Annotated in this window: 49 protein-coding genes (1 of these 49 running past the window's edge); 19 read left to right on the top strand and 30 right to left on the bottom strand. The window is 47.2% G+C overall.

Annotation, left to right across the window (positions count from 1 at the left end):
- Nucleotides 1-811, bottom strand: the 5' portion of a protein-coding gene (locus tag ACJJIQ_RS11755; RefSeq protein ID WP_445364697.1) for an alpha/beta fold hydrolase. Its footprint begins 74 nt before the window's first position; the window shows 811 of its 885 coding nt (coding positions 1-811); the start codon lies at nucleotides 809-811; its stop codon lies beyond the left edge, outside the window.
- Nucleotides 812-1144: 333 nt separating this feature from the next.
- On the opposite strand from ACJJIQ_RS11755, the gene ACJJIQ_RS11750 reads away from it, so the two are divergent.
- Nucleotides 1145-2086, top strand: a complete 942-nt coding sequence (locus ACJJIQ_RS11750) for an IS1595 family transposase (RefSeq protein ID WP_445362153.1) — start codon at nucleotides 1145-1147, stop codon at nucleotides 2084-2086.
- On the opposite strand, the gene ACJJIQ_RS11745 is transcribed toward ACJJIQ_RS11750, so the two are convergent.
- The 19 genes from ACJJIQ_RS11745 to ACJJIQ_RS11655 all read right to left on the bottom strand — a co-directional run bounded on the left by ACJJIQ_RS11745 (nucleotide 2078) and on the right by ACJJIQ_RS11655 (nucleotide 21579).
- Nucleotides 2078-3484 (bottom strand): hypothetical protein, encoded by a 1407-nt coding sequence (locus ACJJIQ_RS11745; protein ID WP_445364696.1) that lies wholly within the window; start codon nucleotides 3482-3484, stop codon nucleotides 2078-2080. The genes ACJJIQ_RS11750 and ACJJIQ_RS11745 overlap by 9 nt on opposite strands.
- Before the next feature lie 180 nt (nucleotides 3485-3664).
- Nucleotides 3665-4264, bottom strand: coding sequence for a glutathione S-transferase N-terminal domain-containing protein (locus ACJJIQ_RS11740; RefSeq protein ID WP_445364695.1), 600 nt, complete (start codon nucleotides 4262-4264; stop codon nucleotides 3665-3667).
- Between the two features lie 183 nt (nucleotides 4265-4447).
- The gene (locus ACJJIQ_RS11735) at nucleotides 4448-4900 is read right to left on the bottom strand and encodes a hypothetical protein (RefSeq protein WP_445364694.1); all 453 of its coding nucleotides are present in this window, start codon (nucleotides 4898-4900) and stop codon (nucleotides 4448-4450) included.
- 908 nt (nucleotides 4901-5808) lie between these two features.
- Nucleotides 5809-6534, bottom strand: a complete 726-nt coding sequence (locus ACJJIQ_RS11730; protein ID WP_445364693.1) for a hypothetical protein — start codon at nucleotides 6532-6534, stop codon at nucleotides 5809-5811.
- Nucleotides 6535-7346: 812 nt separating this feature from the next.
- Nucleotides 7347-8420: a hypothetical protein gene (locus tag ACJJIQ_RS11725; RefSeq protein WP_413665219.1), complete on the bottom strand. Its 1074-nt coding sequence runs from the start codon at nucleotides 8418-8420 to the stop codon at nucleotides 7347-7349.
- On the bottom strand, nucleotides 8417-9118 hold the full coding sequence (locus ACJJIQ_RS11720) for an OmpA/MotB family protein (RefSeq protein ID WP_413665220.1): 702 nt from the start codon (nucleotides 9116-9118) through the stop codon (nucleotides 8417-8419). Before ACJJIQ_RS11720 ends, ACJJIQ_RS11725 begins: the two co-directional genes overlap by 4 nt.
- A complete protein-coding gene (locus ACJJIQ_RS11715) occupies nucleotides 9111-10421 on the bottom strand; it encodes a MotA/TolQ/ExbB proton channel family protein (protein WP_444905720.1) in 1311 nt (436 codons plus the stop codon). Before ACJJIQ_RS11715 ends, ACJJIQ_RS11720 begins: the two co-directional genes overlap by 8 nt.
- The gene (locus ACJJIQ_RS11710; RefSeq protein ID WP_444916133.1) at nucleotides 10421-11653 is read right to left on the bottom strand and encodes a class I SAM-dependent methyltransferase; all 1233 of its coding nucleotides are present in this window, start codon (nucleotides 11651-11653) and stop codon (nucleotides 10421-10423) included. The genes ACJJIQ_RS11715 and ACJJIQ_RS11710 overlap by 1 nt, the downstream gene beginning before the upstream one ends.
- A 70-nt stretch (nucleotides 11654-11723) precedes the next feature.
- Entirely contained in the window at nucleotides 11724-12338 is a 615-nt protein-coding gene (locus ACJJIQ_RS11705; protein ID WP_413665223.1) for a bactofilin family protein, read from the bottom strand.
- 1218 nt (nucleotides 12339-13556) lie between these two features.
- Complete coding sequence (locus ACJJIQ_RS11700) at nucleotides 13557-14498, bottom strand: IS1595 family transposase (protein WP_445362153.1); 942 nt, start codon at nucleotides 14496-14498, stop codon at nucleotides 13557-13559.
- A 544-nt stretch (nucleotides 14499-15042) separates the two neighbouring features.
- Complete coding sequence (locus tag ACJJIQ_RS11695) at nucleotides 15043-15315, bottom strand: helix-turn-helix transcriptional regulator (RefSeq protein ID WP_444927417.1); 273 nt, start codon at nucleotides 15313-15315, stop codon at nucleotides 15043-15045.
- A gap of 492 nt (nucleotides 15316-15807) precedes the next feature.
- Nucleotides 15808-16593, bottom strand: coding sequence for a PhzF family protein (locus ACJJIQ_RS11690; protein WP_445364692.1), 786 nt, complete (start codon nucleotides 16591-16593; stop codon nucleotides 15808-15810).
- A gap of 182 nt (nucleotides 16594-16775) precedes the next feature.
- On the bottom strand, nucleotides 16776-17393 hold the full coding sequence (locus ACJJIQ_RS11685) for a hypothetical protein (RefSeq protein ID WP_445358643.1): 618 nt from the start codon (nucleotides 17391-17393) through the stop codon (nucleotides 16776-16778).
- A gap of 112 nt (nucleotides 17394-17505) precedes the next feature.
- A complete protein-coding gene (locus tag ACJJIQ_RS11680) occupies nucleotides 17506-17949 on the bottom strand; it encodes a CopD family protein (protein WP_445358642.1) in 444 nt (147 codons plus the stop codon).
- 89 nt (nucleotides 17950-18038) lie between these two features.
- Complete coding sequence (locus ACJJIQ_RS11675; RefSeq protein WP_445364691.1) at nucleotides 18039-18455, bottom strand: YbaN family protein; 417 nt, start codon at nucleotides 18453-18455, stop codon at nucleotides 18039-18041.
- 239 nt (nucleotides 18456-18694) lie between these two features.
- Entirely contained in the window at nucleotides 18695-19531 is an 837-nt protein-coding gene (locus tag ACJJIQ_RS11670) for an energy transducer TonB family protein (RefSeq protein WP_445364690.1), read from the bottom strand.
- Complete coding sequence (locus ACJJIQ_RS11665) at nucleotides 19528-19962, bottom strand: biopolymer transporter ExbD (RefSeq protein ID WP_444894288.1); 435 nt, start codon at nucleotides 19960-19962, stop codon at nucleotides 19528-19530. Before ACJJIQ_RS11665 ends, ACJJIQ_RS11670 begins: the two co-directional genes overlap by 4 nt.
- Complete coding sequence (gene exbB / locus ACJJIQ_RS11660) at nucleotides 19962-20915, bottom strand: tonB-system energizer ExbB (RefSeq protein ID WP_445364689.1); 954 nt, start codon at nucleotides 20913-20915, stop codon at nucleotides 19962-19964. Before exbB ends, ACJJIQ_RS11665 begins: the two co-directional genes overlap by 1 nt.
- A gap of 31 nt (nucleotides 20916-20946) precedes the next feature.
- Nucleotides 20947-21579 carry a biliverdin-producing heme oxygenase gene (locus ACJJIQ_RS11655; protein ID WP_444894286.1) on the bottom strand — a complete coding sequence of 211 codons (633 nt, stop codon included), beginning with the start codon at nucleotides 21577-21579 and terminating at the stop codon, nucleotides 20947-20949.
- A 226-nt stretch (nucleotides 21580-21805) separates the two neighbouring features.
- Here ACJJIQ_RS11655 and ACJJIQ_RS11650 point away from each other — a divergent pair, with 226 nt between their 5' ends.
- The 4 genes from ACJJIQ_RS11650 to ACJJIQ_RS11635 all read left to right on the top strand — a co-directional run bounded on the left by ACJJIQ_RS11650 (nucleotide 21806) and on the right by ACJJIQ_RS11635 (nucleotide 28801).
- Nucleotides 21806-22321 carry a sigma-70 family RNA polymerase sigma factor gene (locus ACJJIQ_RS11650; protein WP_282933363.1) on the top strand — a complete coding sequence of 172 codons (516 nt, stop codon included), beginning with the start codon at nucleotides 21806-21808 and terminating at the stop codon, nucleotides 22319-22321.
- A gap of 29 nt (nucleotides 22322-22350) precedes the next feature.
- Nucleotides 22351-23337: a FecR domain-containing protein gene (locus ACJJIQ_RS11645; protein ID WP_444916734.1), complete on the top strand. Its 987-nt coding sequence runs from the start codon at nucleotides 22351-22353 to the stop codon at nucleotides 23335-23337.
- Between the two features lie 263 nt (nucleotides 23338-23600).
- Nucleotides 23601-26306, top strand: a complete 2706-nt coding sequence (locus ACJJIQ_RS11640; protein ID WP_445364688.1) for a TonB-dependent receptor — start codon at nucleotides 23601-23603, stop codon at nucleotides 26304-26306.
- Nucleotides 26307-26338: 32 nt separating this feature from the next.
- Nucleotides 26339-28801: a PKD domain-containing protein gene (locus ACJJIQ_RS11635; RefSeq protein ID WP_445364687.1), complete on the top strand. Its 2463-nt coding sequence runs from the start codon at nucleotides 26339-26341 to the stop codon at nucleotides 28799-28801.
- Between the two features lie 246 nt (nucleotides 28802-29047).
- On the opposite strand, the gene ACJJIQ_RS11630 is transcribed toward ACJJIQ_RS11635, so the two are convergent.
- The 4 genes from ACJJIQ_RS11630 to ACJJIQ_RS11615 form a co-directional block, all read right to left on the bottom strand.
- On the bottom strand, nucleotides 29048-30529 hold the full coding sequence (locus ACJJIQ_RS11630; protein WP_445364686.1) for a ricin-type beta-trefoil lectin domain protein: 1482 nt from the start codon (nucleotides 30527-30529) through the stop codon (nucleotides 29048-29050).
- Between the two features lie 301 nt (nucleotides 30530-30830).
- Nucleotides 30831-31112, bottom strand: coding sequence for a 2TM domain-containing protein (locus ACJJIQ_RS11625; protein WP_282933358.1), 282 nt, complete (start codon nucleotides 31110-31112; stop codon nucleotides 30831-30833).
- Nucleotides 31113-31277: 165 nt separating this feature from the next.
- Nucleotides 31278-31907: a maleylacetoacetate isomerase gene (gene maiA, locus ACJJIQ_RS11620; protein ID WP_445364685.1), complete on the bottom strand. Its 630-nt coding sequence runs from the start codon at nucleotides 31905-31907 to the stop codon at nucleotides 31278-31280.
- 76 nt (nucleotides 31908-31983) lie between these two features.
- On the bottom strand, nucleotides 31984-33114 hold the full coding sequence (locus ACJJIQ_RS11615) for a homogentisate 1,2-dioxygenase (RefSeq protein ID WP_444905706.1): 1131 nt from the start codon (nucleotides 33112-33114) through the stop codon (nucleotides 31984-31986).
- Nucleotides 33115-33387: 273 nt separating this feature from the next.
- On the opposite strand from ACJJIQ_RS11615, the gene ACJJIQ_RS11610 reads away from it, so the two are divergent.
- From ACJJIQ_RS11610 to ACJJIQ_RS11580, 7 genes are all read left to right on the top strand, one after another.
- The gene (locus tag ACJJIQ_RS11610; RefSeq protein WP_282933355.1) at nucleotides 33388-33888 is read left to right on the top strand and encodes a MarR family winged helix-turn-helix transcriptional regulator; all 501 of its coding nucleotides are present in this window, start codon (nucleotides 33388-33390) and stop codon (nucleotides 33886-33888) included.
- Between the two features lie 26 nt (nucleotides 33889-33914).
- Entirely contained in the window at nucleotides 33915-35105 is a 1191-nt protein-coding gene (locus tag ACJJIQ_RS11605) for an amino acid aminotransferase (protein ID WP_444905705.1), read from the top strand.
- 69 nt (nucleotides 35106-35174) lie between these two features.
- Nucleotides 35175-36566 carry a class II 3-deoxy-7-phosphoheptulonate synthase gene (locus ACJJIQ_RS11600; RefSeq protein WP_444896762.1) on the top strand — a complete coding sequence of 464 codons (1392 nt, stop codon included), beginning with the start codon at nucleotides 35175-35177 and terminating at the stop codon, nucleotides 36564-36566.
- A gap of 335 nt (nucleotides 36567-36901) precedes the next feature.
- Nucleotides 36902-37126: a hypothetical protein gene (locus tag ACJJIQ_RS11595; RefSeq protein WP_444912692.1), complete on the top strand. Its 225-nt coding sequence runs from the start codon at nucleotides 36902-36904 to the stop codon at nucleotides 37124-37126.
- Nucleotides 37127-37353: 227 nt separating this feature from the next.
- Nucleotides 37354-37749, top strand: a complete 396-nt coding sequence (locus ACJJIQ_RS11590) for a hypothetical protein (protein WP_445364684.1) — start codon at nucleotides 37354-37356, stop codon at nucleotides 37747-37749.
- A 329-nt stretch (nucleotides 37750-38078) separates the two neighbouring features.
- Complete coding sequence (locus ACJJIQ_RS11585) at nucleotides 38079-38786, top strand: hypothetical protein (protein ID WP_445364683.1); 708 nt, start codon at nucleotides 38079-38081, stop codon at nucleotides 38784-38786.
- Between the two features lie 95 nt (nucleotides 38787-38881).
- Nucleotides 38882-39697 carry a DUF817 domain-containing protein gene (locus ACJJIQ_RS11580; RefSeq protein WP_413665245.1) on the top strand — a complete coding sequence of 272 codons (816 nt, stop codon included), beginning with the start codon at nucleotides 38882-38884 and terminating at the stop codon, nucleotides 39695-39697.
- Nucleotides 39698-39725: 28 nt separating this feature from the next.
- Here the strand turns inward: ACJJIQ_RS11580 and ACJJIQ_RS11575 are convergent, their stop codons facing one another.
- Nucleotides 39726-40796 (bottom strand): alkene reductase, encoded by a 1071-nt coding sequence (locus ACJJIQ_RS11575; RefSeq protein WP_445364682.1) that lies wholly within the window; start codon nucleotides 40794-40796, stop codon nucleotides 39726-39728.
- Between the two features lie 95 nt (nucleotides 40797-40891).
- Between ACJJIQ_RS11575 and ACJJIQ_RS11570 the strand changes: the two genes are divergently transcribed.
- The 3 genes from ACJJIQ_RS11570 (at nucleotide 40892) to ACJJIQ_RS11560 (ending at nucleotide 42771) form a co-directional block, all read left to right on the top strand.
- Complete coding sequence (locus ACJJIQ_RS11570; protein ID WP_445364681.1) at nucleotides 40892-41863, top strand: LysR family transcriptional regulator; 972 nt, start codon at nucleotides 40892-40894, stop codon at nucleotides 41861-41863.
- Between the two features lie 147 nt (nucleotides 41864-42010).
- A complete protein-coding gene (locus tag ACJJIQ_RS11565) occupies nucleotides 42011-42379 on the top strand; it encodes a VOC family protein (RefSeq protein WP_444896767.1) in 369 nt (122 codons plus the stop codon).
- Between the two features lie 11 nt (nucleotides 42380-42390).
- Nucleotides 42391-42771 carry a RidA family protein gene (locus ACJJIQ_RS11560; protein ID WP_445364680.1) on the top strand — a complete coding sequence of 127 codons (381 nt, stop codon included), beginning with the start codon at nucleotides 42391-42393 and terminating at the stop codon, nucleotides 42769-42771.
- A 117-nt stretch (nucleotides 42772-42888) separates the two neighbouring features.
- Here the strand turns inward: ACJJIQ_RS11560 and ACJJIQ_RS11555 are convergent, their stop codons facing one another.
- The gene (locus tag ACJJIQ_RS11555) at nucleotides 42889-43851 is read right to left on the bottom strand and encodes a right-handed parallel beta-helix repeat-containing protein (RefSeq protein WP_445364679.1); all 963 of its coding nucleotides are present in this window, start codon (nucleotides 43849-43851) and stop codon (nucleotides 42889-42891) included.
- Between the two features lie 307 nt (nucleotides 43852-44158).
- Nucleotides 44159-45109: a right-handed parallel beta-helix repeat-containing protein gene (locus ACJJIQ_RS11550; protein ID WP_445364678.1), complete on the bottom strand. Its 951-nt coding sequence runs from the start codon at nucleotides 45107-45109 to the stop codon at nucleotides 44159-44161.
- Nucleotides 45110-46014: 905 nt separating this feature from the next.
- On the opposite strand from ACJJIQ_RS11550, the gene ACJJIQ_RS11545 reads away from it, so the two are divergent.
- The 3 genes from ACJJIQ_RS11545 to ACJJIQ_RS11535 all read left to right on the top strand — a co-directional run bounded on the left by ACJJIQ_RS11545 (nucleotide 46015) and on the right by ACJJIQ_RS11535 (nucleotide 53263).
- On the top strand, nucleotides 46015-48231 hold the full coding sequence (locus ACJJIQ_RS11545) for a M3 family metallopeptidase (RefSeq protein WP_445364677.1): 2217 nt from the start codon (nucleotides 46015-46017) through the stop codon (nucleotides 48229-48231).
- A gap of 509 nt (nucleotides 48232-48740) precedes the next feature.
- The gene (locus ACJJIQ_RS11540) at nucleotides 48741-51146 is read left to right on the top strand and encodes a TonB-dependent receptor (RefSeq protein ID WP_445364676.1); all 2406 of its coding nucleotides are present in this window, start codon (nucleotides 48741-48743) and stop codon (nucleotides 51144-51146) included.
- Nucleotides 51147-51253: 107 nt separating this feature from the next.
- Complete coding sequence (locus ACJJIQ_RS11535; protein WP_445364810.1) at nucleotides 51254-53263, top strand: tetratricopeptide repeat-containing sulfotransferase family protein; 2010 nt, start codon at nucleotides 51254-51256, stop codon at nucleotides 53261-53263.
- Nucleotides 53264-53773: 510 nt separating this feature from the next.
- Here ACJJIQ_RS11535 and ACJJIQ_RS11530 read toward each other — a convergent pair.
- The 3 genes from ACJJIQ_RS11530 to ACJJIQ_RS11520 form a co-directional block, all read right to left on the bottom strand.
- A complete protein-coding gene (locus ACJJIQ_RS11530; RefSeq protein ID WP_445364675.1) occupies nucleotides 53774-54247 on the bottom strand; it encodes a GNAT family N-acetyltransferase in 474 nt (157 codons plus the stop codon).
- A 205-nt stretch (nucleotides 54248-54452) separates the two neighbouring features.
- On the bottom strand, nucleotides 54453-56105 hold the full coding sequence (locus ACJJIQ_RS11525) for an amidohydrolase (protein ID WP_445364674.1): 1653 nt from the start codon (nucleotides 56103-56105) through the stop codon (nucleotides 54453-54455).
- 67 nt (nucleotides 56106-56172) lie between these two features.
- On the bottom strand, nucleotides 56173-57339 hold the full coding sequence (locus tag ACJJIQ_RS11520) for a PQQ-dependent sugar dehydrogenase (RefSeq protein ID WP_445364673.1): 1167 nt from the start codon (nucleotides 57337-57339) through the stop codon (nucleotides 56173-56175).
- A gap of 122 nt (nucleotides 57340-57461) precedes the next feature.
- Between ACJJIQ_RS11520 and ACJJIQ_RS11515 the strand changes: the two genes are divergently transcribed.
- Complete coding sequence (locus ACJJIQ_RS11515; RefSeq protein WP_282933328.1) at nucleotides 57462-57668, top strand: DUF2905 domain-containing protein; 207 nt, start codon at nucleotides 57462-57464, stop codon at nucleotides 57666-57668.
- Nucleotides 57669-57671: the final 3 nt, after the last annotated feature.

The following is a 57671-nucleotide window of genomic DNA, read 5'->3' as shown; positions in this document are numbered from 1 at the left end:
TATGCTTTCCCATATAAGCGGTAGTGGCGGAAGGGGTATTAGCTTTGATCCATTTGTCAGCCACTTCCTTAACTTCATTTCGTACCACATATAGCATGGGAATCTTCCCTTCAAGGCCGATAAGGTCTTTGCTGTAGTCGAGGTAAAAACCAGTAGCGTTGGTAATTGCGGCGACGCTGCTAGAGGTTTGATTGGCGATATCAGACACCCAGGCAATATTTTCTGCAGTGGGATTTTCAAGCATCCATTTGACGAACTCTGCAATCACATTTTCGCGATCCTCAATAATCCCCTCAGTGAATGAGCGCGAGTATCCGTCCGAATCATCATTCAGATACCAGACCCACTCGTCCCGGCTGGCCCCAGAAATATCCGGGCCAGTGTCGATCATAATCATGGCTTTTATCTTGTCAGTGCCGAACTGGTTGAGATAGGCCAGTTGCTCGGTCACTCCATAGGACCAACCCGCGAGAATCACGCTATCAAGCCCCAGCTTGTCAATCAGTGCAGCTAAGTCTCGAGCGTGTTGCTGATAAGTATGGCCCTCAACAGGCTTGGATGACATGCCCTGGCCACGGGGATCATAAGCTAGCGCGCGATACTGGGTGGAGTCCTTGAAATGGGCAAGTTGATGCTCGAAAACCTTTGTAGACATCATCCAGCCGGGAATAAAGATGATTGTCGTATCGCCATTACCCGCTTGTTCGTAGTGGATAGTGAGAGAGTTGTCGATCTTGATTCTCTCTGCTGCCACATAAGTAGAAAAAATAGACAGGATGCTAAATATAATTACCAGATGAAGAGTCTTCATGACGCAAATTAACCCAATAAAATTTCTATAACGTTATCAGAGGAAGTTTGTAGGCGAAGGGGCTTCGGCTACCAATATTCGCTTATGCCCACATTGTACCGTGGAATTACTCCTATTAGTTGTTGCTGCAATATTGCCGGCCATATAAATTGCACAAACGTTCGTTTTATAGGGTTGATTGCTTAAAGCCAAAGCAGGTGGGAGCTTACGGTAGTTGGTTATGATTTTTCCCGTTTGGGTTGGTATAAAAATCTACCTAATTACCACTCTTGCTAAGTTATGCGTAACTGTATATAAATACAGCTATCTCGTTGATCTGCAAGGGAATACGCCATGGCTCGCAACAAGGTACAGTTTCAGAAGGGTATTAGTTTGACCCAATTCCTCAAAATGTACGGCAGCGAGGAACAGTGCTTCGATGCACTGTCGCAGTGGCGTTGGCCCAATGGCTTTAGTTGTCCTCACTGCGGGCATGACAAGCATTGCGACCTCGCTTATCGCAAGCTTAAGCAATGTAACCATTGTCGGCGTCAGACATCGATTACCTCTCGTACAATTTTTGACTCCACGAAGCTCCCCCTCACCACCTGGTTTCTCGGTATTTTCCTGATTACTCAGGATAAGAAGGGCATTTCCTCTATGGAGCTATCTCGACATCTAGGTATCTCTTACAACGCAGCATGGCGTATGAAGCAGAAACTCATGCAAGTGATGATGGAGCGAGACCAACGATACAAACTGTCCGGTTTTATTGAACTAGATGATGCCTATCTCGGTGGTGAGCGTACTGGATGCAAGCCCGGGCGCGGAGCCAAGGGTAAAACTCCCTTTGTGGCGGCCGTTGAAACAACCAAGGAGGGACGCCCAACCCGTATTAAGCTCTCAATTATCAAGGGCTTCAAAAGCAGTGAAATTTCAACCTGGAGTAAAAAGTACCTTTGCAGTGGCAGCACAGTCATCTCAGATGGTCTTCCATGCTTCAATGCCATTAAGGAGGCCGGTTGTGTACATGACAAAATTGTTTGTGGTGGTGGCCGAGCTTCTGTTGAAGAGCCTGAGTTCTATTGGGTAAATACAGTACTTGGTAATTTAAAGAGTGCGCTACGTAGCACTTACCATGCTATTAGGCCGAAATATGCACAGCGCTATTTGGCAGAATTTCAATATCGCTTTAATCGGAGGTTTGATTTGTCGGCACTCATTCCAAGATTGATTTACGTCTCTCTTCGGACACCACCGATGCCAGAAAGGTTGCTAAAAATTGGCTTAGCATAAGTGGTAATTAGGAAAATCTATATTGGGTGTGATTGCTCGGTACTTATCCAGAATTATCATAATGAAGAATAAAGGAATAAGTGACAGTACTGAGAAGTGTAGTGCAATGAATTTGGTCTCCTCTTGTATGGGAGTGGAGGAAAATATAATTACTTCGATAATAAGTAAGAAAATAAATAAAAAACACTTATTGAAATCTGATATTGAGTCAAATATTTTGGGACCCAATATCCAATGCTTCCAGGATTTGTGCGCAATAGCATCTAGTAAGTAATAGAGACCGCAGGTAAAGCTAACCAATGTTGTAAGCAGTAGTTCAAATACCCAGGCGGGAGGCTTGCCTGGAGCGGGAGGCCAAGCATTCGTAACTCCAAATTCTGTAAAAGAGAGAATGGCAAAGAGACCGGTCGCCAGCAGTACAACTGGAAATCGAAAGACTAAAATTACCATACAGATTGCAGCAAAGGTCTCGAATACTCTCTGGGTTGGCATAAAGATCTCGGCGTGATCCGCTACCCAGGCCAAGGCTCCCCGATACCAATACGGTGTATTCCCGTATTCGACATAGGAGTTAATGAGACCTCGGTACCCTTCTACTGTAAACCAATTTAATAGCCCATCCTCAAAAACCTGAAAGACTAACATTACCCCGATGGTGAAGGTAAAAAGATCAATCCAGCGCCCTACTATTGGAGTTGAATCCTGTTTGGGGGGAGTATTTCGATACTTGTCTAAATACTTTGAAGCTATTGATAAAATGGCAATGGTAATGCTGGATAGGGCGCTTACAGTGAATATGTAGTCGCCACCATTGCGTGACATAACAAAGACCCCAAATAAGAGAGCAGATGCTACAACAATCGCACAACCCCAGGTTAATAGGCTTACTCTCGGTGCTATCACCGCGCCTAAAAGCCGAGAACGAAAATTGTATTGAGAGTCTTTATGGAGCTTGTAAATACTAACTGCCAAGATTAAGGCAAATAACGCAGGTGACAAAAACTCGAAGTACCAGCTGTTTTCTCCCATGTAAGTCAACCCCCACAGCAAGATAAAGCCGAAAAACATGAGTGTCGCGCCCAAAACAATAAAAACACGCAATATCAAGAGGGTCCCAGCAAGCAATAGTGCCAGGTGGAGTGTATAGGTCACAAAAGCTGAGTAGGGGATAAGGTAGCTGGCCAGTGATTTGACAAGTGCAGGTGTGCCCTTAATTTGTACAAGCTGATGTAATGAACTTGCAAAGACATCGGGCGCCATTTGCCCATTAAAATAGCGCATAATAACTAACTGAATACAGGCTGCGCCTAAGGAGAGGCTGATAATGGCTAGCCAAGTAGTTTGAGATGTGGCGCTTCTTGCTTGCTCAGTACTCAAGTGTAGGCTGGATATAGGCATGTATCTTATCCGAGGCCTTTTAAGATTGATTGCCTTATTAGTGATTATGGCAAATTAGGTAAATAACTTACAAATTTTCGCCGTGCTGATGTTGTTGTAACTACAAGGCTGGCTATAGCCAACCTTGTAATCTATGAATTGATAAGAAAATTCCAAAGCGACATTTGGCGACAGCTTTAATTATGAGTTTCTCCACTCTGCAGCCAAGTCAATTGCTTGCTGTAAGATTGGCCATTCCAAAAGGCTTTGCTGGTATTTGGTAGCTTTCTCGCTTAATGAGATATTATAAACATATAGTCTATAAGCGAGTATTGCGTAAAATGCGTCTACAGCCCCAGCAGAGTCGAACATGAAGGGCAGTTTTGCTTCCGAGAAAATATCTTCAATCCTTTTTAACTCAGTCTGAATTCCAGGGTTCATATCCGGAGAGGAGTTGCTTTTATCTAAAGTGAAAGGGCAGTTGCTTCTTAAGGCGATGAAACCGGAGTGAAGTTCAGCACATAGGCTTCTTGATTGTGCTCGCTCAATATTTGATGAGGGGTACAAGATGCCTTTGGAGAGCTCATTAAAATACTCAGCGATTGCCAGTGAATCATGAATGTAAGTATCTTCAAGCAACAATACAGGTACAAGTCCAGCTTGGGAATATTTAAGTACCTCGTTTTTGTAGTTAGGGCTGGAGAGGTCTATGGCTTTGATCTCAATGTCAAGGCCTGCGATTTGGGCGCATATCCAGACTCTTAAGGACCAGGTGGAATCAGTGCCTGTGATTAATTTCAAAACATGTACTCCTTTTTGGTGTTGCTGGAGAAAGTGGCAGGGTATTCAAGAGTATCTGAGAAGCTATATGTTGCCTCCCTTCGCGATATTTAGAATAGAGTATGCAGAATCTAGTGTTTAAACATTATACTGAGACTTTCATGCTGACTGAAAATTTAAGGGTGAATTTAGAGGTAGCATTAATTAGTCAGATAGCTTCTTCAGTAGTTCAATAATGTTAGGTTTTTCATCTGTTTTTCTCATAAAATACCGGGGGTATACCTTGTTTAAGTCTGGACCTCTCAGTAGAAAAATAAATTCTTCGCCTAATGATGACCCTTGGATGTTGCCGAGTTGATAGTGCCACATTTCCCAAAGTTCTACGTAAAATTCCGGGGGGACATGATCAAGGTTGCTTTTAATTACACCATTTGGCATCAATTTAACATGGAGCCTAATCTTATTCCCTGATAAAGGTCTGGTTCTCCCATCTGGAATAAATGTGATTTCTCCGCTTGAGGTGGTCATATCTACCTTTTGAACCAGAACCTGCAGAACGTGATCGGAGCTTTCTAGAAGCTGTTCCAGTGTTGCAGGCTCTATAGATGTTCCATTTGCACAGTTAGAAAATAGTAAAAAGAAAATCAGCTTTTTCATGAGTATTATCTATTTTTGTAGGTTATACCAGGCACAACATTGATTGCCTAGGGTGGAGCTTTTTAATAGCTGTTTTCGTCAGTAATGATAGTATTTCTGTCTGGTTTCGATGGTTTTTCTATTCTGGTCAGAATATGGAGAGTCAACTCACAGGCCGCTACTTACTTGTGCCTTATTACTCAGCGGTAGTTCAATAATGGCCAATCACACCACTGCTTACAAGGAGGTATCTCTATATTTTGGTGTTAAATCATTTTTGGATTGGATTTCGGTAGTCGCTATCTAGGGCTTTAGTAAGTGTTTGTTCGGGAAATACCTGTATCGAATCGTTGGCATGTGCGATAAAGGTTATCGGTAAAAGAATGAGTGTCAGAAGAGCCCATGATAGAGTTTTATTATACCTTATATGCACCTTGATAAGCCTGAATAAATTTTTTAAAGCAAATACCATATCTTTTTTATCTACATGTTTTGTGTCGATTGGTATGCTCTGGGGCTTCGATTCAATAACGGACTTTAGTGTATTTCTGTTAAGTGGTTATTTTAAGTATCACTTATTTCAAAGATCCCTGCTTTCAGGAAAGTGATAGAGAGATGTGTGTTTTGAAGTCTTTCTTCTCGAGTAATGTAGGGTGTGGATTGGGTTTTTATATTAGATGGATTTTACTGCTATATATTCTATAGGCTTTGTTTGATGAGGCGTTCTAAAATATAGCCATTTAGCCGCTCCCAATATTGGAGGCTGTATTTATTATCTATTAGAAATGGTGTCATTGTGAGAGAAGCCCGTCAGAAATTCGTGTAGGTGGTGATTGCTGACGGAAAATGAAAATTTGGATTATGGCTGAGTTTATCATCTGGGATTAGATGAATGTTAAACATTACAAAAGCAAGAGCTTTTGGGATTTCTAGATGGCAAGATTTCGAGCTCGAAAAATTCTGTCGCGAGGAACAAATTGAATGTGCAGGTCTCGAGAAACATTCGGTGCACTGATATGGGAATAATCTCCGGTAGCTGTGAATTTATACATTTGTAAGTTCCTTCCGGCAATATACCTTCCCAATCCCCAGTAACCCTGATAGTTAATGGCTTGATCATCGGGGATTTGGTTTGAAAGAGTGCTTATAGTACGAGCAACACGTCGGCCTCCAATCATGTTTCTTCCCATTCTTAACCCTGTGACATGCGCAGAACCTATAGGGATTATTCCTCCTGGGCGTCCGCCTATATTAAAGTGGTGAATAATTCTTCTTGCTATTCCCTTTTGACGTTTTTCTGAAGATTTCCACTCTCCATTTCCTCTCCATGAATCTACACAGGCTATATCCCAACTTTCCCGAGAAGCTATATTGATTAATAGCGCTGATGTTTCAGTGTCAGTTACGCCACCCGCGAAATAGTCTTTTATCCTATTGGGGTAAGCGGAGAGAGTTCCTGCAGCTTTTATTTCATGCGGTGCTTCGACGAACAATGAGTGAGGCTGATTGCTATTATCAGCTATAGCTTCAGCTGCAAAGGAGAAACCGTGAGGTACATCATTGTGCGGCTCTTGGACAATCACTAGCCCTCCGGCTTGCAATGTGGCGCGAACACGAGCCTTTGCGTCTTGCAGGGTTATATTGTTTACTGGCATTTTATATCTCCATCTTACTATAGGACGACTGGTTTAGCGTCGAATGTGCTCGGTGTATTTCTCGTCGAGTAGAACCTTTTTATTTGGCTTGGACACAACTGCAAAAGCAGGAGTTATCATATTTCAGTTTTTGTAATGCATGTATTGCTAGTCAAGTTACTCTTCATGAAAGTTGGGTTCAAGAAATAAATGCAACACCTTTCCAAATTTTGTCTTAGTTTGTGAGTTATTTCTTTCGGGGTGTTTATTGCTCTGGGGTTTGTATCCTTTGTGAGGTAGGTTCCCTTTTAATATCCTGTAGTGTGGTTTTTATTAATATTGGCAATTTTAGAGATGGTCGTATCGAGTATGATTTCTAGGGTAGATTTTCTGGTCTTTTAAATCGGTTCTTCTGTGATAGATATTTTTGGCTAATTGTGTTTTTTCTGGTTTTCTATTGGTTCTTTTTTATAGGGATAGCTTTTGTGAAAAAAAGTAATCTACAGTAGAAAATCTTCTACATGTGTAAAGAATGAAGGGGCAGTGTGATCACATTATCTAATACTGCACCCCCTTACGGCACTCCGAACTAAAAAGTTTAATTTTTTTGTGGCTTATTTGTAACCACATTTTTGGTCAAAAGTCTTGAGATTCTTGGAATGGTTTTGTTGGATCCATAAATGGAGGAGGTGCTAATTCTCGGTGGGGTAGAAGAGAATAGATTTTAATCTGGGTTGTTCTAGTGATGTAGAGAGCTACAAGATGAAATAGAGTTGCCAGTTTGGCCGATAAGTAACAAAAATAAGCTGCCCGGAGGCAGCACTTTAATATATCTAGTTGCTAAGTCCTAATTCCCGCTCAATCTGAGCCTTTCTCCAAACTGAGTAACTGGCTGGTATCTTTGCCTCTTTGGTGCCATCGGCAAGGATGGCGCGGCCGAGGTTTGGCCAGCATAGTACGGCCAATACCCTGGGCGCGATTACTTGGAAGACTTTGGGTGGCCCCATTAGGGATTTGAGTCTCTGTATTAATGGTAGCCAGGATGCGGGGACTACCTGTTCTGCGATCATCCATGAGGCCTGAGGATCACTACCCAGTTGCTTTGCCAGGGATTCGTAGCGCAATGTAGCGGCTCTTAGTGAGGCTTGGGGTGGTGCGAGTATAACGGCACGGGCCCTTCTCTCTGCACAGAGTAGGCAAATCTCTTTGGGGAGACCGCTACTTTCTGCAAGCTCTTGGTTGAGTGCCCATCCACCGGCTTTGATATCGCATTGGCAGATAGAGCAGTTATATTTCGGGTTTTCAGGGGTGAATACAGAACTGACTTTTTGGGGGCGTTCGCCATTTTTCCAGATGAGAGAGTGTCTTTTAAAAATATTGCTGGCAAAGTATCGGGTATAGGTCAGCCAGTCGATATTGGTTACATTGCCGAAACGGTCTTTGTGTACAACATCGGGAATATTGTGGCTGTAAAGGTGACGTAAGCAGTGAGGGCATGGCTTTAGTTGATCCTGGGGAAATGCCTTTCGCGCTTCGCTATAGTCACTGCTTATCCAAACCGGACCCTTATAGTTATTCACTATTGGGCACTTGGGGTAAATATGAACTTGACCAAAAGAGTCCGGGTTTTGTTCCAGGCCAAATAAAAAAACCGGTATACCCCGGTAGCGCCAAGCCACAGGTACGCTGTCCAGATCGCTTGAATCGAGTTGCATTCCAGTACGGATGGCTTTGGCTAAGCTGTTTCGATCAGGCATTTCAGATAAGCGCTGTGCTAACGGACGTTTGCCGGCTGAGAATGAATCCCCATCGTTAATGACATAAGGTACTGATAGTGCTCGTGTGGCGCTTGGGAATGCTGTGATAGCCTGACGGTTTTGAATGGGTTGAAATTTTGTGAGGTTCACAGAGCTTCCTCAAGGATTTGCAGGATATGGCTCTCAGAGTCTCTAACTACCCTGAATGCTACCCGGCGGGAACGATCTGGATCTTCTACCCCATTCTTATCCAAGACTGGGCGAGCCGAGGAGTAACCTACAGCTGCTACCTTGGCCCGTACCAGGACGGCTTGCTGCGAAGGCAGTAATGAATGGGCATATTGCATTACGGCTCGGGAGCGCTGTTGGGAAAGTCGCAGGTTGTGGAAATAACCAGCTTCCGGTGCGGATTGATCTCCCCATTCAGAACTTGTGTGCCCTTCGATTTGGATTGCGGCAATGGAATCCATATAGGGCGTGAGCGCTTCGATGTAGCGAGGTACAAAGGAGGACATAATCTCGCGGGCATTGTCGCTCAGGGTAAAATCACCGGTTTTAAATAAGGCATCACTGTTATTAAAGGAGATGGCCAGGGTTTGCTTATCCAGAGACGCTCCCCAACGAGTTAAGTCGTGGGCAAATTCCTGTTGCAGAGTTTGATAGATGGCCAACTGGGTGTCCCGGTAAGACTCTGCGAGTTCGCGGATCTTGGCGCGTTCGTCGATAAGAGAGCGCATTACAAAGACGGCAATACAGAGAAATACCATCATCAGGCCAGCCATCATGTCCGATAGGCTAATCCATTGACTATCACTGGACTCACTACTGGCTTGCGTGCTTTCAAACATGCGCCTCTCCAGTGACTCTCTGAGCTTGCGCATCGACTCTCTTCATTTGCTGGATGAGCTGACGGAAGTCTCTGGAGAATTCACCGCTTAACGTGCCAAGGGCATCGCCCATCGCTGCCATAACACTCTCTACCTCATCGCGCAGACGTTCATCCAGAAGTTCATATTGACGCTTGATACTGACATCGGCATTACTAAGATCGCGAGTAATCACTTGTGACAATTCGGTAATCATCTGGTTGTGAGTTTTGGCGATCAGCTGAGCTAGCTCGGCCATGGATTCCCGGTGACTGGTAGCCTGCTCGTGAATTGCTTTAGAGAAGTGGTTGGGGTCCATACTGGTAACCACATCGGCCAGGGCTACGACCTTACTGGTTCTTTGGTCGAATACTTCCGCCTGGGTCCTACTCAGGGAGATCAGGTTGGAAACCTGGGCCCCCAGTTGCTGTTGAGCTTGGTCAATTCCTCGGGTGAGCGCTTCAAACTTGGGCGCAATATCGGGGATCGATTGCTGTAGAACTTCAATAGAAGCTTGTTGCTCATTCAGCATGATTGATATCTGCTCTGCGTGATTGCGCTGCTGCTCTACCAGGGTGGGAATCACGTTGAAAATTTCTGGCAGCTCAGTAATACGCTGGTGTAACAGCAGAAGGTTTTCCTGAGCACCATTAATTTCATTGAGAAGAGTTGCAGTTTGGTCGCGGTAAATAGTTGCGAGTTCTGCGTGCTGCTGATGCTGATCTATTAGGGCCTGCAGGGCAGGGGATACGGCCTCTAATTGCTGGGTAAACTGCTGTAGGTTCTCACCCATCTGGGCATTCAGGCCGCTATTAAACTTTTCTACAACCGCAGTGAGTGACTGTAGGACTTCATCACTAATCTGTCGCTGGAATTTTGCCAGATCTTCGCGCTGACCGTTAATAGCCTGCAGTATGTCATCTGCTGTCGCTTTAGGGGCTTGTTCTTTAGTGAATATTTGAAAAATAGTTCGCAATATCAGGGATAGGAAGAGTCCCAAGATACTGGTCATAAAGGCGGTTTCCAGACCTTGCATCAGTTCTGAAATTGAGGTGTCAATATCGTTTAGATCAAATCCATAGATACCGATAATGATACCGATAAAAGTACCTAAAATACCGAGGGCAGTCAGTAGTGACGGCGTTTCCTTTACAAAGCGGGGAAACTTGCCTAAAGGGTAGAGGATTATGGCTATAGCACCAATGGCAAGCATGACCATAAGAAAGGTGTCGGTAACCTGTTCCGCAGACAACTTGGTTAACCAGTGATAGAAAAACTGGGTCATTATTTATCCTTTACAACTTTTTGCATTGTTATTTCGTGATAAAAAGGTCCGTTGGGTATTCGCCCGGTTCCCTGGCTGAGTACTTTCATCTCTGGTAGAGATTTCACAACATCGGTGATAGTGCGGAGCTGGGGCTGCTTACTACCCGAAGCGTGAATATAGGTTCCAACCTGGCCCGACTTTTGAATTTCAAATACACCACAGTTGACGGGAAGCTTGTTTTGTTTGAATAGCAAAAAGTGCATCACGCCACCATCACTGAGATATTGATGCAGGGCTTTAGTGATCAATTGTATTTGCTCGGTGGAAAAGAAATTGAGAAGGTCCCAGAGGAGGATGCAATTGAGATCCTTTGGTAGGGTTGCCTGTCGCAACGCGGCCTGAACGGCTTCTTCAAATGGCACTTTTCTGCTGATTTGCCAAGCGAGCGATGAGTAAAAATCAGAAATAAACAGTTCGCCCACCTCCCTTTGGAGGTGTTCCATATTTCTCCCAGCCTTTTGCCCAATATCCAGAACTTTGCTGACCGGTGAGCGCTTGACGTGAGTCAGGGCGGTGTCGAGAGCGGTTAGCGAAATATTAGTAAGGCGGTTTTTTTGGAAAGCGGATACCGCTGCTGATGATCCACTGGCCATCACTGAAGTTGGCGATTTTACATTGCCATACTCAAACATTAATTCGATAAGGTCTTTACGCATCCCCTCTCTTTGTAGCAGGGAAGAGCGCAGGGAGAAGTTGCCCATAGTCTTCATTAAATTCAGGGATGAGTACCTATAGGTGGGCAGTGGTTCTTCCAGGTGGAGTGGTTCTGTATTGAAGGTAAAGCCAGAAAGGCGCTTAAAATCTGCGGGCCCCTTGGGCATAGTGCCGGTGTACAGCATTGTATGGAAAATGGTACGCGGCTTTAAGTGGGGGCGGATTTCCTCAATGAGCTTGGTAATAAGCTCAGGCTCCATAAAGTTGAATAGATCCCAGCAGAGCACCACATCAAGCTTGATTCGTTGGGGCTTTTTGGTGAGATATTCAGAAAGCTTAACGGCCCTGACTTCTTTATCGAGGGCAGAAGTATCCAGTAGCAGACTGCGTAAATCTTCGATAAATGTCTGGCAGGAGCGCTCCAATAAAGGCTGTGTGGTGCCAAACGAAAGGCATCCCAAATCTAAAACTTTACTACCTGGTTGAATGACTTCATCCACCAAAGCAGCAATACCAAATGAATGATGCTGCAACATATTTCCCACACCAAAACTAAAGCCCCGGCATTAGCCGGGGCCCATATTGAGGATTAACTAAGAAGGTTTCCTAGCTTTCCTCAGCTTCTTCTTCGGTCTCTTTAGTGCCGAAGAGGTAGTCGCTGGTGTCGGACAAGCGAGAGGAATCGCTCGTGCTCGTGGTGCTGGAGGAGTAGGTAGAGCTGCCGCGAGTACGGGCTGCGGGCTTCTCTTCTGCTGCGGGCAGGTCTGGGTGTACCAGACGATCAGAGAACTCCTTGTGGCGCTCTTTCATTTCGGAATCGGTATCAACCATATCCATGGAGCCACGGAATTTACCGCCGTCGTCCAGCTTGATTCTCGGTGCAATCAGATTGCCATTAACTTGTGCGGTGTTGCGGATTTCGATCAACTCATCGGCAAGGGCATCGCCATCCAAGGTGCCTTCTACAACAATATTTTTTGCGTGGATATTGGCAGTAACTGCACCGCCAGTGCCAACAGAAAGATTGTGACCAACCATGATCACGGTACCATCAACAGTACCTTCCACGTGCAGATCTTCGGTGCCGATCAGCTCGCCACGAAAGTTAATACCTTCACCCAGCACTGACTTGGAGCCTGAGCCCGAAAGAGATGATTGCTGCTCAACAGCGCTCATGCCTGCTAAAAATGGTGTGGAGTCATTGCTTTTGTCAGTGCTCATAGAAATAAGTCTCTCTGTTTAGAAAAGTCAGCTGTTGCGTCGATTGCACCGATAACCGTGGTTACAGGGTTGTCGATACGTTGGGTTTTTGTTAAATCGGAAAATCAAAATTTTCAAAAGTGATAAGGCACTTCTAATGGCGGGTACGGATTATTTTGATACTGAATAAAACCTATCAAAACAAACGGCCCTACATTTATGTCAAATTTTTTTCTTTGCTGTGAGTGTTTTACTAAAAAAGAAAATTAGACTATCAGTGCTTTTGGTCACCTAAAATATCCCTGTCTCTGCCTTTTCCCTATTGTGCACATACCTTAAGAACGACTTCCTTTGTCCTTTTACAGTTTTCGTCTCTCTCGTAGAGTTGCAATGCCCGTTTTCTCGTGCTTGCATCAAGGTGAAGAAGAGGCTCTTCTGACCTTAAGCTACGATCGATTTTTGCGATTGCTGTTGATATCGCTATATTCTCGCTATTTACTTCAGGCTCAACCTGTAAGTAAATATTTACTTCCTTTTGTGGAGGGCATACTTCTAATTGTCTGCTGATGGGTATCGAGCCTATTGGCACAAAACAATATATGATTGGAATACTACCTACAGCGAGCTTACCAGCGTTTTCGGTCTGGCAATCAATCAAGCTGACCTCGACTTGAATGCGCTGAATTTAGCACGGATTGCATGCTAAAAGTGTGACTTGTAGCACCTTTTGGTCGTGATGATCGTCGTTTCCTGTTTTTTAATCCGCTAATGATTTACGGCTTAAAATATTGTTGCAATAGGCGATGTATTCCTATGTAAAGAATTGTTTATGTTGGCATTTGGATTAATGTCTGAGCCTTGCATTCTTGCGCTTTCAAAATTCTATCCTAAATGTAAGTGTGCACTTATTTGCAATGACTATTGGGTGTCCTCAGGAAGGCTGTTTTCACAGGGTGGAGCCGCAGGCAGTTTTTGCTAGGATATATATCACTCACCGCATACCTCTCAGTCCCCCCTACAAAAAGGTAGGCCCAAGAGATATTTTTAGTGGCGTTGGCAGGGGTGCCAGCCTTGTTGGGCTGGCTAAATTTCAGGGGTAATTTGGATTTTAAACGGAGTTCCGTTTGAAGTTTTAAACTCTACCTCTGCAGCTTGGTTGAACCCTGTCACCAGAATGGGACTTGCTATCTGCTTGTAACCACTAGAAGTCCCAAATTCATATATTTTCCTAATTACCACTTATGCTAAGCCAATTTTTAGCAACCTTTCTGGCATCGGTGGTGTCCGAAGAGAGACGTAAATCAATCTTGGAATGAGTGCCGACAAATCAAACCTCCGATTAAAGCGATATTGAAATTCTGCCAAATAGCGCTGTGCATATTTCGGCCTAATAGCATGGTAAGTGCTACGTAGCGCACTCTTTAAATTACCAAGTACTGTATTTACCCAATAGAACTCAGGCTCTTCAACAGAAGCTCGGCCACCACCACAAACAATTTTGTCATGTACACAACCGGCCTCCTTAATGGCATTGAAGCATGGAAGACCATCTGAGATGACTGTGCTGCCACTGCAAAGGTACTTTTTACTCCAGGTTGAAATTTCACTGCTTTTGAAGCCCTTGATAATTGAGAGCTTAATACGGGTTGGGCGTCCCTCCTTGGTTGTTTCAACGGCCGCCACAAAGGGAGTTTTACCCTTGGCTCCGCGCCCGGGCTTGCATCCAGTACGCTCACCACCGAGATAGGCATCATCTAGTTCAATAAAACCGGACAGTTTGTATCGTTGGTCTCGCTCCATCATCACTTGCATGAGTTTCTGCTTCATACGCCATGCTGCGTTGTAAGAGATACCTAGATGTCGAGATAGCTCCATAGAGGAAATGCCCTTCTTATCCTGAGTAATCAGGAAAATACCGAGAAACCAGGTGGTGAGGGGGAGCTTCGTGGAGTCAAAAATTGTACGAGAGGTAATCGATGTCTGACGCCGACAATGGTTACATTGCTTAAGCTTGCGATAAGCGAGGTCGCAATGCTTGTCATGCCCGCAGTGAGGACAACTAAAGCCATTGGGCCAACGCCACTGCGACAGTGCATCGAAGCACTGTTCCTCGCTGCCGTACATTTTGAGGAATTGGGTCAAACTAATACCCTTCTGAAACTGTACCTTGTTGCGAGCCATGGCGTATTCCCTTGCAGATCAACGAGATAGCTGTATTTATATACAGTTACGCATAACTTAGCAAGAGTGGTAATTAGGTATATTTTTGTCTGCAATCGAATTTGGTTTTCAGAAACTTGTTCGGCAGATACCTCGAACCTAAGTGTGTTTTCGATTTGGATTTCGCTTTCATCTCCTTCGTTATTGAGGAGGCGGACGGAGGCCAGGTTCTCGTTTCTGGTGCTGGCATCTACCTTAAGCATTATTGGAGAAGCTGACGATAAGGAGGTATACAAGAGTAAAGTCGTACCTAGGGAGCCTCTGAATAACTCCATAATGCCTCTGCGGGTCTTGAAGGCTGCAGATGTTAGGCGCAGCTCGCCGCGAATGGCCTAGTCCTTTGCAAGAGCTGCAACGCAGCAGCTGTGGCCTTCAAGGCCCGCCCTTCGGGGCTTGCAGAGCGATTCACACTCCGCGTTGCGACTTCTTGAAAGGTCTAGACATTCCTGCGAAGCCGCGCCTTGATTGTGAACCGCTCTGCATGCCAGAGGTATCACGGAGTTATTCAGAGGCTCCCTAGGGCCAATATTGCGGTAAGGTATTTTCTGCCCTGCTTGGCTATTGATATTTTTGGGTTTTCCTGAAGGATTATATCTATGGGCTTCAGTGAAAATGCTGAAGATATTGCTTTTATTGAATCTTGAGAGGCATTTCCACTTTTTTCTATCCGTTGAATGGTTCTAAGGCTTAATGATGCAACATCGGCTAGTTGTTGTTGACTCCAAGCCCTAGTTGTTCTCAGTTTAATAATTTTCTTTGAGTTAACTTTCACTTCCATACTTCTGCCCTCTGAAAATAGAGCTCCATTTTCAGGGGGGCAGTCCTTATTGGTTACGATGTTCTTGCGACACCTGTCTGACAGCTATATGACTTTGTCCAAATAATAGACTGTCTGTGCAACTTGCGGTCAATGGTGGGCGTGTTTGAAGGTTAGGTGATTCACTGATGTACTACAAGGGGCGCACAACCTTTAACTATTGCCCTGGATCCACATTCTGGGTCAGGAAGACATCTATAGGCTCTAAGTTCTCACTTTGAGATAAGTAAAAGTCTAGGGTGTTGAGTCAGGTTGTAACTGGAGGTTCGGATAGTGGCTCTTCTGTTTTTTTGGGGGGGGAGGTTACCACTAAGCAGAGCCGAAGAGCTTTCAATGAGAATATGTAGCAAGATGACTTGTGGAGCTCCTGAGCAATTCCGTAATATCTCTGTGAGCCAGTGATATCACAGAATTATTTAGAGGCTCCTTATATAAATTTTACTTTCCAAGCTATTAAATCTTAATACTGCCGTGAAGATAATCTACAGCGCCTCCCTTGAGAGAGACTCTGTTACTATGCAGTTCGCAGTGGATTAGTCCAGTCCGCTTGGAGAGTTGCTTAGCTAAAAGCACATCCTTTTTAAATTGTTGGCTCCAATATGGTGCCAGTTGACAGTGCGCTGACCCTGTCACAGGATCTTCGTTTACCCTTAATTTTGGATAGAAGCATCGGCTAGCGAAATCAATATCGTTACTTGCCCCAGGAGCGGTAATGACAACTCCTCGTTTATCCAGCTGGGAAAGTTTTATAAAATTTGGATTTACAGATTTTAGATCGGTTTCGCTACCCAAGACAGCTATATAATCATATGCGCACAGAACTTCTCGCGGAGTGACACCGAGGCCATCAATAAGAGCGTCTGGTGCTTCTGTGGATACCGGATTGCTAGCCGGAAAGTCCATGCTATAGACAGCTCCCGATCTCTGGACTAACAGTGGGCCGCTTTTTGTATCAAACTGGATGGTTTGGCCTGAGCATCTTAAATGAGTAAATAGAACGTGGGCAGCTGCGAGTGTGGCGTGGCCACATAAATCTACTTCTGCCTCAGGAGTAAACCACCTCAGAGAAAAGGAATCTTCATTTTTAACAAAGAATGCGGTTTCAGAGAGGTTGTTTTCCTCAGCTATCTTTTGCAGTGTCTCATCCGCAAGCCAGTTATCAAGAGAGCACACAGCAGCAGGATTACCTTCAAATACCTCGGAGGCAAAGGCATCTACTTGATAAATTGCTAGTTCCATTAGTTTTTTCCTTGAGCAATAGATGCTATTTTCGGTCAGTATAAAATTATTGTGATAGTTGGTGTGTTTATGCCAGATTGCTTTGTGGTACCAATTTTCTAAGGCTAAGGGAAGCTAGGATACTTATACCTGGGTGTCCTTTAGGGCGGGTCTTCAAAGTCCACAGAGATATAGCTAATTATTTACAGGCTCTCTAACTGCGCAAAGCGACGTTCGTAATAAAGCAGGCCGTTGGATATACGCATAATCTCAAGAAGGTCTCCAGAAGAAAATCCAACAACAATTTTAATCGGTGCTTCTTCACTGTATTGGAGAAGTTGTTCGTTTTTGCAGAGTTCTCGTGCTAGGAGGGATGTATAGCATAAGCTGAAACCAATGTATCCGTCTCTATTTAGGTGTTTCGGCTTGTTAGCTCCTTTACACAAGGCTGCAATATTTCTCAAATATCTCGAGCCCAAATCAGAATTCGAATATATCCAATCCCGTCTGCTTTTAAATAGTTGAGGAAGTAGTGTTAAGCTGATATCCGGGAATTCCCGGCCGATACTATCTCTGAATTCACGCAGCTCGAAATATAGGACTGAAGGAGGAAGCGAGTCCCCAGCAGCTACCAGTTCTGTATCGAACCATGTTTGGGCTAGGTCAAGTTCATCAGTTCCTAGCATAGTGGGCAGCTTTAGCCATGCCAAATTGGGGGTTCGGCCATCAGCCCAAAAAGAAAGGTTTTCAAGGCCGTCTTGGATGGATTCGTTTTTTTCCAGCGTATCGAAAATCACTTCATAGTATTCAGCTATAGACAAACCCCGAACTCCTGTCATATCCCATTTTTGCTCAGTATATCGATCAAGCAAGCCAGTGGGGACGTTTTTGGCATCTCCTTCTGATTCAGCAGTATGTGCGCTGGGGCGCAATCTAAAACAACCATCCCGTTCGAAATGAAATTCCAACAAAAGCAAAGAGAACGGACAGTACTGTAACTGGGATAATATGGTATGCCAGTGCAGTGAGATTTTTTTCAGAAAGATTTGGAATGATTCGCAGCCTTGCGTCAATTGCCAGTAAGAAAGTGCATGCCAAAAGAATCAGTTTGAAGGATACCAGGCGAGAAATTGGATTGGAGAAGTTGAACCACTGGGATAAGTCAGGCAGTAGGGTATATGAGAGATACAACCCGGAGAGTATTTGAATGAGCAGGGCGGGGATGCCGATCTTTTCGTAGCTGTTTTCAAACCGGGAAAGAAAGGCTACATCCTTATCCCGTAAAACTTTGGGTAGTATTGTGCAGGCAAGTATCAGGTGCCCACCGGTCCAAATTGTTGCACCTAGAAGGTGAAGAAAAAGTACTACGTTGTACATCCTGTCCCCCAGACAAATCCTTGTTGGGGGACTATAGCGCTAAAATCTACGAGTGTCTGCTGCCAAATAGGGGTAGAAAGTAGCGTTGTCTACTCCCTGGGTTCCGGCCGGGACCAAATCCAGTAGGCGCCGCAGCTGATGCCGCCAACGGTAAAGCAAAGAAGGTAAATATTACTGATATGAAGAATGGCAAAAGCCAGGGATATAGCCATTGTCAGGCTGGCCAGTAACTTGGTTCTGCGGCTTACATAACCACTGCGCCAAGTCCGCAATAGATGCCCAAAGAGATGGTGTTCTTCGATCCATTGGTGCAGGCGCTGGGAGCTGCGTGATGCGGCCCAGGCACCGAGGACAATAAATACAGCCGACGGCAGGCCGGGAAGAATGGCTCCGATAATGCCAAGGGCGATAAAAAAGCAAGCAGCGGCGCCCCACAGCCAGCGCATCCAGCCCTTTGCCAGAGGCGGGGTGTAGGACATTACGCTGTCTTCAGTGGATTCTTTCATTCGGTACCTCTACCTTCTAGCTTATTGCAGTAGTCGTGCATCAAAAGTAACAATATTTGTCCGCTTGGTCTGCTTGCTCATAAGCAGTTTACCCAGCACCTAGTAAATAGAGTCAGCAGGCCGATAGGTCGCTAGTGCAGGGTAACGGATTATGTGGATGATTTCCTCTGTCCAGGGAGGTGACTTTCTGGTTTATGCGAAGCCAGGCTACCCAGTTCTGAGAAAGCAATTTATTTTGGTTAACGAATAAAAAATTCGACCGGAACGGCCATGGTCAGAGGATCACCGGGTACCTCTTCCGGTGGTCTAGGCAGTGGTTCTGCCCTGCGCACCAAGGCAACGACCTCTCGGTCGAGAGCCGAGATACCACTGGCTCGGTGCAGCTCAACCTTTAGTACCTTGCCTTGCCGGTCCATCGTGAATTGTACCCAGGGAATACCCTGTTGACGCCGTATTTGGGCGCTACGGGGGTAGCGTTTTCTTCGCTCAAGATGAGCCTGTAATTGGTTCTGCCAGGTTAATCTGGCTTGTGATTCCCTCTGGTTCAAGGCGCCCACTTCCGGTGCCGCAGCTTGCTCTGCTTCTGCTACATCTGCCGCGAGAGGGGCTGATGTTTCTTCAACAACAGTTTCTCCAGTAGCCTCTCCACTGGAGTCTTGTTGCTGTGCGATTTCCTTCTCTTCCACTGGCTCAGGGGTCTCTTCCTTTTCCTCCGTGGGGGGCTCCTCTTCGGGCTTCTCAATGGCAATTTCCGAGGGGGCTTCTGGCAAAATAACAGGCTCTGACTGCGCAGAGGTTTTTTGTGGCTCGCTGCTCTGCTGGTTTGCGGGAGAGGATTCCTGTTGTTGAGGACCTACCGGTAGCGACGTGGGTGGTGCCACTGGAGCGGCTACCATACTGACTTCAAATACCTGTGGTGCTGCAGCAGGGGGCAGCGCCAGTTCGGATTTGGGCTGCCATAAAAAATAGGCGGCAATAAGTCCGTGAAGGGCTAGGGCGCAGCAAAAGGCGCTGAGAGATAGAAAAAATCGCGGACGCTTCGCAGATTTTACCTTCGGGCCGGCCAAGAGGCTCATTGGTTTACGGTCGCCGGTTTATCCAGACCTACCAGAGCGATTTTCTGGTATCCGGCACTGGCAAGGCGGTTCATCAGGTCCATCAAATCCCCATATTCCACTTTGCTGTCGGCACGCAGCAGGATTTGCTGTTCTGTGCCAATTTCATTTGCCAGGAGTTCAGCAGCTAAGTTCTCCCGCACAATAACTTTGTCCTCACCGAGAGTCAGGGTGAGGTCCTTTTGCAGGGTGAGATATTTCGGATCTTCTGCCTGGGGTTGTTGTGGAGCTGTCGCCGAGGGTAGATTGACGGGCACGCTTACAGTGGCCAACGGAGCCGCAACCATAAAAATAATTAGCAATACCAACATCACATCGATAAAAGGTGTGACATTGATATCGTGCTGTTCTGGCAGTTCTTCGCTATTGCTGCTGTTGAGATTGAATGCCATTAGTTGACGCCCTGAACCTGCGGTATCGCGCGCTTTTTGTTCGCGCTAACCAGTTCGGCGAGCGGGCGCGCATTTGGATGATGGCGATCCAGGTCCCGACTAATCAGTACCATTAAGGCGGTGACATTATCGGCCAATACCGCACGATAGCTGCCGATAGCGCGGGAGAAGTAGTTGTAAATTACTACCGCTGGAATTGCAGCAACCAGACCGATCGCAGTTGCCAGCAGGGCTTCGGCAATACCTGGAGCCACTACGGCCAGGTTTGTGGTTTGGGTTTTTGCGATACCGATGAAACTGTTCATGATGCCCCAAACAGTTCCGAATAGACCGACAAAGGGGGCGACGGAACCGATGGTTGCCAGAATTCCGGTGCCACGGTTCATGTCGGTAGCGAGAGAAGCCTGGACTCTTTCCAGGCGAGCCAGAACACGCTCTTTCAAGCCGTCATCTGACACTGGGCCACCAGAAGATAAGTCGAGTTCGTGGCGACTCGCTTCTACCAATAACAGGGCACCGCCGGTTTGGCCTGAAAGCTTCGATTCGGCATTGGCGAACGTCTTGCTTTGGATCAGGATTGCCAATAATTGTTTGGCCTTGCGACGTGTTATTACCAGCTGCACGGTTTTAAAAAGCCAAATCGCCCAGGTTAAAACAGAGGCCAACAGTAGGCCGATCATTACGCTTTTAACGACGATATCCGCGGCGTGATACATTCCCATGGGAGATAAATCGTGTGCGCTGAAAGCGGTATCTCCAATGTTGGAGGTTGCAGTCGAGGTAGGGTTGTCTTGATTTTCTTGCAACCCCACGGAGGTTTCCACATCTCCCTCGAGAACTATTTCTGTATTGCTTTGTTCGCTTGAGTTGGAATTATTTTCCTGCGCTAAAGCCGGCAATGGGCCCAATGTGCTGCCTAGCAGGCACAATAAAATTACAGTCCAGATTTTCATTACCGACTCCTGGCTTCAGGTGAAAAATAAATTAGGGTGTAGCGGGTGCTAATAATTGTTCGACATTTTGTCGTGCAAAAGCAAAGGCTTGTTTGGCCCCATTGAGGGCTACTTCTTTTTGCTCTTGGTTGAGCTCAAGAGCATCTAACGCAGTTTTGAATTGGCGCCAGTGTAACCCGCGACCGTCTTCATGTCCTGCCAAGTGGCGTGCGCCGAACTCTTCTGATAAATCCAGATGTTTGCGCGCGTACTTGAGAAGGAATGCCGCTCCTAAGTTGGAGCCTTCAACTACGTAGAGCCAGCCCAGTGCAGAGTGGAAATCAGTAATTGTGACTTCTGCTGCGGCTTGTTGATCAGCTTTTAAATCGCTCTCGGACATCTCGAAATCAGCACAGTCCTGGAGGACTGCTTCAGAGCGGTCTCTCTCTTTCAGGCCGGGCAAAAAATTATTTAATTCGTCACTTTGAAACCAATCAGACACCGCTTGATGCAGTCGCGACTGCGTGCGAACAAACAGTGCATATCGCTCGCGATTGGAAAATGGTGACAGGGACATAATGCGTTTATCTAAACTCTCGTGGGTCGTATTAGTGCCTTCTTTCAGCCAAGCGGAAAAGGTGGGCTCTGTTGGTTCAACGGATTGGCATTCTGCTGGGTTGCTCACGGGATTTTTCCAAAACAAATTAAAAATAACCGCCCGGTTATTCCGGTGGCTTTGTAATGGGTGACGGACCAAATTCAAATTAACCCATCCCGTTGATCAATATTTTTTGAAAAATTCACCGGGTTATTCCAAATTGATATAACATTCTCAGCTCAGCTGCTTTAAATGAGAATAGATATCATTTACAGTCCCCGCCCTCAAAAGATTACAGCGCAAGGTCTGAGTTTTGGCCCCGGAAACCCCTTCAACCCCAGGATTTGATGAGCTTTACCAAGAGCACCATGAATGGCTTGTCCGTTGGATAGCGCGCCGAACTTCCGGTGTTGATAATGCCCAGGATTTAGCTCAGGACACTTTTATTCGTCTGTTGGATAGGCCGAGCCTGCCTGCGGGGATTCGAAGCCCGAGGGCTTGGTTAACCAAAGTGGCCGGGAACCTGCTGATCGACCAAGCCCGTCGCCAAGTGCTGGAGAAGAATTATTTAGCGCTGCTGGAAAATTTGCCGGAACCGGAATGTCCTTCCCCAGAAGATAAGTGGGAGCTATTGGGGCTTTTGGAGCAAATTGATCAATTGCTCAGTGGTCTGCGCCCGATAGAGAAAACGGTATTTCTAATGGCGAGACTAGACGGCTTAACATACCGCCAGGTGGCCGAGCAGCAGGGGCTGAGCCTTTCCTCAGTAGAGAAATATATCGCAAAAGCCATGCTCAAGTGCTATGCCGCTGCGTACGATAACGAATAATTTTCTATGGACTTGGAACTTGCTTGCTGATGTCAAACGCCCCAGAAAAAAATAGAGAAAAAATTCCTGAAGCAGTACTGTTGCAAGCCGTTAGCTGGCGCGTTCGCCTGGGTTCCGGCGAGGCGCTTGACTCAGAGCGCGATGCTTGCAGTCAATGGCGTTCGGCGGACCCTCTGCATGAACTGGCGTGGCAGCGTTTTGAGCGGATGGAGTCGCCTCTAGATACGGTGGCTCGCCGAGCTCCGCGTTTGGCCCATTCCACCCTAAATCAAACCGATGCAGAAATTCGCCGTTTAAATCGCAGGGCTGCTCTTAAAACCATGGGCGGTGGTGTCCTTGGGGCTTTTGCCGTTGGCCTGGTGGGATATGACACCGGTTTGCTGAAGTATATGTCTGCTGACTATTCCTCTGGTTCTAAGCCGGCCCAATATACTCTGGATGATAAGAGCCAAGTCTGGCTAAACACCGGCAGTGCCATTGAATGGGAGTCGGGCGCAGCAATCCGTTCCCTTGTGCTGACTAAAGGTGAAATGCACTTGACCAGTGCCGCTGACCCGAGGCCAATGCAGGTATCGGTGCCTCAGGGGCAGCTTATTTCCCGTGACTCGCGCTTTTTTGTCCGCAATGGCGATGACCACACGATTTTGCAGGTTGTGGAAGGTGGGGTGCAGGTTCAGCCGAGTGCGGATATAGAACCCTTTGCAGTTAAAGCGGGTGAGGCTTATCGTCTTACTGGAGCCGGTTCACTCGCTCTGGACAGCAAGATGTTTGATTACAGCGGATGGATTGACGGGGTGCTTTCAGCTCGGAGCATGCCATTAGGGGCACTGCTTGAAGAGTTGTCTCGCTATCGTGTTGGTTTTTTACGCTGTGATCCGGCATTAAGAGATCACCAGGTTTCCGGGGTTTTCCAGCTTCACGATATCGACACCATCCTAAAAATATTGGCGCGTTCGGCGGGAGCTGAACTGAGCTATACCACGCGCTGGTGGGCAACGATTCAATTGCCGGGCTGATAGTAAGTCGCATCGCTCCCTGCCTTCCCCTATGCGTCCGGGCTGACGGTTTTTTCGGAACGGGCAACCTTTAATTCCTGCTCTTATTGCCAGATGACCACAAAAAAGTTATCCGAAGGTGTCATTTTTTATTTTTGATGACGCTTTTGATTACTAATTTTCCCTCCGAAGCAAAAAAAACAAAATAATTCTCATTTAGATTACGGGTTTTTGATTTTCGTTCGGCTTCCTAGTTATACACCTGAGAATAGGAAGCCGCTTAAATGCAGTCCCGCGCCCCAAAACATATTTTGCCCACCTTGTTGGCACTGTTGTTGGCCGTAGTTCCCGTATCGAGTTTTGCGCAAGCCCAGCAGGGCAATACAGCGTTGATCGAATTCAGTTTGCCCGCGGGCAATCTGGGAGATGTGCTCAACCTCTACTCGCGTCAGGCCGGGGTAACGCTCTCTTTCGACGAGAACCTGGTGGAAACTATTTCTGTTCCAGCACTATTTGGTAGCTATCGTGCAGAAGAAGCTCTGTTGAGCTTGTTGCGCGGTACCAACCTGCAAGCGGTTCCCGTTGGTAGTGGTGCCTGGCTGATCCAGTCCGCTGGCGAGCAGGATCTGATGGTGCTGGACAGCATTCAGGTTGAGACCCGTGATGGCGGTGAAAAAGACCAGGCATTTCGCGAGTCCGCCTCTGTAAATATCCTCACTCAGGAAAATATCGAGCGATTTCGCGGTACCAGTGTTGGTGATATTTTTCAGGGGACTCCAGGTGTTCTGATTAGTGAAAACCGCAATTCCGGTGGGCTGGATGTGAATATCCGGGGTATGCAGGGGCAGGGCAGGGTACCTGTTTTAATTGATGGCAGTCGCCAGGAAACCACCGTTTATCGTGGTTATGCGGGAGTATCTAGCCGCAGTTATATTGATCCTGACCTGATCGGTTCCATGCGTATCGACAAGGGGCCGGTAATGACAGCCGAAGGCACTGGAGCCACCGGTGGTGTCGTCAGTGTCAATACCCTGCGAGCGGAAGATGTCGTAAAGCCCGGCGAATTGTCGGGTTTCCGTGTTCGTGTCAGTGGTATCGGAAACAATAGCGAGGCTCCAGAGCCTGGTACCTATGCAGGCTATTACCTTCCGCGAAGTGCCTACCGTTCTGATTGTCGCTTTGCCAGCTATTGCACAGACGACTATGCAATGCCGGAGAGCTTTGCACCTGATTATGGTATGGACCGTCCCAGCCTATTGGACCTCGAGGGGTACGCGGCGAGTTTCGCCGGCGCCCAGCGTTTTGAGTGGGGTGATCTGGTTGTGGCCCACGCTCAGCGCGAGCAGGGTAATTACTATGCGGGTACCGATGGTCCGACGCCTGAAGTAGTTATCGGCGAGCCGGTAGATCTTGGCTGGTATTACGAAACACCGGTTACTCTCGAGGGAAAGGATGTATCTATTTACCGCGCGGGCGAGCGTATACCCAATACCAATTTTTCCAGCGAATCCTGGTTGATAAAAAGCAACCTGATTTTGCCTCAGGACCAGACTCTGGAGTTGAGCTATATCCGCTACGACAGTGTATATGGCGAAATGATGCCCTCTCAAATTGCTTCTACTTTTGGTCAGGCGCGACAGTGGCTTGATAGTGAGGTACTTAACCACACATACACTGCTCGCTATCGTTGGCAGCCAGTTGAATACGATTGGGCGGATTTGCGTGTGAACCTATGGCACACAGATGCGGTAACCAATTTGAATACTCCCGATGTTGGATCTGTTGACCTGGAAGACAATACAGCTCGCACCGATGATTATCAGCGTTGGGGCCTCGATATTTCCAACAGCATGCATTTTTTTCCTATAGGTGAATTGAGGCTGGACTATGGAGTTTCCGGGCAGTGGGAAGATATGGATACTAATACACCCGCTACCGAAGGTTTCTATGCGGGTTCACGCAGTGGTTGGCGTAAAGAGTTTAGTGCATTTACTGCAATTGAGTGGCAGCCTTGGCCGCAATGGACCTTGGAGGCAGGGGTTCGTCACACCAGATTTAAGTCGAAAGATAATAACCCCTTGCCTCTTAGTAAAAGTGACCCAGCTTGTGTACTGGATGGCGAAGGCGGCTGCCGGCCTGTTCGCTATGATAATAATCACTCTGGCAATGCTCCAGTAGTTGCCCTGACTTGGGAACCCTTTAGCGGTTTTCAAATTTATGCTCGCCATGCAGAAGCGCTGCGCATGCCTAGCCTGTTTGAAAATACTTCTGGCTGGTCTGTAAGCCCAGCCTTGGATATACCCTTAAAACCTGAGCATGCAATTAATAACGAGTTGGGTATTAATTACCTAAATACTGAGTTATTTGATGGTGCACATCAGTTGCGTTTTAAAATTGCCTACTTTGATAATCACGTTGCAGACTACCTGACGCGTACCCAGCCTAACGCGTGGGAGGAATCACAAGATGGTCTTGACTTCTTCCGCATGCGCAATATCGACAGTCTGGACCTCGAAGGTTGGGAGCTGAATTTTGGTTATGATGCAAAACTCTGGATTGCTGAAATTAGCGGGACCAGTTACAGCCATATTGAAGTCTGTAACGTGGGGAGCTACGTACGTTATTACTGTAGTGATTGGGGTATCCCGCAAAGTTACATCAATAACATGATCCCCCCCAACTGGCATGCCAGCGCGCAATTAGGTGTTCGTCTATTCGAAGAGCGTTTAGAGATGGGGGTTCGGGGTACATTCATGGGTAAAAGAAATTCCATTCCCCGATATAACGCCCCAATCGGATTTAATGAACCGGTACTTTGGCATAGCTATAACTTGGTCGATATCTATACGAAGTTCAAATTGAATAACAGTTTTTCGGTTGACTTCACTGTCGATAATGTAACAGACCAATATTACCTGGATGCGCTGAGCTTGGGCCTAGTACCTGCTCCTGGTCGAACTGCTCGGCTCAGCCTGACTTATCAGTATTAATTGAATACGAAAAAATTGATGGAGTAACTTAGATGAAAAGAACGATGGGCCTTTTGGCCTTACTGTGTCTGTCACTCTTCCTTGCTGCCTGTAGTGGTGGTAGCTCTTCTAGTGATAGCGACGCAGGTAGCACAGTTGAAAAACCAATAGCAAGTATTGGCTTGCTGGCTCCTGCCGGCAATGTATTTTCTTTAAAGGATGGCAATGTCACTGTTCAGTTGAATGGTACAGACAGCAGTAGCCCGCGCGATGCAAACTTGACTTATCGCTGGGAGTTAATCGAACTTCCAGCGCTGAGTAATGCAGTTTTGAGCAGCTCTGAAGATGCACGTACAGAATTTACTGCAGACCTTCCCGGTGACTATGTTATTAGCCTGATCGTTAATGACGGCACCGCAAGCAGTGAAGCCGCTCGTATGGTGTTCAGTGCGACAAGTCCTTATCCGGTAGCTATTACCGAGCCGGTTCACAGTGTTGCATTTGCTACTCAGGAAATCGTTCTTGATGGTAGTTTCAGTACGATTCCTACTGGAGAAACTGGATCTTTGGAATATCTCTGGACTCTGACAGAGAAACCACAAGAGAGTGATGCTTATCTCACCGATAGTGAGCAAAGCCTGGCAACACTGCATTTGGATGTTGAAGGAGACTATCGGCTGCAGTTGGTTGTTACCTTTAATGATATTGCTAGTGCCCCTGCAAACGTTTTGGTTACGGTCTCATCTGGAAATGCTCCCCCTGTCGCTGTTGCAAAAGATCTGACAGTTGTTCTTGGTGAGAAAGTCACCCTTGATGCTAGTGATAGTTATGATCCTGAGGGCAGCCAACTACAATATCGCTGGCGATGGGCGGATGTCGATCCGAGTACTATCCCTATGCCTGAACTGGATGGTGAAACAACTTCCACTTTGAAATTCACTCCAGAAGCCGCTGGAACCTATAGCTTCGAACTCATGGTATTTGATGGCGCCAAAAGAAGTGTAACTTTTGATGAAGATGGTGATCCAGAATACTGGAGGGAAATACAGGTTGTTGTCGAAAGTGACCCTGAAGCGGAGAACAATAAGGCTCCAGAAGGGGAAGTTGTGGCAACCGGCTATTTCCCTTCCGCTAGTATCGGTGAGCAGGAAGTCGGACTGCGAGCAGAGTTTAATTTTGTTGGTTATGACACTGAAGGCGATGCTCTACAGGTCATCGACGCAGTGCTGCTGGAGAAGCCGGAAGGCAGTGACGCCGAATTGGTTGATATTGGTTTTTGGAAGCCCCTTGGCAAAAAAATTGATGTGCTAGATGTTGCCGGTCTTTACCGCGTTAGCATGACCATTTCTGATGGCGTTAATAAAATTGTTCGCGAAGCGACCATGGAAGCCAAGATAGGTCAAGTGAATAACCAGCCTTCAACCCGTGGTGTAGAGGCGCTGACAACATCTACAATTGTTGGTGAGGCATTAATATTTGAGGCTTCCAGTAGCGATCCAGATAACGATCCGATGGAGTTTCATTGGGAGCTGGTGGATAAGCCCGATGGTAGTAAGGCGACTATCGAAGCGATAGAAGAGCCAGAGAGCAAAGAGTATCGTCGTGCCAGGGTTGTAACGGATCTGCCGGGCTCCTATACCGCGCGTTTGATCGTGAGTGATGATCGCGGTCTTTATGCTAAAGCCTATGAGCAGGCTGATGGATTTGCCAAACTTATCAATGAAGCACCACAAATTCGCTCAGCGGTATGGGTGCGAGATTGGGGACGCTTGTCACCGGGGGAAGATTTTTACCAGATCTTGCCCTGTATGTCTCTGATGCATCGCCCTGTGGTGGTGGATCCTGATGGTGATGTGGTTTTCACGCATGAAGAATTGGAGTCTACTCCGGAAGGTGGTGACTACACCAGCCTTAGTGATTCGGGAGATTGTGCGGGTACTTATGGAACAGGGTTTACCAAGCCGGGTACTTATAAATTCCGTTACTACGCCACAGACCTGATTGATGAGAGCGAATACGTCTTTGTCGTTGAAGTTGAGCCAATGAGCAGCGCAAAAGGTGTTCGTTTGCGTGAAATTTCAGAAAATGACCAAAGCCTCTGGCATCCGATGCCTTATGAGAATATTCCTTCGTACGCGACTCCGGCTGATTTAGCGTCAGATCTAGAGCCAACTGAAGCGCGCTATATTCAGTGGTCTTTAACCGCGGCTGATGCTAATTACACTATTGAGAATGTTCGGTTCGAACATATTAACGGTGGCCTTAGAGACCTTACTCCTTGGTTTGAGGGGCTAAAAGAAGGCCAAGTAATAGCTGAAGGAGAGTCCCTGGACTTCCAGACATGGATGCCTGCTGTACCTTGTGTACGCACCGATGATAGGGCAGAAGGTTTCCATTTCTCCTTCAATATTAAAGAAATTCCCGAACTGACCTTTGTCTATGAAACCTGGATAAAGCAGGATGACCCTTTTGTAGGTGAGGACTGGAGATACTGTGAAGCAGGAGAATTAAATTAATAATGACGTATATGCCCCAGGGATGGGGCATAACTGATAAATCCAATGGTCAATTCGAAGATCTTCCATGTTAGGGAGATTTCCCTTTTGATCTATGGGTCGTTGGGTACATGTCACAAATCTAGCTTCCACATGGAACAGGCCGGCAGCCTAATGAAAGCGAGTCTAATCCAGTTGATCCAGTAAGAACGATGCGAGTCCCATTTCATTAAACTGGTAATGTTGTAAAAGCTAGAGAAGCGATGTTTAAAACATATCTTGCCCCCAAGCATTGACTGCTTCTAAAACAAACTGCTGGCTCTTATCATTCTTATCACATTTGTAAATTTGAAGGCGCTCACCCTCTTCGGTTGAACTACCCGGTGCGTCTATACAGTAGGTCCAGTTCTTATCGCGATTCTGGATGATTCCACTTTCCTGGATTTGCCATTTTTCCGAATTGCCGCCGTCACAATCCCACAGGTGCATTTTATCGCCGTTATCAGCAGAGCCAGTGTTGAAGTCAACACAGTATTTATTATTACCCTTGGGACGGAGTTGGCCTTCAGCAGTGTAAACAAACTGCTGTTCACTGCTGGAGCCACAGTTGTTCATATTTAGGTTTGAACCATTGCTATAGCCCTGGGAGACGGTCATGCACAAGTCAGCATTTGAGGCAGAACGGATTCTCAAATAGCCGGGAAGACTTCTCCTTACTCCTACAAAAGGAATTGCCGTGCCAGTATAATTGGGGGTGGTTGCGACTGTATCAGGATCTGTCCCAATTGCAGTGGCACCATGTGCGATTGCTGTAAATATGTAGCCGTAGTCGGTATTGCTAAAATCGCCAGAACTATCCCATAGGTGCATCAGCTGTTTGGTTTCAGCGGCTGCGTTGGCTGTTATCTGGTAATGATCGCCAGCCTGGACATTGCCGCAAAATATTCTTTGCGAACTACTGCTGTCTATTGAATCAATGGAGCCGGTAAATTCTTCTGGATCTGCGGTATCTATATCAGGACATAAAAATGCGCTCATCTCGTAAGAGTCTAATGCGGATTCCATTCGATTATTGACGTTGCCTGATTGTCCTCCGGTAAAAATAACGATTACTTTTTTGCCGTTATTTAATAAGTTGCCAACGCTAGGCCATCCCGTACTTGTAAGCGTGGTACGGTAATTTTCTGAGGAAGAAATCTGTTGTAAATATGTAAGCATATCCTGGTAGCTGTACTGGAGGTCGCCCAGCTCTTGTTGGATATACTGGTCAAGCAAATAAATTTCATCTGCATACCAGGCGTTAAACCAATCTAAATTGGTTTTCATATCGATATACAGCATTATTGGCGCTTCAATAGTGTTAACGGAGAGCCAGGATTTGATATCGTCCAGACAGTGTTCCAGACGATCATCGTCTCCGTTGCTATTGCACATGTGATTACCGATGTCGTTTTGTCCATGAGCAACATAGGGCCCATGGCTGCTACCTTGCCAGGCACCGTGATCTACGACATCGATTTCCAGTGATCGAAAGCCTTTGTCGAGCCAGTCAGTCAGTGTTTCACCGTTTTCTAGCCGCTCATAGCTGTTATGGGGCTGTAAGTAATAAAGCTCATCAATACGATACTCACTGGTGGCCGCTTCTGCTTGGTAATCGGGCCAGTGAAAAGTGTCAGCTTTACTGATGCTGGGTATAGATACCCAAAGTGATAGACATAGAGCGCCTGAAGAGAATTTGAGGAAGGACATTGGGGTTCCTGTTATCGTTTTAATAGTATATTTATTATTTGTTATATAAAAAGTGTGTTAATACTTTGTTACCAGAGCTCGATAATTTAAGCCTGTTAATTAACTGTTTTTTTGTCAAACGGCTTGGAGTATATAGATTTTTGTTTAGATTACAGGTAATTGTTCGTGTTCGTAAGTAGGGAAGTGTTTGGAGTTTTTGCGTTGACAGTGAGGGGCTAGGAGAAGAGTACTTTGGGAAAGTACTCTAACATCTAAAGCATATGCTTGTATTTGGCTATGCTCCATCGCACACGATTTATTGCTATTTACGCCCCATTCTCTTATCTATCTGCTTTCTCTCCCAATCTTCACCAAAGAAATTAAATAAATTGAAGGTGCTAATTGCATGGGAGGCGAGCCCTATACCCCAGCCAAATGCCGCCCAGAGTGACCATAAGTATCCGGGGGCGAGTATTAAGTTGGCAATTACTAGTCCCGAGATAACTAATAAATAGGTGATTAGGTGTTGGTAAAAGCTCTTCAGCTTCTTGACATGCTTAATGACTTCTTTTTCTTTGGGGGAGATCTGGTCTTGGGAGTTCATATTGATGACCTCGGCTGATTAGCTACAGCAGTGGGGAATATTATTATTCGAGTTATTTTCAAGTTTGGATAGAGATATTAACCACAGGCAATGAAATGTGGCAAGTAGTGAAATTTTCGAGTGTATGTAGGATGCCCGATGCGACCGGGCATCCATAAAAGGGTACTACACAATACAGTCTGGTTGTTCTGAAGGGTGGGCTTTAATAAAGGCCGGCAGTTCATTGCAAGCGTCTGTGATTTTCTGGATTTTGGGGTACTGGGTCATATCCAGGCCAAAGCGTTCCGCACTGTATACTTGCGGGAGTAAGCAACACTCGAACAACCCTGGATTGTCTCCAGCGGCGAAAGGCGCGGGCCTTAATTGCTTCTCCAGTGCGGAGAAGCCCAGGTGTATCCAGTGCTGAATCCATTGAATTTTTTGCTCATCACTGACTTTGAGTTCAGCCCGAAGGTACTGCAGAACCCTGAGGTTCTGTATAGGTTGAATATCGCTGGCAATACTTTGCGCGAGCGCGCGGATATGTGCGCGGGCTTCAGGAGCCTTTGGAAGTAGCGCTGGTTCTGGATGGGTTTCATCCAGCCATTCCAAAATGGCGAGGGATTGGGTGAGACTGGTTTCGCCATCATTCAGGGTTGGCAGTAGACCGTGTGGATTCAACGTGCGGTAGTCGTCTCCGTGCTGATCTCCCTTGAGCAGGTTTACCGGGTGATACTCGTATTCCAGGCCTTTCAAGTTGAGCCCGATACGCACTCGGTAGCTGGCGGATGAGCGAAAGTATCCGTAAAGGTCCATTCTCTTTCCTTTTCTTTGTTTTGGCGTTTGGCTGTTTGATTGTCAGCCTTTTTGGTGTTGTCTGGATGCGCTGTATTCACTTTGGCTTCCAGGAGTTTACATAATCTGTTAGCTCCACGGCATGGGCATCCGGGAGAATATCCCAGGGGGTGCGGCTGTCGATCATTACAGCAACTTCATCGGTTTCCTTGCGCGCATGCCGGGCCCCGGTAGCAAATGCCTTGGGATGGGGGCCGTGGGTAAACCCCATGGGGTGGAGGGTAAGCATCCCCGGATGAATATTGTCGCGGCTAAAGAAGTCACCACGGTGATAGAAGATGAGTTCATCAAAGTCATCATTGTTGTGAAAGAAGGGGACTTTGAGTGCGCCCGGGTCACTCTCAATCGGGCGAGGTACAAAAGTCGCTACAACAAAACCTTGTGCGACAAAGGTGGTATGAGCTGAAGGGGGTAGGTGGTAGCGGTGGCTCATCAGCGGGCGTATATCGCGCCAGTTGATGCGAACGGCCAGGTTGTCCCCAGTCCAACCACAGGCGTCCAGTGGGTTGAAGGGGTAGGTAATGGTCGACAGCTGTTGCCGGGCTTTAACCACAACCCGCCACTCATCATCGCCCTGTTGATCGAGAAAGGCTTTATCTATACGAGGCACATCCAGCATCGCCTGGTCAAAAATTGCATTGGGGCCAAGGATGCCTTTTTCGGGGAGCTGAAAATGGCTACCTATCGCCTCTACCATCAATAGTTCCAGCGGCTCATCCTCTGTCGGCGTCAGGCGCCATAAGGTGCCGCGGGGCAGCAGGATATAGTCGCCATCGCGAATAGAGAGGTGGCCAAAATCGCAGAACAAGTCGCCGCTCCCATTGTGTATAAACAGGAGTTGGTCGCCGTCAGCGTTGCGCACCAGATGATTCATAGGCTCCCGGCAGGTCCAGAGGGCGACCTGACTATCCTGGTTTCGCAGGATCGGCTTTTGATCCCAGGGGCTTGTTCCTTTGTGCTTCATTTGCGTGGCATCAAAAGCGTGGGGACGCAATGGACCTTCGAACTGGCTCCAGCCGGTGGGCGGATGACGATGGTAGAAGTGGGTGCAGGGTCCAAAAAAACCCTCTTTGCCCATTTCCCTTTCAAAGCTGTTGGGTGGGAAATCTGCATGGGCTTGGCGGCTTGTATTTCCTTCCGTTCGCGGAAAGCTGATCCACTGTTTCATAGCGTGGCCTCGCTTCTGTGCGGATGGTTCGAAGGTGTGGCGAAAAATTGAGCATCTCAGCGCCACTTACACGCAAATTTCTTGCGCCATAGACCCAATTAGTTCGCAAATATGGCGCAAAAAAACCTATACTGTCCGGCCATTTTTTCGTATGGCCCGGTAACTTTTCCAGAAAGTATTTGTGCCGATAGTGGTTACAATTGAAACCAATGTTAGTTAAATTGAGTAACAGGTACAACCGGGACACCCGAGCAGGCAGGTTTGAGGGCAGCTATGACAATCGAACAAAACACGCGACCCACCGTTGTTGAGAACGACGAGCTGCGCCTCGAAAAGTTCTTACCCTACCGCCTCTCGGTACTTTCCAACCGGGTGAGTAATGCTATTGCGCAAGCTTATGGTGCGCGCTTCCACCTCACCATTCCCGCTTGGCGGGTTATGGCAATTCTGGGTCGTTTTCCCGATTTATCCGCCGCCGAGCTGGTTGAGCAGACGGCGATGGACAAGGTCGCAATCAGTCGGGCCGTCTCTTCCCTGTTAAAGAATGACTACATTACACGCAGTGAAGATCCCGGTGACCGGCGCCGGCAAGTGCTGAACCTGTCGGAGCTGGGGCGAGATATTTATGCTCGCATAGTGCCGCTGGCCCATCAGTACGAGAATGACTTGATGGCATCCCTATCCACTGAGGAGCGGGAACAACTGGATAGCATTATTGATAAGTTAATGGTGCGCGCGAAGGAATGGTCTGAGCGCGGCCTCGTTGATGAATAAATGAGATAACTAAGAGGAGTTTTCAGATGTTTGAGCATTTAAACAGCCTTCCGCCAGATCCGATTTTGGGCCTTTTGGCCAGCTACCGCGCGGATGAAAACTCCAGCAAAATTGATCTCGGTGTGGGCGTCTACAAAGATGAGGCAGGCCATACCGCTGTCTTGCAAGCCGTCAAGGAAGCCGAAACCCGCTTATTGCAGGGTGAGGAAACCAAGGCCTATATCGGCCCGGCCGGAACTCCAGGTTTCAACACAGTCATGCAGGAGCTGGTACTGGGTGCCGGGCACCCCGCGTTGGTGGGCGGTCGCGTTCGCTCAGCTCAAACTCCCGGTGGATGTGGTGCTTTAAGAGTTCTGGCGGAATTGATTAATCGCGCCAAAGCTGGGGCAACCGTGTGGGTGAGTGACCCCACTTGGGCTAACCATGTGCCGCTTCTGGGTAATGCGGGCTTGCAAATTAAGAGCTACCCCTACTACGACCGCGCTACCAGCAGTTTGCAGTTCGACAAAATGGTCGAGACTCTGAAGGATGTGGGTGAGGGCGATGTTGTTCTTTTCCACGCCTGCTGTCATAACCCCTGTGGTGCGGATCTGTCCCGCGAGCAGTGGAAAGTGTTGGCGGAAATGGCGCAAAAGCAGGGCTTCACGCCGTTTATCGATATGGCCTATCAGGGCTTTGGCGAGAGCCTGGAAAATGATGCCTACGGCCTGCGCTTGATGGCTGAATCTGTTCCAGAAATGCTGGTCGCGGCTTCCTGCTCGAAAAATTTTGGCCTCTATCGCGAACGTGTCGGCCTGGCTATGGTGATTTATGCGAATGGTGAAGCCGCCGATAAAGGCCATAGCCAGTTGCTGAGCGCTATTCGTGGCAACTATTCCATGCCACCTTCCCACGGTGCTGCCATTGTAGAATCTATTCTTACTGATGCGGGATTGAAAGCGAACTGGGAAGCTGAGCTGACCGAAATGCGCGAGCGTATTAACGGTTTGCGTGCTGGATTGGTAGAAGGGCTCGCCGCAGCGGGTGCTGCCGGTGAGTTTGGCTTTATCCGCCAGCAGAAAGGGATGTTCTCATTCCTGGGTATCAATCCCGAACAGGTACAACAGCTGCAAAAGGACTATTCCATTTATATGGTGGACTCGAGTCGCATCAGTATTGCCGGCCTGAGTTCCAATAATATGGAATACTTCTGTAAGGCTGTTGCCAGCGTGCTGTAAATTCGGCACATTTGGGGGTGAGCAATATGCTCACCCTTAAGATTTATCCTTTAGAAGTAAGAGTGAAAGATGGAAGTTGAGCTAGGAGTCCCAGTGCCCGAATCCCCCACCCAAATTTGGACCCCCCAGAGCTGGCGAAACTTCACCGCACATCAACAGCCCCAATACACGTCTGCCGAAGATGTTGCCCAGGTGGCTAAACAGCTCTCTGGTCATCCGCCCCTGGTTTTTGCGGCAGAGGCTCGCGAGCTGCGCCGTCAGCTGGCTCAGGTTGCCGAGGGGAAAGCCTTCCTTTTGCAGGGCGGTGATTGTGCTGAATCTTTTGCCGATTTTAATGCAAACCGCATTCGCGATACTTTCAAGGTATTGTTGCAGATGGCTGTCGTGCTCACCTTTGCCGGTAACCTGCCGGTGGTGAAAGTTGCGAGAATGGCCGGCCAATATGCCAAACCCCGTTCAGCAAATACCGAGACGGTGAACGGAGTAGAACTGCCCAGCTACCGTGGCGATATTATCAACGGCATTGATTTTACTGCTGAAGCGCGCATACCTGACCCTCAGCGGATGGTAACTGCTTATAACCAATCGGCAGCCACCCTGAACCTACTGCGAGCTTTCGCCCAGGGGGGATTGGCCGATCTGCATCAGGTGCACAAATGGAATCTCAGCTTCCTGAAGAATAATCCTCAGCGGGAAAAATATGCCCAGCTGGCGGAACGCCTTCAGGAAGCTTTAGAGTTTATGGCGGTATGTGGTGTTACCTCAGAGAACTCTCCCGCAATTCGTGAGACTTCACTCTATACCTCTCATGAGGCGCTATTACTTGAATACGAGCAAGCGCTGACAAGAACCGATAGCCTTACTGGCAAATGGTATGACTGCTCCGCACATATGCTGTGGATTGGTGAACGCACTCGGCAACTGGATGGCGCTCATGTGGAGTTTCTCTCCGGTGTTTGTAACCCGATTGGGGTGAAAGTTGGTCCAAAGATGCAACCGGATGAGCTACTGCGTTTGATCGATAAGCTCAACCCCGAGAACGATGCAGGTCGCCTTACACTGATTACCCGTATGGGCGCCGATACTTTGGGAGAAAAATTGCCTGCATTGGTGCGCGCCATTCAAGCGGAGGGGCGCTCGGTGGTATGGAGCACTGATCCCATGCATGGCAATACCGTTAAAGCGGGTAACGGCTATAAAACTCGCGATTTTGAAAAAATCCTGCGGGAAATTCGCGACTTTTTCTCGGTACACTGGGCCGAGGGAAGCCATCCCGGCGGTATCCATCTGGAAATGACCGGGCAGCATGTCACTGAGTGCACCGGTGGAGCTTGGAAAATTTCTGAAGCAGACCTCGCCAGTTGCTACCGCACCCAATGCGATCCGCGACTAAATGCCGATCAGGTGTTAGAACTGGCGTTTTGTGTTTCTGAATGGTTGCGCGCTGGTCGAATCGCTTAATTGGCTGTTCTCTTTAATTAAGAAATTCTGAATGTAAAACCTCTTATCTTGAGCCTTTGGCTCGAATAAGAGGTTTTCATTTCTCTCGACTGAAACTCCCTCTAAATCAGTATTCTATATTTGTCAGACTGTATATGAGGAGCTGCTCCTTTTACAGTTAAGTCATTCAAGCTGAACATTCTCCAGGTTTTACTTCGACTGAAAGTATTTAAGTATCAATTAAAGCCACCTCATTTATTAGATTAGGGGATGGATATCCCTTAAACGACATTGTTGATAATATTTGATAGTTTATTCTGTCAATTTTTGTAAAAGTAAAAATGTAGGGTGGGGTAATGGTGCGAACTATCGAGTTTTTGTTGGGGTTATGTCTTGTTGGCCTTGGTATTTACCGCGGAATTACGGTAGAAATCGATGTTTACGCGATAATGCTAGTCGTATTTGGTATAGGTTTGATGGCACGATGGTTCGGTTCCTCCAGTAGCGATGAGGATGATGGTTGGTACGATAGTAATTCTGGCAGTAGTTCGAGTGGCAGTTCTTGCAGTAGCGATGATTAGTTTCTGTTTGACAAGCTATTCTTGGAGGCTGCTATATTAGCTGGTTGTGCGTGCGCTGACTCGCATTTATCGGGATGAGCTATTGCGCTGTTAATACCCGCCAATTAGAATTCATGGCCTGTGCAGGGGCCTTGAATAATCTGATGAGAGGCTGTCTCCCTCCTTTATTTGGGTGACTTTACCTTGCTGTATTTATTCTATTTATAAAGTGAAAGTTGGGGGAAGTTATGACCAATCCGTATGTGGCACCAACCTCGGATGTGAGTACTGATGCTGTTAATAATTCTGGACAGAAAAGCGACGTCATTCCAGAGGGAGTTAAAGGTTGGAGTTGGGGTGCTTTTCTCTTAAATTGGATATGGGCTATATTTAACAAAAGCTATATCGGTTTGCTGGCTTTTATTCCTTATATTGGGTTAATTGTTGCTATTTACCTGGGAATTAAGGGGCGCGAACTCGCCTGGAAAAATAAGCAATGGGAAAGCCTTGAGCATTTTAATTCTGTCCAGAAAAAGTGGTCTGTTTGGGGTGTTTGTTTGTTGATAATTCCTATTTTGGGTATTCTTGCTGCAGTCGCATTACCTGCATATATGGACTACCAGAGTGCGGTAGGGGCTCAGTAGATCGAGTTCTTTATTGACAAAGGGTTTGGCTTCCCGCCATTCCCTTTCTGGTGAATTCCCTGACTTTTCTCCTCACTATAACTAGTATGACTATATTTTCAATATAATTGAGTCATGTTCAAATTCCGAGAAGGGCGCTACAAGCTTGTTGAAGAGTGTGGTGTTTAAGTTTTGATCGATTATGCCAGGATAGGTTTAGAAATAAGGTGTAATCGATTTCGGTCTTTAAATCTGTATCATGTACCATTTTGCGCTGGCTTGAAGCTTAAGTGACTTGTCAGCAGTGCTAGCTAACCAGCTTGACGCTGGTTGTATAGGGATAAAGCAAAATGACAGATATGGTAAAGGGACATTACTCAGTTAGTCGCAGGAAGTTTTTTGCTGCAAAAATATTGGGCGTATTGTCGGCATTAGTAGCAGTGTTATGGGCACTTACCCAGTATCTATTTCCTGAGCCCATGATTTACCTATACGGCATATGGCGTCCTGAGTATTTTGTAGCCTTTATGGCTATTGTGATTGTGTGCACTTCTCTATCTCTTTGTATTTGGAGCTACTTAAAAAATCGCTACCTATTTGGTGTGGTTGTGGTTTTGGCTTATTCGATCTCTTGTTTTTCATTTTTTATTCTGGGGAAGGAGTATCACAGTCCGGATTTTGTTGCGGGTCTTCCAAAAACGACTTCTGAAGGTGGTGCTGTTTACCTGCAAGGGGTCGAGATTCATCACAATAATTGTGTAAGGCAGGGTGGTACAGTGCAGTGCCGTATGACCGTGACTAATCGGAGAAGTCGGCAAAAAGTAAGGCTTTCCTCCTGGCGCCTGATTATGAAAGATGGCGCTGTCTTCAAGGAGTATGAGGCATTTAGGGGTGGGCAGGAAGTGAGGGGAATGGTATATCTGGAGCTTCCCCGCGGTTCTGAGGCCGAGCTGGAAATCGTGTTTTTTGAAGTCCCTGAGAACTATACTGAAATCTTGAATCTCGGCTTTAAGGCCGGGAGTAAAGAGTTTGGATTTAAAAACATAAATGTCAGATAGTTTTTTCTAAAGATAGAAAGGTATTGGAATCGGTAGGCTTGAAGCCACAGAAATTTTCCACTTAGGTGTTGTTTGCAGTGTTATCAAGTGTGGATTTGAAACGATATATTCGTGAGTTCTGGTTGTTTGGCTTGAGGCAGGCTTATGCCTGTATTTTCGGTGGCTTCTTGCTGGGAATTATGATTGTCACCAACTATTGGTATCCACTGGAATCGATTCACCGGTATGACTTTATCTTTCTGGCTGCTATAGCCTTTCAGGTCTTTCTTCTAGCTACAAAACTGGAAACATTCAGGGAGTCAATAGTTATTGTCGTATTTCATGTCGTTGCGACCGTCATGGAGATATTTAAGACATCTGACGCTATTGGCTCATGGAGTTACCCGGAAGAGTATTTCTTTGGGATTGGTAATGTGCCACTGTTTACAGGGTTCATGTATAGCGCAGTGGGCAGTTACATTGCTCGAGTGTGGCGAATTTTTGAATTTGAATATTCTCACTATCCATCGAAATTGCTGACAGTTGTTCTGGTTGTGTTTATCTATGTCAACTTCTTTACACATCACTATATCTGGGATTTCCGCTGGGCGTTACTAGCGGGAACAGTGTTATTGTTTTATCGAACCAATATTTACTTTAAGGTCGTTGAAAAGCATCGCTCTATGCCGCTTCTTTTGGGGTGGTTGCTGGTAGCACTGTTTATTTGGTTTGCTGAAAACATTGCTACTTTTGCAAATATATGGATTTACCCTAATCAATCCCATGAATGGCAAATGGTATCTCTGGCGAAGCTCAGTTCATGGTATCTACTGATGCTGCTGAGTTTTGTACTGGTCTCACTGATTAATAACGTGAAGATCCGCTCCGAGACTGCTGGTGCTCCGAGTACGGAAAGCAGGTCGCCCGCTTAAGGCGACCTAGCTGCTTACTCCTTAAAGGTTAGGGCATTGTGGGGTAATCGGTATATCCGTTTGCGCCACCGGTATAGAAGGTGTTTGGGTCTGCTTCATTTAAGCTCGCATCGGCTTTAAAACGCTTTAGCAGGTCCGGGTTCGCCAGGAATGGAACGCCGAAGGCAACCGCATCTACTTGCTGCTGCCCAATGGCTGTATTGGCCTCATCTCGCCCGTACCCCATATTGCCAATCAGATTGCCCTGATACAGTTCCCTTGCTGGAGTCAATACATCTCCGAGTTGCTCGCCGAGGAAGTCGGCTCGCATCAAGTGCCAGTAGGCCAAATTATATTCATTCAATTTTGATGCAAGCCAGCGAGTGTGTCCCTCAGGATCGCTATCGCGCATGCTGTTGAATCCGTTTAGGGGAGAAGTTCGCAATCCAACTTTGCCGGAGCCCCAAACTTCGATAACGGCTTCCAGAACTTCAAACAGCAAGCGTGCACGATTCTCTAAAGACCCACCGTACTCGTCTGTTCTAAGGTTTGAGCCATCCCGCAAAAAACTGTCCAAGAGATAGCCGTTTGCACCATGAACCTCAACTCCATCGAAGCCAGCATCTCTAGCATTGATTGCTCCCTGTTTAAAAGCCGCGATAATTCCTGGGATCTCCACAGTTTCAAGGGATCTTGGGGTGGTGTAAGGTTTTTTTCCGTCCGGTGTGTGAACCGTATCGTCAATGGCGATTGGGCTGGCTGCAACCGGCGTTGTGCCATTATTCAGATCGGGGTGACTGGCTCGCCCACCGTGCCAAAGTTGCAGGAATATCTTGCCGCCTCTCTCGTGAACGGCGTCAGTCACTTGTCTCCAGCCTTCGATCTGTTCCTGGGAGTAGATACCTGGCTCAGAAATAAAGGCTGAAGTTCCCTCTGCCACCATAGTTGCCTCGGCAATAATCAGGCCGGCGCCAGCCCTCTGTGCATAGTACTCAGCCATTAAAGGGGTAGGTACGTGGTTTTCAGCTCTTGCGCGGGTCAGGGGGGCCATCACCGCACGGTTGGCAAGCTTCACATCACCTAATTGAATACCTGTAAACAGATCCTGTGTCGCAGTCATCTTGTGTGCCTCAATGTTGTCACGAAAAGCAGTTGTCTATCGATGGCGCACAGACTAAGCTCACAGCTTATTGGAAACAATAAGGTGTTTGGAAATTGATTGTTCGCAATTTGGAAACTATAGACTTTCGAACTTTATCGATCTTTGTGGCCACTTGCAGACTGCTGAGTCTCACCCAGTGTGCCGAGGAGCTAGGGCTGCCCAAATCTACAGTGAGCAAAGCCATTTCGAAGCTGGAAGAGCAACTGCAAGCCAAGCTGCTGGAGCGCTCTACACGGAAAATTGAGATTACTGATGCGGGCCGGGTTACCCTTCGCCGGGCCTCTTTACTGGTGGAGGAGTTTAAATCCTTGCGCGAGGATGTGCGGGAGATAGAGCAGCAAGTACAGGGGTTGCTGCGTGTATCGGCCCCCCCGGCCATGGGGAGCTACCTGGCCCAGTATATTTTCCCTCCATTTCTCCAGCAGTGGCCGAAAGCCCAAATCTCGCTGGAGCTATCCAACACTTTTGATGACCTGTTTATTCAGGGTATAGACCTGGCAATTCGTGTCGGGCAGATCGCCGATGACCGTTTGGTGGCGAAAGAAATCGGGTATACGACTCAGGTTCTGGTAGCCAGTCCGGACTATTTAAGGGAGTACGGAATACCTGAGTCACCCCAGGAGCTCAGGCAGCACAATTGTATTACAGCCGGGACTGCCCCTGAGTCTGCTTTTTGGACTCTGGTATCCGAAAACAAAACGGAATCTATCGAAGTGCGAAGTAACTTCCATTGTGGCAATCCAGAAACGGCAATAAGGGCTGCTGCTGGCGGGGTGGGAATAGCTCAAATTCCGGTTAACAGCATGATCTGCGAGTTGGAGAAGCAGGAGTTAATACGAATATTTCCTGAATGGCACGCGATATTTATGCCAATTTATGTAGTCTATCGGCCCGGAGTCAATAAGCCCAAGAGAGTCTCGGCACTGTTGGAGTATTTAAATGAAATTAAAGGCCGGTTTGAGTTCGGTCCTGATCACCAGCTGTGCCAATATGAAACCTGCCCGTTGACTACTGGGAATTTGTAGATTATAGGTAGGGGCAATAATCTGGAGGTGCCGTTCTCACTAAATAGAGACCTGATCACGGATTGAAAACTTTGAAATACAGTAGTTGCTTTAGCGATTAGACCATAAAATCTTAGGTTTTACTTTCCCAATAGGGTGCTTTACGACATGATTTCTCATATAACATTAGGTACAAATAACTTGCCCAGGGCGGGGCTGTTTTATTGCAAGATTTTAGCCCCTATTGCTGCAGAGGAAGTTTATCACTCTGATACAGTTATTTTCTGGCAGTTTAAAGGCTCCTCCACAAAACTTGCTGTTACTGCTCCCTATGATGAAAAGCCGGCGAGTATTGGTAACGGTACAATGTTAGCCCTTAACGTTGGCAGTATTGATAAAGTCGATAAGATTTTTTCTATAGCGCTTGGACTTGGAGGGACATCTGAAGGTGATCCAGGCTATAGGAATTCGGAATCTTTTTATGGGGCCTATTTTAGGGATTTGGATGGAAATAAAATAGCCGTATTTACTCGTTAGAAGGAGTTAAAGTGAGAAAATTGGTAAGTTCCGGTTCATACCTTGAGAATCCCATAGGGTTTTCAAGAGCCTGTAGGATCGGGGGGCAAATCGCTATATCGGGGACCGCTCCTATATCAGAGGGCAAAACTGCCTTTATCGGTGATGTTTATGGCCAGACCAAACTCTGCTTGGATATTGCGGTCGCTGCTCTGAAGGAGGCTGGTGGACATCTGCCTGACGTTATTAGAACCCGGATTATGTTAGTTGATATAAAGCGCTGGGAAGATGCGGCCAGGGCACATGGGGAACTGTTTTCAGATATTCGCCCTGCCTGTACTTTTGTGGAGGTTAAGGGGTTTATTGACCCTAATTGGTTGGTGGAAATTGAGATGGATGCCGTTGTCTCATAGTTATCTTGATCTGACTGACTGCACGATTAATCTTGTAGTTTCAGCTGCCTTGATGATCCTAATAGGGTTATTACTCACATATAGTAAAAGCAATAACCCTTTTAGATTGTCAGGAATTCACTCTAGACAGTTTGGATAGGCACTTGAGAATGTGTTTCCTGACCAAAGGTTATTGTTGTTGCTACAATCTTCAGTCTCGAATAAGTCGAAAAGGTCGAATATTCCATTTCCTGTTACAGTGTTAAAAACAATGCTGTTGCCTGTAGTATCCACGCCTGCAACGTAAATACCATAAGCACCATTGTTACTGCTGGTATTTTGGGTAATGCTGTTATTGGAAGCTAAGCTTTGTAATGTAATCCCAGAGGATCCACTTCCTATTACAGTATTATTTGAAATGGTGCATGAACTTCCTCCAATAACAAGACCTGAATTGTCGTTGCTTAGGATTGTGTTTGATATAAAAATAGAGAAGTTTCCATCTAGCTCGATTCCATCACTATCTGAGCCGGTAATTGTGTTGTCTATTATTGTATTGGCAATGCCATCTACCTCCATACCCTCGTCGCCCGAAAGCTCAATAACATTTTGAGAGATAAAATTGTAATTACCGTTAATGTCAATGCCATCATCTGAATCACTTCCATCGCCTAATGTGAAGTTCCCAATAACAGTATTGCTGTTGCTGCTTACTACAATGGCGTCGTCGAGCGGAAGTAAAATATTAATGCCGTATACAGTATGAAGCCCACCTTCTGATAGTACTACTGCATCGTTACAGCCATTAATTGTGCCTGTGGATAGTTCACCGGATGAGCCTGTAAGGACTATCCCGTTTGACTGATCCAGTCCGGAACAGGTAAGTGAGAATCCTGCCATATATAGGCTGCCACTTGGTCCTTGAATAGTGAGAGCTGCGCTATTTGGGTCACTGATTGAACAGGTTAGATCTTCTGTTAGTGTTGCGGGCTCTGTAATGATATCGCCGCATTCTACAGCGTTAATGCTTGGTGATAGGGAAGCACCTAGAGAAAGTAGTGCCGCGGATAGAATTTGAAGGTAATGGTTGGGGTACAACATGTCTAACTCCTTTTAACAGATTTAATAAGTGTAGATATCTTTTTATTGAGAATATTTAGCGGAGTAATTTAAGGTGTCTGTATCTTTTAATCTGTCGGATATGGTCTCTTATTGTTGAGACGGATTTAAGTGTCTGCTAATGTCGACAGTAAAACTATTTATTAATGGTTGTGGGTGCGCAACCTTTTAATTGAATGGCGATTCTCTTTTTGGGAAAGAGAATCGCCTTAAGGTTTAAAGTGGGTTGACAAGGAGGTTGGCTATTTATAAGTTCTTGAATTGCTTGCTTGTAAATTCCCTCAAGTATTTAATCTAAACAAGAGGGATCAGATGTGGTAAATGTATTGTTTTGCCAGGTATTACTGCCTGAGCAATCAAAGTCAACTGCATCAAATAAGTCGTAGGTTTGGCCCTCAGAGAAATTACCAGAAATCGTATTGTTGGTAGGTTCATCGTCCGAAATAAATATTCCATAAGTGCCATTATCAACAACGTTGTTATTGACAATACTATTACTGTCGCCTTGATCTAGGTCGATTCCCCCTTCCTCGTTATCAGTAACATTATTTAGAGAGATAGTGCCGTTGTCACTATCAATTTCAATACCGCTGCTACCATTGAAGGCGGATATGTTGTTGGTGATATTTGCAAAAATACCGTCAATTTCAATGCCATCATTTCCTGAAAAATAGACCTCGTTAAAGGTAACCGTATTGTAGTCTCCTGCAACTTCAATACCTTCGTCACCAGCATTTTCAACTAGATTGTTGTTGACTAGATTGTTATTACCCTGGATATCGATACCTTCATCGGAATCCCACCCATCTCCAGTGATTGTCATGTTGCTGACCACATTGAAATCGCTTTCGACATATACAGCATCATCACCAAAATCAGTGATAGTGACACCTGTAACAAAATGGTTACCATCCCCTCCAACAGTCACAGCATCGCCGCAACCGATTACGCTACCCCCGCTAAGCCGGGCGCCACTTTCCAGTAAAATAATACCTGTGCCAAATTCATTGGTGGAACAGGTTAAACTGTAATCTCCCATTGAAAGGCTGCCAGATGGTCCCTCAATTGCTATTGCGACAGAAAATTCATCAGCAATAGTGCAGACTAAATCACTGTCGAGGGTGGTCGGAGAGGTTATTACGTCACCACAGCTAACCGCCTGAGCTTGTGAGCCTGAGGCAATACCCATTGATAAGACGGCTATAGCTGCGCTAAGTGGTAAAATGGATTTCTTTTGCATGAGTCTATCCCTAACTTTTAATCAGTTGAGCGAATGTATAAATAAAATAAAAAGCCAGATTTCCGGATTTGTTATTTGTGCCTGAAAAAGAGCACCTGCTTTTCGTTTAAATATTGCCCGATCTGTCTTGATTAGATAAATATTGTTTTGAAGTTTTAATAGTATTTTTTAATGGAAATAATTATAAAAAATTACATAAGGTGGTTGAGTTTATTGAGCGCCCTTAGCTTTATTTCCGAATTTCATTGATATATATGGTAAATATTCTGATGGTTTTGCGGGTTGTCACTCATTGCATTTTCTTATGGGGAAATATTTCCAGTAATCGTGACTTTTATGTTGGAGAGGGTTTTTTGAGTAGAAGAAAAGTTTCCATCTAATTATGAATGGGAATAGGTTTTTCTAAATATATTTAAATGTGTTTGTTTGTGTTGAGTTTAGGTGCGGCTTTATAGGTCGTTTACTGTTGTAAGTGAAATTTTGATTGCTGCTCCAAAACTCCTCTGATTTAAAGGCTCAGTTTTAGCTGCAAGACAGCGCACTTTTATTTTCAAAAGGTAAACAAAGGTGTGGAGTTATATTAGCTGGCTGCTGAAGGCTTTATTTATGTTGAGTTTTAAGTGAGATTCCGGCGGTGACGGAAATACGCTGACTTTGACCGGGTAGGGGATTTGGGTCGAATTTACCGATTTGGTTACTTTAGAAAAGGACTATTAAGCGGCCGAAGTGTGGGCAGCAGGCGTTTCTAGACCATATGGTCAAAGTCGAAGGAAGTCGTCGTGTATTTCTTTCACTCTGTCGCAGCCTTGGCTGAGAATGGCGGTAGTATTGGCGGGCATAGGCCAACTGGGGTTAAACTCCCGCTCTTAAAACTATTACAAAGCTCTATCCTAGAGGAGATACCGATGCGTCAAACAATGATCGCACTATCCGTGGCCGCAGCTCTTGCGGTAGTGGGCGGTTGTGGTGAAAAGACACAACAGGCTGAGGTGGTCAAAGATACCGTGAATGCCGAGAAGTCCATGGCTGTAAGTCCTGAGCACGCCAGCAACATGCTATTGGCGGAGTGGACAGGTCCTTTTGGTGGTGTTCCTGCGTTTGACAAGATGAATCTTGAAGATCTCAAGCCCGCAATTGAGAAGGGTATTGAGATGAATCTGGCAGAGCTGGACGCCATAGCCGCCGATCCTGCCAAGCCTACTTTCGCCAACACTTTCGTTCCGATGGAGCGCAGTGGTGCAGAGTTGGGGCGTGCATCTTCTTATTATGGGATCTGGGCCGGCAATATGTCCTCCCCGGAATTCCGTGAGGTTCAGCGCGAACTGGCACCTCTGTGGGCTGACTACGAGTCCAAGATTTACCAGAACAAGGCCCTCTTTAAGCGTATCAAGTCTATCTATGATCAGCGTGAATCGATGGACCTGGACGCTGAGCAGAAGCGTGTAGTCGAGCTGGTATATACCCAGTTCGCAACCAATGGCGCCACCCTTGAAGGGGAAAAGAAAGAGCGCTATGCAGAAATCAATAAGCGCTTGGCGGAACTCTATACAAAGTTCTCCAATAATGTACTGGCTGATGAGGAAGGCTACGACATCTTCCTGACTAAAGATCAGCTGGGTGGCCTGCCGGATTCCTTTGTCGCTGCTGCGGCGGCCCTGGCGGAAGAGAAGGGCGAAAAAGGTAAGTACGCTATTACCAATACCCGCTCCTCCATGGATCCCTTCCTGACTTACTCTGACAATCGCGAGCTGCGTAAGCAGATTTGGACCAATTACTACAGCCGTGGCGACAATGGTGATGAGCACGATAACAACGCTATCATCGCTGAAATCCTGAAGCTGCGCGACGAACGTGTTGGCCTGCAAGGTTTCGACAACTACGCTCAGTGGCGCCTGCGCGATCGTATGGCGAAATCGCCTGAGCGCGCCATGGAGTTGATGGAAGCGGTATGGCCGGCGGCAGTTGGTCGCGTGAAGGAAGAAGTGGCTGATATGCAGGCTGTGGCTGATGCCGAGAAAGCCAATATCACTATTGAGCCCTGGGACTACCGCTACTACGCAGAAAAAGTTCGCAAGGCCAAGTACGACCTGAACTCCGATGAAGTTAAACAGTACTTGCAGCTGGATAACCTGCGTGAAGCCATGTTCTATGTGGCTGGAGAGCTGTTCAATTTTGAGTTCACTCCAGTGAAGGAAGGCTCAGTACCGGTATTCCATGAAGATGTTAAGGTCTGGGAAGTTACCGATAAGACGAGCGGCGACCATATCGGCCTCTGGTACCTGGACCCATTTGCTCGCGCGGGTAAGCGTTCTGGAGCCTGGGCAACCATGTACCGCGACCACTCCACTTTCGATGGTAAGAAGAACGTTCTCTCTTCCAACAACTCCAACTTTATCAAGGGCGCTCCCGGTGAGCCTGTACTGGTAAGCTGGGATGATGCAGAGACTTTCTTCCACGAGTTTGGCCATGCGCTGCACTTCCTTGCGTCCAACGTTACTTATCCGACCTTAAATGGCGGTGTGCGTGACTACACTGAGTTTCAGTCTCAGCTGCTGGAGCGCTGGTTGTCTACCGATGCGGTAATCGATAACTATCTGGTGCACTACAAAACTGGTGAGCCGATCCCTGCGGATCTGGTGAAAAAGATCAAGAAAGCAGCCAAGTTCAACTCAGGCTTTAGCACTACTGAGTACCTGGCATCTGCACTGGTGGATATGAAGTTCCACACTGCTGACCCTGAAGGTATCGATCCAGACAAGTTTGAGCGTGAAACTTTGAAGAAGCTGGGTATGCCGGATGAACTGGTGATGCGTCACCGCTCTCCTCATTTTGGTCATATCTTCTCCGGTGAAGGCTATGCGGCCAGCTACTACGGCTACATGTGGGCCGACGTACTGACCTCCGATGCCTCTGAGGCTTTCGCCGAGTCCAAAGGTGGCTTCTACGATAAGGAAGTAGCTGCGAGACTGGTGAAATACTTGTTCGCTCCTCGCAATGCGCTGGACCCGGCAGACGCTTACCGCTCTTTCCGTGGTCGCGATGCCAATATCGAAGCGTTAATGCGCGATCGTGGCTTCCCGGTCCCTGAAAAGAAAAAGACTACTATCGCTGTTAAGGATTAACTGGGAGTAGTGACCAGTAGCTAAAAAAAGGCCGCATCAATTGATGCGGCCTTTTTTATTTCTCTCTCCCGAAACTTCCCCCACTCCTATATCGACCCTATTCGCCCTTGCGGTTATTCCTGCTTGACTCGCCACCCCGAGATAGGTCCATGAACTCTTTGGGGTGTAATTTTTTGATCTCAAAATATTACACCCCTAAAAAATACATAAAAGGGACTGCTGTTTTGCGGAAAAGATAATTACACATCTGGGTGAAAATTGTACAAACTTCCACTTTAGCAGAATTTTGTATAGAATTCCGCCCAAAATTTGTACCGGCGGCCTTATTTTTCTGCAGTTTTTCCTCTCTATATTGGTTAGATCAGTTCATTTTGGCGTTGAAATACTGTTGTATTTTCCGACAAATAATTACAGCACTAAGCAAATGAAGGGTTGGTACAAGGGTATTGAGAACCTGCGCCTGGGTTATTGGGCGAAATAAGAATTAAAGTGAACTCAAGGAGAAGTCTGTGTTTGAGAAAAGCAAATTGCACAGCGCCATACTGGTGGCGACAGGTGCAGCGCTATTGGGTAGTCAGTCGACACTCGCCGTGCCGAGACAAATCGAGGAGGTGACGGTTACAGCGACCAAGCGTGCTGAAAGCGCACAGGATATTCCGGTGACGGTTCAAGCTCTGGGGGAGGAGAGCCTGGAAAACCTGAATGTCTCCAACTTTGATGATTATATCCGCTTTATGCCCAATGTCACTGCCGGTGGCCGTGGTCCCGGGCAGTCTTCAATTTACATTCGCGGTATGGCCACTGAAACCATCGCCACCCAGCTATCGCAGGCTAATGGCACCGCACCCAATGTCGCGCTGTATTTGGATGAGTCACCGGTGAGTATCGGTGGCAGGAATTTGGATATTTACGTTACTGATATTGAGCGGGTCGAAGTCCTGAAGGGCCCCCAGGGCACTTTGTTTGGTGCCAGCTCACAGGCGGGCACGGTGCGCCTGATTACCAATAAACCGCAGTTGGATGAATTCGATCTCAGCATCGAAGCAGGATTGGCAACCACCAAGGGTGGCGAGTTGTCCGACAGCCTGGAAACTATGATTAACCTGCCCTTGATTGAGGACAGGCTGGCCCTGCGCATGGCAGCCTATCAGTCCAATGAGGGGGGCTACATTGACAATGTGGCTGGCACATACACCCCTGATGCCTCAGTAAACCCGGCTTGGGAAGGCCTGCCTGTTGTGAGTGCTACCAATGAAGATTTGGTAGAGGAAGATTTTAATGATTCCAGCTACAAGGGTGTTCGCGTTGGCGTAAATTATGTGATCAATGATGACTGGTCACTGCTGGTGCAGCACTCGCACCAGGATCTGGAGGCTGATGGTGTTTTCGATCACGATCCGGAAGAGGTAGGTGATCTGGAAGTGCGCCGCTATTTCGAGGATTCCCTGGAAGACAGCTTCGACCTGACAAGCTGGACCCTGGAAGGCCGTATTGCCGCTTTGGATGTAGTTTATACCGGTGCCTATCTCGACCGCGAGGTGGAGCAGTCGATGGATTACACCGGTTACAACGATGTGGGCAACTATGTGGCCTACTACACCTGTAACTACGTGGATACCTGCTACGACCCCACCAAAGGCTATGTTGGCACTGTAGAAAATACTCGCACCAGCCACGAACTGCGTTTCTCTACACCGCAGGATAACCCTTGGCGACTGACTATTGGTGCCTTCTACGAAGATATTGAAATCCTTGATCAGGGTAACTTTGTTTATTCCTCAATCATCGATCTCGGCTTCCCAGAAAACTATCCGCGTGGCTGGTCGCCTGATACTACCGACCCGGTGCAGTCCACCGCGATCGATACTAGTGCGCGGCCGGCGGGCGTGGCGTTTTTCAATGATATTACCCGTCAGGAAGAGCAGTTGGCCTTTTTTGGTGAGCTGACATATGACATCAATGATCAGCTCAGCGCTACAGTTGGCCTGCGCCACTACGATATTGATGTGAAGCTGCTGGGCTCCGCCAATTCCTCATTTGGCAATGCCGGTGGGGTCGACGTGGATATGTATGGCGATAACCTCGATTCCAAGTGGGATGAGATGGGGATTGATGTGCCAATGAATGAGAGCGGTGTTATCAGTAAATTCACCCTCAGTTACACACCTACTGACGACATGCTGCTGTATGCCACTTATTCAGAAGGCTTCCGTCCTCCCGCTTACAATCGTGGTGGAGGTAATGGCAACGAAACCACAACCGTTCCCTACACCATTACTACCGATACCGTCGACAACTACGAAGCGGGCTGGAAAACGACACTGCTGGATCACAGCTTGCAGTTTAATGGCAGTATCTACTATGTAGAGTGGAGTGATATCCAGACAGCGGTATTTGATCCAGATGTCTATTTCCTGTTCTATCTGGATAATGCCCTGGATGCAGAGATTCGCGGTATCGAGGCAGATGTAACCTGGTTGCCCACGGATAACCTGCAACTTATCGGTGCTGTTTCTTACAACGATACCGAGATTACCCATGTGCCGGAAAGCGCAGCTAATGTGGCCCCAGAAGGTAGTGAACTGGCTCTTTCACCTCCTCTGCAATTTAATCTGCGGGCTCGCTACGAGTGGGAGCTTGCCGGGTTTGATGCCTACTGGCAGGCCGGAGTTGCCTATAGCGATGAAGCCTGGAGTTCTATAGTGATCGACCCGAATGATCGCTATAAGCAGGACGCCTACACAACTGCGGATGCATCCTTCGGTCTACGTGAATCCCACTGGGGTACGGAGCTCTATGTCGAGAATCTCACTGATGAGCGCGCAGAGTTGTTTATTAATACTCTGGATAATTCCAAGCGAATTACCACCAACCGCCCTCGTACAGTGGGCTTGCGTGTATCTTACGATTTCTAACTGGCAGCCCCTCTGGTAATTCAATGTTGAGGGGCGTAGTTTGAGTGGGGTGTGCCCAGTGCGCGCCCCCTATGTAATTACAAACTAATGAGATATTGCCCTTGTCAGTGCAGTCCCACAACTCCCAATCTGATGCCCTCCAGGCTGAACTCACCCAAAAAATCCGAGTCGCGCTGAAGGGGCGGAGTTTTTCCAGCGCTGCTGAACAGGCTCAACAGCTGGTGGACAAGTTTCCGGGTGACCCGGAAAGCTATTATTTATTGGCGGTGAGCCTGAGATATTTGGGGAGTACTGATCGGGCCCAGGCGGTAATTGACATGTTGCTGAAACTGGATAGCTCACATGCCCGTGCCTATCAGGAACAGGGGCATAACTTTGCCAAGTTGGGCGGGCTTTCGGAGCAGGTGGAGGCGTATCGGCAGGCGCTGGAATTGAATCCGGCCCTACATGCCAGTTGGAAGGGGCTCGCTGTGGGGTTGCGGGCACAAGGCAAAGAGCCCGATGCCCTAAAGGCCCTGCGCCAATTCCAGCATCTGCAAAGCCTGCCTCCAGCACTACTGAGTGCCACCAGCCTATTGTATGAGAAGAAACTATATAAGGCGGAGCAACTTTGCCGCAGTTTTCTGCAAAAGAATAAGCATCATCCAGAAGCAATGCGCTTGCTGGCATTAATTGGCGCCGAGCTGGGGGTGCTCGATGATGCAGATTTCCTGCTGGAAAGCTGTCTCGAAATGAACCCCCACTTCCATCAGGCGCGTTTCGATTATATCGGTGTATTGCGCAAGAGGCAGAAGTTTGCCGCCGCCTTGGCGCAGGCCCGCATGTTGCGGGATGGCCAGGGTGGGCAGCAGAGTGACATTCTTTTCGCCACGCAGTGCGCCATGGTTGGAGATTATCAGACTGCATTGCAGATCTATGATCAGGTCCTGGCTGAATCTCCCCGATTGCATGGCGTCCTACTGCAGCGGGGGCACGCTCTTAAAACGATAGGCGAAGCTGACCAGGCCATTAATGCCTATCGGGCTTCTTACGAGTCCAGGCCGGATTTTGGTGATGCCTATTGGAGCCTGGCGAATATGAAAACTTACCGCTTTGATGATGCTGAAATTGAGCAGATGCAAGAGTTACAAGGGGGGCCAGCCACTGAGCGGGAAGATCGTTACCACCTTTGCTTCTCTTTGGGTAAGGCTCTGGAGGATCGCGGACAATATACAGAATCTTTTTCCTGGTATGAGCTGGGGAATGGGCTAAAGCAGCAAGAGTGCCAGTACAGCATTGAGCAAAACCGCAGGGATACAGATTTACAAATTGCTCACTGCACGCCGGAACTGTTTAGCAAAAACCTGAATTCCGGTTTTAATTCGCCAGACCCGATTTTTATAGTGGGATTGCCTCGCGCCGGTTCTACCCTGCTGGAGCAAATTCTCGCTTCCCACCCGCAAGTGGATGGTACTTTTGAGTTGCACAATATTCTGGCTTCCGCCCGCCGCTTGGATGGCCGTCGACGGACCAGTGATGAACCCCGTTATCCGGGGGTGCTGCAAGCGCTGAGTGCCGACCAGCTCGCACAGATCGGCCAGCGCTATATCGAAGAAACTGCAATACATCGTGGTAAGGCTGCCTTCTTTATCGATAAGATGCCGAATAATTTTCGCCATATCGGTTTAATTCAATTGGCGCTCCCCAATGCAAAAATTATCGATGCCCGCCGCCATCCTATGGCTTGTTGCTTTAGTGGATTTAAGCAGTTGTTTGCGGAGGGGCAGGAGTTTACTTATGGTCTGGAGCAGATTGGTGAATATTATCGCGACTATGTTCGTTTGATGGATCACTGGGATCAAGTGCTACCGGGTAAAGTTCTGCGAGTGCATTATGAAAACGTGGTGAATGACCTGGAAGGGCAGGTGCGTCGTTTACTGGACTACTGCGGCCTGCCATTTGCTGAGGAATGCCTGGAGTTCCACCGTACCGAACGCGCCGTGCGTACACCTAGTGCAGAGCAGGTTCGCAAGCCTATTTACCGCAGCGGTACGGATCAGTGGAAGCATTTTGAATCTGAGCTGGAGCCTTTAAAGGAAATATTGTCTGAGGAGTTAGAGGCATATCTGGCGTCCTGACTGGAATGTGACCTAGCGGCAGTTAGTTCTTTAGTTCCATTCAGGAAGATGATGCATTGGGTCGATAAGGCAAAGATTGATGCCTACTCGCCTTCAAATTTCAGCTTAGCCTCCTCAACAAGTCTTTCATGCTAAGGCCGAGTCATGTCTGAGCGCGATTTGCGTACTTTAGTTGTATTCAATTTCATCCAATAGTCACACTCAATGGCGGCTAAAATGTATCCAGGCTTTCCTTCTATAAACAAACCCTGGTGAATTTTTTTGAGCGAATTTTTTCTGTGAATTTTCATTTGGTCGGAGCGGATTTACAAGGTGTTGGCAAGTTAGCAGTTTTACACTGCTATAAATTAACTTCTTAATTATTTACTGACATCTATGATGATATTAGCTTATCTGGGGGTTTCAATATGAGAAGGTCAATCTTGTTCGGGGTGTGCCGAAAATATCTTGTGGCAAGTAAGGCTGTACAAATTTGTTTGATAAATCTAATCTGAAAGAAATGTTAGTTTTTTAGCTTGGTTGTTTGCTAATATTTTTGGTTAGTTCTAATAGTAATCTTAAGGCATCTTTATGCCGGACTCCATCCTCAACAATGGGTTGATCATAGTTGTGTAAGAAATAATCTTTAACAACAGATTCAACCCTGAATCCATGGCGTTGATAAAAGGTCAGCTGGTAACCAAATGTACCGGTGTTCAATTCAACTCTATGAACTCTCCTGGTGATGAGCTCTGATATGGAGAACTTTAACAGCTTTGATCCAATCCCTTGCTGTCGCATTTCAGGAGAAACTGAGATATTGAAAATCTCAGCGATTGCGGTATCAATTTCTTTTACTACGCATATACCTTCCACAGCGCCAGCATCAATTGCTGCGAAGCACCAGGATTCAGGTAAATAGCTGTCTATTTTCTTCTTAGAGGGATCTGCTTCGAGTAGAAGATACAAAGGTGCATCGCTTACGGGTATTTGGATGTATTTCATAGCGCGGTCTATTTGTTTCTATTTGAGGCGTTAACCTATGTGCGCTTTACCAATAGGGTTTTCTTGTAGCCACAAAAAGTAGTATAGCAATAGCGCAATACAAGGCTCTTGGTGAATTATGGGGTAGTCGTTGTTTCTGCGAATACCGGCTTTCGCCGATATTCGCAGGCTTGAAGTGCGGTAAAAGCTGAAGCTCAGTGATTGGCTACAGGGGTTTACGGTAGACCTGCTCTCCTTCAACCCAGGTCTCCAGAACCTGTACCTTCCAGATCTCCTGGGGAGCTATGGTAAAAATATCCTTATCCAGCAAAATAAAATCGGCGAACTTCCCGACTTCAAGGTTGCCGATGACTTTCTCTTGATGGCTGGCATAGGCTGCATCCAGGGTAAAGGCGCGCAGGGCTTGCTCCAGAGTCATAGCTTCTTCTGTTCGCCAGCCTTTACTGGGGGTTCCCTGGCGGTCGCGGCGGGTAACTGCGGCGTGTAGACCGAAAAGCGGGTTTGCGGGTTCTACTGGGAAGTCGGAGCCTGCGGCGATGGGAGTGCCTTGTTCCAGCAGCGTCTGCCAAGCGTAGGCGCCGATCAGGCGCTCATTCCCCAGGCGGTCGCCGGCCATGTTCTTATCGCTGGTAGCGTGAGTGGGCTGCATAGAGGCAATCAGGTTGAGCCGGGCGAAGCGCGGAATATCTTCCACCTCAATAACCTGGGCGTGCTCCACGCGATGACGATAGCCAGCTTGGCTCTCTGCCTTGTTTAGGGTTTCCAAATGGTTCAGTACGATATGGTTAGCCCTGTCGCCGATCGCATGTACGTTAACCTGGAAGTTATTGTCGGTAGCCAGCTTGAGCAAGGCCAACATTTTGTCTTCCGGGTAGAGCAGCAGCCCCTTTTCCTGAGGACGGTCGTGGTAGGGCTCCAGCAGGGCAGCGCCTCGGCTTCCCAAGGCGCCATCGGCGGAAAGTTTGATGCTGCGCATATACAGCCGGTCCGAAGGCTCTCCAATATGCCCCGCCTGAAGTAACTGGGCATAGTTGTGGCTATCTACTGAAAGCATGGGGTAAATACGCAACGGGATGGCTTTCTTATTTGCTAGGTCTCGGTAGGCGTTCAGGGTCTGTTCGCTGATACCCGCATCATGCACACTGGTTAATCCCAGGGAGAGAGCGGTGGTAAATGCATTTTGTAGGTTCTTTTTCTCCTGGGCTAAAGTAGGTGCGGGTATCGCCTTGTACATCAGGCTCATGGCGTTATCGATCAGGATGCCTGTCGGGTTGCCGTTTTCATCCCGTAGAATCTCACCGCCATCTGGTGATTGGGTTTCCTTGTCGATCCCCGCTAACTCCAGGGCCCTGGAATTGGCCCAACCTGCGTGGCCATCGACCCTGCGCAACCAAATTGGCTGCTTGATTTCCAATTTATCTAGTTGTTTATGGGTTGGGAAAGCTTTGTTGGGCCAGGTAACCTGGTTCCAGCCACGGCCCGATAGCCATTCGTCGGGCCCCAGATCCCGGGCGTACTTCTTGATGGCTGAGAGTGCTTGTGCAAGGGAGTGATCGCGTAAGTCCAATTCCCCGGTGAGTTGGCCCAGACCCAGCATATGGCCGTGGGCATCAATTAGGCCTGGAAGTAGGGTTTTACCCTGCGCGTCAATTCTATCGGCTGTAGGAAATTGCTTTTCCAGCTGTTGATAGCTTCCAGTTGCCAGTACCTTACCTTGATCAAAGGCTAAAGTATCGAACGTGAGTAGTTGATCATCAGTAGTTTGGTAGCCGGAAACATTGTGAATCAGAGTGGTGGACTGAACACACAGTGAGGTGGCCATAAGTAGAGTGGCGGTAAGGGGGCGGAAAAAATGCATAGATAGCTTGCCTTATAGGGCGACTTTTGGACCTCGCCCCAACTAGTCGAATATCTTGAAATTCGAGTTATTGTTTTTCTGGATCTATGCGCAGTAAACGGCCTTTGGGGCCATCGGTCAATATGTAAAGACTGCCATCCTGGCCAACTTCTGCGTCGCGTACGCGCTCCCCAATAGGTATCCTTAGCTCGCCAATGGCAGCGCCATCTTTTATCTGAATGATCCTTAAATCTTCGCTAACTAACCCGGCGGAAATAAGCCGTCCTTTCCATTCGGGGAAGGCATTGCCGGTGTAGAAGGCCAGTCCTCCAGGGGCATGGGTATCGAGCCAGGCCAGTGCGGGCGAAGTAAATTCTGGATCCTCGATTTTGAAGGCTATATTGGAGCCATCCCGGTAGTCCCGACCAAAAGTGACCCTTGGCCAGCCATAGTTACTGCCAGCTTTGAGGCGGTTCAATTCATCGCCTCCTGCGGGGCCGTGTTCCGAGGACCAGATCTCCCCACTTTGTTGATCGATCACCAATCCTTGGGGATTGCGGTGGCCAAAGCTCCAGATTTGCGGCAGGGCATCTGCTTGGTTTTTGAATGGGTTGTCGTCGGGAATGGAACCGTCCCCATTAATACGAATAATGGAGCCGAAGTGGGTTTGTAGGTTTTGGGCCTGTTCCCGGGCAAAAATATCGAGGAATTCTTGTGGGGGATTACCGCCATCGCCAATGGTAGCCAGCAACGTTTTATCGGGTAGGAAGGCGAGCCGGGAACCGAAGTGTGCGCCGTTATTTTTACCCTGCGCGGACTTGAATATCTCTTCAAAGTTTTCCAACATGCCGTTATTCCATTTAGCCCGACCAATGGCAAGTCGGTTGTTGTCCATATTGCCAATGGCATAACTGAAGTAGAGCATCTGGTCTTGAGGGAAGGTGGGGCTCACAGCGATATCCAGTAGGCCCCCTTGGCCAAGAAATAAGATTTCTGCTGGAAACCCGATAGGGTCCGCCAATAATTTTCCATCTTTTACAATTCTGAGTTGTCCGCTGCGCTGGGTGATAAGAAAACTTCCATCGGGCAGGCTGGTTATACCCCAAGGGTATTCAAGTGGGCCGGCGACTGAAGTAAGGGTAACCTCTTCGGCGAGCGGGATAGTGCCCCGGGAAATCAAAGGATTATTCTGGCTATTGGCAGCAGTGCTAAAAAAGATGCAGGTTGTGACAACTACAATAAGGGGGGATTTCACCACATGGCCTCTATCGATTTGTCTCGGGATTGAGCATAGATAGAGTAGTCACTGGGGAATGTCCAGGCAGTACGCCAGGGTAATTGTCAGGGCGTTAAATCACTCTGTAGGGAGGTGAATAGATGTCCCGCTGGTTGATTATCGCAGGAATAATTTTAGTGTTGGTTGGGGTGCTATTGCACTTTTCCCCAGGGTTATTCAGCTGGTTCGGGCGCTTGCCGGGAGATATTCGTGTGGAGTCGGGGCGCACCCGTTTTTACTTTCCAATTGTATCGATGATTATCGTTAGTTTGGTATTGAGTTTACTGGTGAATTTATTTCGACGTTAATAA

This window comes from Microbulbifer maximicatervae (SeqCode), from assembly GCF_052468295.1.
Note: the sequence above shows the minus strand (reverse complement) of the source record. Positions and strands in the feature narration are given on the sequence as shown.

Bases quoted from the DNA above. Each gene is read 5' to 3' on its own strand.
- ACJJIQ_RS11545 (WP_445364677.1), top strand. From the start codon at position 46,015: ATGCGTCAAACAATGATCGCACTATCCGTGGCCGCAGCTCTTGCGGTA.
- ACJJIQ_RS11605 (WP_444905705.1), top strand. From the start codon at position 33,915: ATGTTTGAGCATTTAAACAGCCTTCCGCCAGATCCGATTTTGGGCCTT.
- ACJJIQ_RS11565 (WP_444896767.1), top strand. From the start codon at position 42,011: ATGATTTCTCATATAACATTAGGTACAAATAACTTGCCCAGGGCGGGG.
- ACJJIQ_RS11515 (WP_282933328.1), top strand. From the start codon at position 57,462: ATGTCCCGCTGGTTGATTATCGCAGGAATAATTTTAGTGTTGGTTGGG.
- ACJJIQ_RS11575 (WP_445364682.1), bottom strand. From the start codon at position 40,796: ATGACTGCGACACAGGATCTGTTTACAGGTATTCAATTAGGTGATGTG.
- ACJJIQ_RS11665 (WP_444894288.1), bottom strand. From the start codon at position 19,962: ATGGCATTCAATCTCAACAGCAGCAATAGCGAAGAACTGCCAGAACAG.
- ACJJIQ_RS11695 (WP_444927417.1), bottom strand. From the start codon at position 15,315: ATGGAAGTGAAAGTTAACTCAAAGAAAATTATTAAACTGAGAACAACT.
- ACJJIQ_RS11705 (WP_413665223.1), bottom strand. From the start codon at position 12,338: ATGAGCACTGACAAAAGCAATGACTCCACACCATTTTTAGCAGGCATG.
- ACJJIQ_RS11680 (WP_445358642.1), bottom strand. From the start codon at position 17,949: ATGTACAACGTAGTACTTTTTCTTCACCTTCTAGGTGCAACAATTTGG.
- ACJJIQ_RS11645 (WP_444916734.1), top strand. From the start codon at position 22,351: ATGTCAAACGCCCCAGAAAAAAATAGAGAAAAAATTCCTGAAGCAGTA.
- ACJJIQ_RS11550 (WP_445364678.1), bottom strand. From the start codon at position 45,109: ATGCAAAAGAAATCCATTTTACCACTTAGCGCAGCTATAGCCGTCTTA.
- ACJJIQ_RS11675 (WP_445364691.1), bottom strand. From the start codon at position 18,455: ATGAAAGAATCCACTGAAGACAGCGTAATGTCCTACACCCCGCCTCTG.
- ACJJIQ_RS11555 (WP_445364679.1), bottom strand. From the start codon at position 43,851: ATGTTGTACCCCAACCATTACCTTCAAATTCTATCCGCGGCACTACTT.
- ACJJIQ_RS11600 (WP_444896762.1), top strand. From the start codon at position 35,175: ATGGAAGTTGAGCTAGGAGTCCCAGTGCCCGAATCCCCCACCCAAATT.
- maiA (WP_445364685.1), bottom strand. From the start codon at position 31,907: ATGGACCTTTACGGATACTTTCGCTCATCCGCCAGCTACCGAGTGCGT.
- ACJJIQ_RS11630 (WP_445364686.1), bottom strand. From the start codon at position 30,529: ATGTCCTTCCTCAAATTCTCTTCAGGCGCTCTATGTCTATCACTTTGG.
- ACJJIQ_RS11745 (WP_445364696.1), bottom strand. From the start codon at position 3,484: ATGCCTATATCCAGCCTACACTTGAGTACTGAGCAAGCAAGAAGCGCC.
- ACJJIQ_RS11690 (WP_445364692.1), bottom strand. From the start codon at position 16,593: ATGGAACTAGCAATTTATCAAGTAGATGCCTTTGCCTCCGAGGTATTT.
- ACJJIQ_RS11615 (WP_444905706.1), bottom strand. From the start codon at position 33,114: ATGAAACAGTGGATCAGCTTTCCGCGAACGGAAGGAAATACAAGCCGC.
- ACJJIQ_RS11670 (WP_445364690.1), bottom strand. From the start codon at position 19,531: ATGAGCCTCTTGGCCGGCCCGAAGGTAAAATCTGCGAAGCGTCCGCGA.
- ACJJIQ_RS11585 (WP_445364683.1), top strand. From the start codon at position 38,079: ATGACAGATATGGTAAAGGGACATTACTCAGTTAGTCGCAGGAAGTTT.
- ACJJIQ_RS11640 (WP_445364688.1), top strand. From the start codon at position 23,601: ATGCAGTCCCGCGCCCCAAAACATATTTTGCCCACCTTGTTGGCACTG.
- ACJJIQ_RS11635 (WP_445364687.1), top strand. From the start codon at position 26,339: ATGAAAAGAACGATGGGCCTTTTGGCCTTACTGTGTCTGTCACTCTTC.
- ACJJIQ_RS11525 (WP_445364674.1), bottom strand. From the start codon at position 56,105: ATGCATTTTTTCCGCCCCCTTACCGCCACTCTACTTATGGCCACCTCA.
- ACJJIQ_RS11625 (WP_282933358.1), bottom strand. From the start codon at position 31,112: ATGAACTCCCAAGACCAGATCTCCCCCAAAGAAAAAGAAGTCATTAAG.
- ACJJIQ_RS11735 (WP_445364694.1), bottom strand. From the start codon at position 4,900: ATGAAAAAGCTGATTTTCTTTTTACTATTTTCTAACTGTGCAAATGGA.
- ACJJIQ_RS11720 (WP_413665220.1), bottom strand. From the start codon at position 9,118: ATGTTTGAAAGCACGCAAGCCAGTAGTGAGTCCAGTGATAGTCAATGG.
- ACJJIQ_RS11610 (WP_282933355.1), top strand. From the start codon at position 33,388: ATGACAATCGAACAAAACACGCGACCCACCGTTGTTGAGAACGACGAG.
- ACJJIQ_RS11700 (WP_445362153.1), bottom strand. From the start codon at position 14,498: ATGGCTCGCAACAAGGTACAGTTTCAGAAGGGTATTAGTTTGACCCAA.
- ACJJIQ_RS11530 (WP_445364675.1), bottom strand. From the start codon at position 54,247: ATGAAATACATCCAAATACCCGTAAGCGATGCACCTTTGTATCTTCTA.
- exbB (WP_445364689.1), bottom strand. From the start codon at position 20,915: ATGAAAATCTGGACTGTAATTTTATTGTGCCTGCTAGGCAGCACATTG.
- ACJJIQ_RS11595 (WP_444912692.1), top strand. From the start codon at position 36,902: ATGGTGCGAACTATCGAGTTTTTGTTGGGGTTATGTCTTGTTGGCCTT.
- ACJJIQ_RS11715 (WP_444905720.1), bottom strand. From the start codon at position 10,421: ATGACCCAGTTTTTCTATCACTGGTTAACCAAGTTGTCTGCGGAACAG.
- ACJJIQ_RS11710 (WP_444916133.1), bottom strand. From the start codon at position 11,653: ATGTTGCAGCATCATTCATTTGGTATTGCTGCTTTGGTGGATGAAGTC.
- ACJJIQ_RS11590 (WP_445364684.1), top strand. From the start codon at position 37,354: ATGACCAATCCGTATGTGGCACCAACCTCGGATGTGAGTACTGATGCT.
- ACJJIQ_RS11730 (WP_445364693.1), bottom strand. From the start codon at position 6,534: ATGCCAGTAAACAATATAACCCTGCAAGACGCAAAGGCTCGTGTTCGC.
- ACJJIQ_RS11750 (WP_445362153.1), top strand. From the start codon at position 1,145: ATGGCTCGCAACAAGGTACAGTTTCAGAAGGGTATTAGTTTGACCCAA.